Here is a 47,124-nt window from a genome sequence, read left to right as displayed (position 1 = left end):
CTGAGCCGAAGGCTCTAGTCTCGAGCGCTAACCGGCGGCCCCTTGGGGCCGCGGACACGCGCGCGCCAGCGCGCCAATAAACACAGCGTCAAACCGTCTGGGACTACCGAACCCCGTGGCTTTGCCACACAACCGTCCTGGGACTACCAACCCCGAGATCCACCACCAACCTCCCGCAACACCCGCACAGCCCCCCGAACATGCCCTAGCAATGGCGTAGCAGAAATAGGAGCCCCCGCCTCCCACCCCTCATAAGCAGCCAAGTTAGCCGCCAAAGCATGCACCCGAGCCCCCGCAGCAGCAGCCCACCCCGCCTCCCGCCCCGCAGCAAGCAACGCCCCGATAACTCCCGACAACACATCCCCCGACCCCGCGGTAGCAGCCCAATCCCCACCCGCGTCATTCACAAACGTCACGCCCCCCGGCGAAGCGACAACCGTCGCCCGCCCCTTCAACAACACAGTCACCCCCCACTCATCAGCCAGCTGACGCACCGCCCCCACCCGATCAGCCCCCGCCACCGCACCCGTCAACCGCGCGAACTCCCCTGCATGCGGCGTAAGCACCGTCGGAGCCGAGCGCCCGCGAACCAGCCCCGGCTCGGCGGAAAGAATCGTCAACCCATCCGCATCGACAAGCACCGGCAGATCAGTAGCAAGCACCTCGGCCAACCGATCCCGCGCACCCGAATCGGTACCCCCGCCCGGCCCGAACACCCAAGCCTGCACCCGACCCGTCTCCGAAATCGAAGTACTGGCAACAACTTCCGGAAACTTCGCCAATACCTCGGTATCCGTCCCCACATACCGAACCAGCCCCGCAGTGGCCGCCACCGCCGCCCCCGTACACAACACCCCCGCCCCCGGATACTTCGAACTCCCCGCACAAACCCCCGTCACCCCCTGACTGTATTTGTCATCAGCGGGCCCCGGCACCGGCCAACCAGCCCCCACCGCCCCCGGATCGAGCTGCACCAACCCAGCCTCCGGAAGCCGTAACCCGATCGGCACCAACACAATTCGCCCACAGTGCGGCACACCCAACGCGTGCACCGGTTTGAAGGCACCGAACGCAACCGTCACATCCGCCGTCACCGCGGCCCCGTCCACCGCCCCTGTATCAGGATCGACCCCACTCGGCAGATCAGCCGAGATGATCGGAACCTCCACGGCAGCAACAATTTCCGCAGCATCGGGCCGCAACGGACCACGCCCGGAAATCCCCACGATCCCATCGATCACCAGATCAACAGCATCGAGCCGATCAACCACCCTTCCCCCAGCCGCCCGCAAAGCAGCAAGCCCTTTCCCATGCGCCCGTTCAGGATTCAACAGAACGGCCGAAACTCGAACCCCCCGCCGCCGCAGCAAGGCCCCCGCCCACAACGCATCCCCGCCGTTATCCCCCGACCCCACAAGCAACCCCACCGCTCGCCCGACCACTCCACCGGTCCGCGAACGCAATTCGTCGACAACCACCCCCGCCAGCCCGAAAGCCGCCCTCCGCATCGGCATTCCCGCAGGCACCCGCGTGAACAGCTCGGCTTCCGCGGCCCGAACCTCGTCGACGGTGTAGTAGCCACGCCGATCCGACATAGTCGCCTCCCAGCTGCCCGAACGGGCCGCCGACCGGCCCAGGATCGCTCGCAGACTACGCTCCACACCCATGTCGATGGTTCGTCACCGCGCCGCATCCGCCCGGTTTGTCGCCGGATTCGTCGTGGCCGCCGCCCTGTTGTCCGCCGGCTGTTCCGGCGACTCGGGAAACGCCGCCACCACCACAACCCGCAAACCCCGCCCGGTCGGCACCACGACCGCCCAACAGCACGCACCGACCAACCTCACGGTCGAAGTGGGCGATATGAAATACGCCCCCGCCGACGCCACCATCAAGGTCGGCGAGACGGTCACCTGGAAGTTCTCCGACAAGGTCCCGCACAACGTGCAGGGCATCGGCGACAAGGCGATGGGTCTCAACAGCCCCATCATCGACAAGGGCGAATGGTCCTACACCTTCACCCAGCCCGGCACCTACCGCTACATGTGCACTCTGCACCCGGACATGCGCGGCAGCATCACGGTCGAGTGAACCTGCCGGCCTCGCGACGAGGCCGGCATCAGGCCTTATTCGACGGTGACCGACTTGGCCAGGTTGCGTGGCTTGTCCACGTCGTAGCCCAGCGTCTGCGCCACCTCGGCCGCGAAGATCTGCAGCGGCACCGTGGAAAGCAGCGGCTGGTACAGCGTGGGCGCGGCCGGGATCTCGATCAGGTCGTCGGCGAACGGGCGCACCGTGTCGTCGCCCTCTTCGGCGATCACGATCGTGCGGGCGCCGCGCGCCTGGATCTCGCGAATGTTGCTGAGCAGCTTGGAATGCAGCACCGCGCGCCCCTTCGGCGACGGCATCACCACGATCACCGGCAGACCTTCTTCGATCAGCGCGATCGGGCCGTGCTTGAGCTCGCCCGCGGCGAACCCCTCGGCGTGCATGTAGGCCAGTTCCTTGAGCTTGAGCGCACCTTCCAGTGCCACCGGGTAGCCCACGTGGCGACCGAGGAACAGCACCGTCGGCACATGCGCCAGCTCGCGCGCGATGGCCCGCACCTGCGGCGCGGTCTCGAGCACCCGGGCGATCAGCTTCGGCATCGACTCGAGCTCGGCGAACTCGCGAGCCACCTCGTCGGGGTACTTGGTCCCGCGCGCCTGGGCCAGCGCCAGACCCACCAGATAATTGGCGGCCACCTGCGCCAGGAACGCCTTGGTCGACGCGACACCGATCTCGGGCCCGGTCCGCGTGTAGATCACCGCGTCGGATTCACGCGGGATCTGCGCGCCGTTCGTGTTGCAGATCGCCAGCACCCGCGCCTTCTGCTCCTTGGCGTGGCGCACCGCTTCGAGGGTGTCCGCGGTTTCACCGGACTGCGAAATCGCCACCACCAGCGTCGACCGGTCGAGAACCGGGTCGCGGTAACGGAATTCGCTGGCGAGCTCCACCTCTACGGGCACCCGGGTCCAGTGCTCGATCGCGTATTTGGCGAGCAACCCCGAGTGATACGAACTGCCACACGCGACGACGAACACCTTGTCGAACTCGCGCAGCTCCTGATCGGCGAGGCGCTGTTCGTCGAGGACGATCCGGCCGCCCTTCTCGTCGACGACGAAGTGCCCGAGCAGGGTGTCGGCGACGGCGGTTGGCTGCTCCTCGATCTCCTTGAGCATGAAGTAGTCGTGGCCGCCCTTCTCGGCGGCGGCGAGGTCCCAGTCGATGGTGAACGGCCGGCTGACCACGCCGTCGGTGTTGCCCGCGAAGTCGGTGACGCTGTAGCCGTCTTTGGTGATCACCACAGCCTGGTCCTGACCGAGCTCGACCGCCTCGCGGGTGTGCTCGATGAACGCGGTGACATCGGAGGCGATGAACATCTCGCCCTCGCCGACACCGACGACCAGCGGCGTCGACCGACGGGCCGCGACGATCGTGCCGGGATGATCGGCATGGGTGAACACCAGCGTGAACGCGCCCTCGAGGCGCCGCAGCACGGCCAGCGCGCTCGCGGTGAAGTCACCGGCGGTGGGTCCTGCGGCGTAGGCGCGCGAAACCAGGTGCACCGCGACCTCGGTATCGGTGTCGCTGAGCAGCTCAACGCCCGCGTCCTCTAGCTCGCGGCGCAGCGGCGCGAAGTTCTCGATGATGCCGTTGTGGACGACGGCGAGCTTGCCGGAGACGTCACCGTGCGGGTGCGCGTTGCGGTCGGTCGGCGCGCCGTGGGTGGCCCAGCGGGTGTGCCCCATCCCGGTCGACCCGGCGAACCGCTCGGTCCCCGCCTCGTCCAGTTCGGCTTCCAGATTGGCCAGCCGCCCGGCCTTACGTTCGACCGCGATAGCGCCGTTCCCGTCGAGGATCGCGACCCCCGCCGAGTCGTATCCGCGATACTCCATGCGTCGCAGCGCGTCGACGACAACGCCGAGCGCATCCCGGTATCCGACGTACCCCACGATTCCGCACATGGTCCACCACCCTACTGATCGGATACTCTTCTCGCCGTGTCGGTGTCTGCAAAATCGCTCCTGAGCACCCTGTCCGTGCGCGGCCCTCACCGGGTGCTGCGTGGGAATTTAGGGATCGCAGGTCAGCCGGGTGTGGTGTACACGCCCGAGTCCGGACTGAACCTGCCCGCTGTCGCGTTCGCGCACGGCTGGCTGACCAGCGCCGAGAACTACAAGAGCCTGCTCGAGCACATCGCGTCGTGGGGTTTCGTGGTCGCCGCCCCCGACACCGAACGCGGCCCGATCCCGTCACATCTCGACCTCGGCACCGACTTGCTCACCACGCTCGACATCGTCAGCAAAGTCCGTCTCGGTGACGGCACCATCAGCGTCCACCCCGATCGCCTGGCCCTGGCCGGCCACGGCATGGGAGCCGGCGCCGCCGTGATCGCCGCAGCTCAACGCCGGGTAGCCGCCGTAGTGGCGCTCTTCCCCGCCCCCACCTCCCCCGCCGCCGAGAACATCGCCCCCGACATCGACACCCCCGCCCTGATCCTGACCGGCGACGACCTCGACTCGGTCAGCTCCAACGCCCGCACCCTCGCCACCGCCTGGTCCGGCCCATCGATCCTGCGCACCATCAACGGCGCCTCCCACAACGGCATCATCGAGGGCCGCCGCCTCTTCGCCGCCCTCGGCGCAGGCCGCTACGAACACAAAACCGACAAGACCACCAAAGCCCTGGTCACCGGCTACCTCCTCGCCACACTCCTCGCCGACAAGAAGTACGCGATCTTCGCCGACCCGGAAGCCGAGATCCCCCACACCAACGTGGTCGACCCGCACGCCGAGGTCGAGGTCGAGGCGCCGAAGTTGTCGATCGGCACGGTCGCCAAACTCATCCGGGGTTAGATCCTCCGGCGTCGCCCTACCAGTTGGTGATGTTCGGCACCGCCACGTAGATCAGGATCAGGGTCAGCCGTGGCGGTGCCGTGCTGCGGACTCAGACCAACCAGCTGTTACGGCGGTAGTAGTCCCCTTCGGGATCGTCGTCATCCAGTGGAGCGGCGCGGTCATTGGCCCGCCTGGCGGCGATCGACCGTGCGATGGCCTCGCGTTGTTCTCTGGCCTCGGCTTCCTGACGCTCGCGTTCCGCCGCCTCGAGCCGCTCCCGCTCTTCGGCTTCGGCAGCCTCGCGCTCCCTGACAGCTTGAATCTCGGCGAGGATCTCGTGACCGTTGTTGTGAACGGCGAGGCTGTTGCGCATCTCGTCGTACTCGTAGTCCAGAACCTGCACCCGGCGAAGGAACTCGTAAGCGCCTTCCTCGATCCGCGATCGACTCATGACGAAACCCCATAAACTCGTTGATTCACAGCGGTCCTGCCTCGGCCAAGACCGCACCGGTGTCACCCGGATCGGGTTGCTGGCTCACCGGATACTGTTCCGCCCAATGTTCGCCATCGGGCTCATTGTCCGCACTCGGCGTCGAGCCTGCCCCCGGCATGTTCTCGGCGGCATAGCCTTTGGCGTTCAGAGAACCGGTCGGATTGGGCGTCGCACCCGAAGACGTCCCCTCGTCAGCATTTTCGAGACCGGTCGGCCCCTGGTCGGTACCGGTCTCCGGTGTCCCCGAACCGATTTCGCCGCTGGACTGATCATCGCTGATCACCGGTATGCCGTTGGCATCAAGCGCCATGCCGTACTCGTGTGAGTTTCCGGCGGAGTCGGTGGTGCTCACTGTCAGTTGGCCGTTCTCATCTGTCCCGACGCTGACCTGCGTCCCGTTCAGATCGAACGTCGCGCCACCGGACATCAACCCGTTCAGCTGGCTCGAAATCGACGCGAAGCCTTCTTGGATCGAGGTGTTGAGCGAAGTGAGGCCGGTACTGATCGTCTCCGCCGTAGTTGTGAAGAGCGATTCGAGTTGGCTGACCGATGACACGAGCGAGGTGAGGCCTGTCATCACCTCGCTGACCGTATCGGTGATTTCGCTTATCGTGTCGGTGATGTCGTCGTCATCGTCATCGTCATCGTCGTCATCGTCGTCGTCCTTGGTGGTCGACGGGTCCTCGGTGGTTGCCGGCTGGGTCGACGGGTCCTCTGTTGTCGATGGTGTGCCGCCAGTCGACGTGTCTTGTGTCTGGGGCTGCTGTGTCGTCACGGGTGTTTGTGGCTTGCTGGAATCCTGCGGCATGGGATACGCGGCGGTATCGAGTCCGTTCAGGGCCTCGACAAGCACGCCGTATACCCGACGAATCTCAGTGTCGACTTCTTTACAAAGCTGAATGAATTTGTCGTAAGTTGCGTGGACGTGAGGGATGAAGATATCGATCAACCACTGCTTAGCCTTCTTGCTTGCATCAGAAGTAGTATCAAGGTCGTACGTAACCTCTTGGATGTAAGCATCGATCGCAGTGCGGCTCATCCCACTGCTGTTCTGCTGCGGTATGTCAGGCGTGTTGGGAGACCAAAAGCTCTGGACCGTAACTGCTTTGTGCCGCACAGCAGTGCGCAGCGCAGTCGAAACATAGCTGAGCTCCAGCGATATCGTCGCGGCTTCGATGCGATCTTGTTCCGCACGGACAATCTGCGCATTCAGCATATTGGATGCGGAGTCACCCGCCTGCCCCTGCCATATCGAAGGCAACGCAGCGAGTTGCCGCCGCTGTTCGTCGATCTCACCAGGCAATTTGGCCATTACCTTGGACAAAGCCGCAGACATCCGGTCGATTGCCGCGATATCCATGCCACGTTCAGTGTCGTATTTCGCGTAGATCGAGTCGAAATTCCCATTTGCCGCAGCCAGCAGCTCTGGCCTTGCCGAAGCTTTCGTGACCTCTGACGCTTTTCCATAGCGAGGTAGGTATTCGACGAAATACTGCAAACCTTCCGCTCCAAGGTTGAGCATCTCGTCTGCGCTGCCACCGGTAGGAATACTCGGCCAGCTCGGAGAGTCAGCCATGAACGCCCCCATATACCACGGTCGAATGTATCGCCACGATCGCGCGCATCAAAGGTTCACCCCAGCAGCAGTTATCTTCTTGACGTTGGCATCGTCGACCGTCGCATAAGTATCCGCACTGGTACCGAACTGAGCGCCCGTCTTGTCGACCGCGGTCTGCCAGTTCTTCAACCAGGTCTCGACCTTGCCGATCACGCCCCCGACCTTGGCCCCCTCGGCACCGTAGTCGCGACCGGCTTGCGCGGCGGTGAAGGACCAGCCTTTGACATCGGCAGAGCACGTCCCGATGTCAGCCGCCGACGCCTTCAAGTTCGACCCCGCCTTACGTAGAGCCGTCGGATCGACCGTAACTGAATCGCCCACTTCCCCCTCCTTCTGGTCACGCGCCGGCAGGCGCACTACTCCCTTAGACGCGCCACGACCCGGATCGGTTCCACGATCACACGACAAGTGCCGCTGTGCTCGGATTCGATCACAGCGGCACCCTCGTGCGCTACTTCTCCAGGTTCCCCTGATCGGTTCGCCGCCACTCCGACGTGCCGTCAGGATGGCGGTGGTACTCCCAGGCGGCGTAGTCGCCGTCTTCCTCGACGACGGTGACGTGGTCGGCCAGACCGTCGTGGTCGTAGTCGGACCAGATGCTGGTCGAGTCGGTGTCGCCGGTGGAGAGGGAGTCGACGACGCCGTCGTGGTCGAGGTCGAGGGATGGGTTGTTCAGTTCGACGGGGCCGAGGCCGCCCAGGGATGAGTGGGCGTCGATGTCGGGTAGGCCGAGGCCGGGGAACTCACCCGAGGTGACCATGACTGCTCCTCCAACGGAAAGCTCGCGGATGACGACGTGGCGGGGTTGCCCACCATCTTGTCATCCGCGAGCGGGTGCCGCGGGGTTCGGGGCTACTTGTTGGGGATGAGGATCCACATCGCCAGGTAGATCAGGAACTGGGGGCCGGGCAGCAGGCAGGAGACGACGAAGACCAGGCGAACGATGTTGGGGTTCCAGCCGTAGCGTTCGGCGAGGCCACCGCAGACGCCTGCGATCCACTTGTTGCTGGTCGAACGGGTGAGGCGGCGGGCGGGGGCGGTCATGATGTTGCCTTCCTGTGGAGCGGTGATGTCTCCACTGTGCCCGCGGAGCACCCCCACCCGCATCGGTCCACAGACCCATCCGCACCCTGATTTCGACAGGCCCCGACCTCAGGGTCTGACCCCGAGACGGGCACAATTGTCGAGGTGAGCACGACATTGCACGCCAGCGGCCTGTCCGCGGGGCACGCCGAACGGACCCTGTTCGCCGACCTCGATTTCACTCTCGCCCCCGGCGATGTGATCGGGCTGGTCGGGGTGAACGGTGCGGGCAAGTCGACGCTGCTGCGGATGCTGGCCGAGCGCGAGCCGGGCGAGGGCACCATCGCGCTGAGCCCGCCCGACGCGACCGTCGGCTATCTGACACAGGAACCGGAGCGCATCGAGGGCGAGACGGTGCTCGAGTTCCTTTCGCGCCGCACCGGAGTCGCGCACGCCCAGCAGGTGATGGATGCGGCGGCGGAACGCCTCGGCGATGGTGGGGACGACGATTACTCGCCCGCGCTGGAACATTGGCTGGCCTTGGGCGGCGCGGATCTCGATCAGCGCGCCGAAGAGGTAGCCGCGGATCTGGGGCTGACCGACGGCTTGGCCAGCGGGCTCGACACCCCGATGACGGGCCTGTCCGGCGGTCAGGCGGCACGTGCAGGGTTGGCCTCGGTGTTGTTGTCGCGCTTCGACATTCTGCTGCTAGACGAGCCGACCAACGACCTCGACCTCGACGGCCTCGACCGGCTGGAACGGTTCGTCACCGGCGTGCGGGTACCGCTCATGGTGATCAGCCATGATCGAGAGTTCTTGGCGCGCACCGTCAACAGCGTCCTCGAACTCGATCTGGCTCAGCAGCAGACAGGCTTCTACGACGGCGGCTACGACGCCTACCTCGCCGAACGCGAGATCGCCCGCAAGCACGCCCGCGAGGCCTACGACGAATTCGCCGACACCAAAGCGGGTTTGGAGTCGCGCGCGCAGATGCAGCGCAACTGGCTCGAGCACGGCGTGCGCAATGCCCGCCGCAAGGGCAAGAACGACTCCGACAAGATGGGCCGCAAGACCCGCGCGGAATCCACCGAGAAACAGGCCGCCAAGGCCCGCCAGACCCAGCGCCGCATCGAACGCCTCGACGTGGTCGACGAGCCGCGCAAGGAATGGGAACTGCGGATGGAGATCGCGACCGCGCCCCGCAGCGGCGCGGTGGTCGCGACAGCCAACAACGCCACCCTCGCCCGCGGCGAGTTCACCCTCGGCCCGATCACCACCCAGATCGACTGGGCCGACCGGATCGTGCTCACCGGCGCCAACGGCTCGGGCAAGTCGACCCTGCTCGGCTTGCTGCTCGGCAAGATCGCACCCGATTCCGGTTCCGCCGCACTGGGTTCCGGTGTCGAGATCGGCGAGGTCGATCAGGCCCGCGGGCTGTTCCGCGGTGCCGGCGCGCTGGCCGACACCTTCGCCGCGGCGATGCCCGACTGGCCCGACGCCGACGTCCGCACGCTGCTGGCCAAGTTCGGCCTGCGCGGACCGCACGTGACCCGCGCCTGCGACACCCTGTCCCCCGGCGAGCGCACCCGCGCGGCGCTGGCCCTGCTGCAGGCACGCGGGGTGAACCTGCTCGTCCTCGACGAGCCGACCAACCACCTCGACCTGCCCGCCATCGAACAGCTCGAGCAGGCGGTCGAATCCTTCACCGGCACTTTGATTCTGGTGACGCACGATCGCCGGATGCTGGATTCTGTTCGGGCGACCCGTCGTTGGCACATGTCCAGTGGGCTACTCACCGAGGAATAAGGCATGGACTACGTATTAGGCATCGACACCCGGATCACCCTGCTCATCACCGGATTCATCTTCCTGAGCGCCCTGTTGCTCGGGGTCTGGAAATACCACGGCATCCGGGTCGACGGGGCGGCACACATCTATGTCGACATCGCCCACCGCGCCGCGCTGATGTACTCCTTCGCGGGGATCCTGCTCGCGGTGTTCACCGAGCTCAGCGCCTGGCCGACGATCGTCAACCTGACCGCCGACCTGGTCGTGCTCGCGTTCTTCATCGGCGCGATCGCCAGTTACGTCCTGCACGGGCTGCGCCGTGACACCACCAACCAGTTCGACGGGCAGATCCCCGCCGGACTACGGCTGTCGATGTACGGGCTGATCGCGGGCGAGATCGGTGGCTTCGGAGTGCTGTTCAGCGGTTTCGTCGCCGGACAGTTCTAAAGCGACTGCACCACACCAGGTTCGGCAGCACCGAACAGTGCGATATCGGAGCCGAGCTTGGCCCCGATCAGTCCGGCACCGAGGGTGACACCGAGCACGGCGACCACCGCGATGAACGAACGCGAGCGCGGCACCCGTGACGCCGCGAACGGGCGTGTGCGTGGCGCCTCGGCGACCGGCTCGTAAGCGGACTGGCCGTAGCCTTCGTCGCGGATCGGCACGGTGTGCGAATACCCTTGCGGCACTTCGCGGCAGCCCGGTCGTCCACAGGCCCCACCACAGCGGTGCGGCTGGTCGGCTTCGCCGTACTCGTACGGGTACTGATCTTGATAGTTACGGGCAGGCAGCGGCGGAACCATGATCGGCCCCCTTCGAATCGTGCTGCGCGCCAAAGTAACCGCCTGCGCCGAGCAGCACACACGCACCACGGGCACACAGGTCCTTACGGCGTATCTCGATACTAGTTGTACCCGACCCGACCCGCCAGGCGACTAGACCGCGGCGACCCGCTTGGCCAGATCATCGGCCAGCTGACGCGCCTGCCCCGGATCGGTGGCCTCCACCATCACCCGCACCAACTGCTCGGTCCCACTGGGCCGCAACAGAACCCGCCCGGTCTCCCCCAGGATCCGCTCCGCCTCCGCAACGGCCTCCAGCACCTCGGGGGCAACAGCGACCGCGCTCTTGTCGGACACCGCGACATTGATCAGCACCTGCGGCACCGTGGTCATCACCGAGGCGAGCGAGGCCAGCGAGGCCTTGGTCTGCGCCATCCGAGCCATCAACCGCAGGCCGGTGAGCACTCCGTCACCGGTGGTGCCGAACCGCGGGAACACCACATGCCCGGACTGTTCCCCACCCAGACTGAACCCACCGCGCCGCAGTTCCTCGAGCACGTACCGGTCGCCGACAGCGGCGGTGATCACGGTGATCTCGGCGGCGCGCATCGCGATGTGCAGGCCGAGGTTGCTCATCACGGTCGCGACCAGTGTGTTGTCGACCAGCTCGCCCGCGTCGCGCATCGCCAGCGCGAGCACGGCCATGATCGCGTCACCGTCGACGACCTCGCCCGCGGCGTCCACCGCGAGGCAACGATCGGCGTCACCGTCGAGCGCGATGCCGAGGTCGGCACCGTGTTCGAGGACCGCGCGCCGCACATTGTCCAGATGCGTCGAGCCGCAACCATCATTGATGTTGAGCCCGTTGGGTTCGGCGTTGATCGCGATCACCGTCGCGCCTGCCTCCCGGTACACCTGCGGCGCCACCTCCGCGGCCGCACCGTGCGCGCAGTCGACAACGACGGTCAGCGCGGACAGGTCCTGCCCGGTGGATTCGAGCAGATGCTCGACATAGCGTTCGTGGGTGCCCTCGACGGTGTAGTCGCCACGTACCCGGCCGATGCCCGCGCCGGTCGGGCGCACGGTGACGCCTTCGGCGATCAGGGCTTCGATCCGCGCCTCGATGGTGTCGTCGAGCTTGTGCCCGCCCGCCGCGAAGATCTTGATGCCGTTGTCGGGCATGGGGTTGTGCGAGGCGGAGATCATCACGCCGAAGCACGCGTCGTACAGGCCGGTGAGATAGGCGACGGCCGGGGTGGGCAGCACGCCGACGGAGAGGACATCGACACCGACGGAGGTCAGGCCCGCGGTTACCGCGGCCTCGAGCATCTCGCCGCTGGCGCGGGGATCGCGACCGAGCACCGCGACCGGGCGCCGCTTGCCGCGCGAGAGCACCTGCGCTGCCGCGGCGGCGACGCGCATCGCCAGTTCCGGGCTCAGCGACTCGTTGGCGAGTCCACGAACACCGTCTGTGCCGAACAGCCGTCCCATAAAAACCTCTATACCGGTAGTAGGTCCCCCGCATACAGCACGAGAGCAGGCGACCAGCCGTGCTGGAAGCCTGCTCTCGCATATGTGCTCCGCCGACCCGGCTCATCCCCACTCGCGCGGGGAGCATACCTAGCGTATGCGAAAGCCGAAAGTCGACAGTGCGTAAATCAGCGCTTCGAGTACTGAGGCGCCTTACGGGCCTTCTTCAGGCCGTACTTCTTACGCTCGGTGGCACGCGGGTCACGCGTCAGGAAGCCGGCACGCTTGAGGGCGGGACGGTCGTCCGGGGTGACCACGATCAGCGCGCGGGCGATAGCCAGACGCAGGGCGCCTGCCTGACCCGACGGGCCGCCACCGACCAGGCGAGCGAAGATGTCGAAGTTCTCGACACGCTCGACCAGAACCAGCGGGGACTTCACGAGCTGCTGGTGCACCTTGTTCGGGAAGTAATCCTCGATGGTGCGGCCGTTGAGCTCGAAGTTGCCCGAACCGGGCACCATGCGAACGCGAACAACGGCTTCCTTGCGGCGGCCGACGGTCTGCACCGGGCGGTCGAGGCCGAGCGGCTCGAAGGCCAGCTCTTCTTCGACGTACTCGGCGTCGTCGTAGGCTTCGCCATCTTCGACGATCTCGACGACGACCTCATCGGTCGCGTCGAACTCTTCGGCTGCGAACTCTTCAGGAGCGGTCACTGGGCCACCTGCTTGATCTCGAACGGAACCGGCTGCTGCGCGGCGTGGGGGTGGTTCGGGCCTGCGTAGACCTTCAGCTTGCCCGCGATCGCGTTACCCAGCTTGTTCTTCGGGATCATGCCCTTGACGGCCTTCTCCACGAGACGATCGGGACGGGTCGCCAACACCTCGCCGACAGTGCGCGACTTGAGGCCGCCCGGGTGTCCGCTGTGGTGGTGGATGAGCTTGTCCTGCTTCTTGTTGCCGGAGATGGCAACCTTTTCCGCGTTGATGATGATGACGAAGTCGCCACCATCGACGTGGGGTGCGTAGGTCGGCTTGCCCTTGCCGCGCAGCAGGCCAGCGGCCTGCACGGCGAGACGGCCGAGGACTACGTCAGTGGCGTCGATGACGTACCACTTGCGGGTGACGTCACCCGCCTTGGGGCTGTACGTAGGCACAGTCGTTCCCTGTCTGTCGTCGGTGTTGCCGGCCCTGATGTGTGGATCGAGGCTGTCCTGGCGGCCGGTGGAGACCCAGGACATCGAGGTGACGCCGATCCGCGAACGGTTCGACGTTCCACACGCCAACCGGCAACGATACCAGCGACGCATCACCGACCCACAATCGGGCGATGCCGACCGCCGGCCTCGACCCCCATCGGCGAAGCAACGCCACCGGCGACGCTAGATCACTACCGGCGGACCCGGGTCGGTCGCACGCGCGGGACCGGGAATCAGGTAGCGCAAAGTGTCGATGCCGGGGGTGACGCAGGTGCCGTCGTCGACGACCAAGCCGCGCGCGGTGGCGATGCCATCGCGCGGGACCGTGTTCGTGTACGGGGTGAACGCGCAGCTCACCGTTTCGGCGGCCGAGGCAACGGCGGGATCCGGCTGGAACGCCACCAGCGCCAGCGCGCCGACCACGGCCGGTGCGCCGAAGAAGCCCTTCTTCACCTTGCCGAGCAGTTTGCCGCGGCGGTCGTCATCGTCGTCATCATCGAGCGCGTGCCGCGGCGCACCACCGGTCGGACCCGCGGGCCTCGGCGGCTGCGCACCGGGCGGACCGGCGACGAACCCAGCGGGGCCCGGCGGCTGCGCGGCGGGCGGTGCCGTGGGTTGCGCACCCCAGCCGACCTGCGCGGCGACCGCCTGGCCGGGATGGTTCGGCTCCGGGTAGTCGTCGTCGTCTTCGTCGGGGTCGGGCTCGGTGACGAGCAGATGCGCGGCACCGAGTACGAGCGCGTGCATCGGATGGTCGGCCACGTGCAGACGCTGGCCGAGGTGGTTCTGGAAGGCGAAGCGCAGGGCGTCGTTGAAGCAGACATTGCCCGCCAGCAGCACCGTCGAGGTGTCGGCGCCGATCGAGCGGGCCGCGGCCATCGCCTCGATCACCACGTTGTCGGCCGTGCGGGCATCGCGCAGCGCCTCGGCACCGACCGCGACCTCCGTCGATTCGGTCGGCTGTTCGTCGTCGCCGTGCACCGCGACCACCAGCAGCGAGCGGCCGTCGGAGTAGATCCCGGTGGCGCCGACGCCGTCGCGATGCCGCTCGCTGGGCGGGGACACCAGGCCGAGCGCGCGCACATAGCCCGAGAGCGCGACGCTTTCCGGGAGTGGTTCGACGATCACGTCGAGCTGCTCGACGAGCGCCGCGTACACGTCGACCTTGTCCTCGGGCCAGCTGTCCGGATACGGCAACGCGACCACCTGCGGCTTGCCCTGCAGATGCTTGCCGATCGCGGCCAGGGGGTTGTAGAGCCGGGCCCGGAAGACGAGCTCGGCGGGCCAGGTGGCGCCGGCGATCACGATCTGCGGATGGCCGAGGATGTCGCGCACATCGGCGATCGCCATCCCCAGATCCGGTCGCTGCCGGTCGACACCGGCGGTGTGCAGCCTGCCCGCGGCATCGGCGAGCAGGTAGGCGGGCGGGGTGTAGGTGCCCTCGACCTGTACCGGGCGGACCGGGCTCGCACCGCCACCCGCGGCCACGGACACCACGTCCCACCCCAGATGTAGGGCCCCAACTCGAACGGTCACAGGATCAAGTGTGCCCGGTCGGCGACAGACACGCGCATCTTGCCCACCGAAATGGGTTTGACCTGGCCGATCATGCCTGTGCCTTCTTCAGCCGTAGGCGGCTCCAGGTGAACAGCGCGATGATCGAGGTGATCACGATGAGCATCACGATGTCGAGAATCCAGATCCCGATCGAGTGGGTCCATAGTGAGTCATCCTGGGTGCCGAGGACCAGCTCCTTCAAGTTCACCGTCGACGCACCCGCCGCGTAACCCCAGCGCGAGGGGAACAGGTACGACACCTGCTCGAGGCCGACCCGGTCGGTGACCGGGATCAGGCCGCCTGCCATCACCAGCTGCACCATGATCATCACCACGAGCATCGGCATGACCTGCTCGTTGGACTTGGCCAGGCTCGACATCAGCAGGCCGAACACCACACAGCACACGGCCGTCATCGCGATGTCGAAATACAGCTCGACGCTGCCGCTCGGGATCAGCGAACCCTGGCCCGGCGCCTTCTTGCCGATGAACGTGATGCCGATCAGCACCGCCGACTGCAGGAACGCGGTCACGCTGAACACGACGATCTTGGCCATCAGGTACGCCGATGGCAGCAGGCCGACGGCGCGCTCCCGCAGGAAGATCGACCGTTCGCCGACCAGGTCACGCACCGTGAGCGTGGCACCCATGAAGCACGCGCCGAGGATGAGCACCACCAGCAGCTGCTGTGCCTCACCGCCGCTGGCCCGCCCGAACGAACCATCGGGCATCTGCATCAAAGGCGCCTCGGTGAACCCGTCACTACCCGGCACCACCAGCGACAACGCGCCGAGGATGAACGGCAGCACCACCAGGAACGCCAGGTATCCGCGGTCGGCGAAGATCAGCCGCAGCTGTCTGCGCATCAGCGTCGAGAACTGACGCATCCCGTTCGACTGCGGCGGCGCACCCACATTGCCGCGGTTCGGTTGCGCGGGCGGTGGTGGCGGCACATGCGCCTGCCTGGATCGATACTTCGCGAAGGCCTGGTCGGGGTTGGCCGCGACCTCGGCGAAGATCTCCGCCCAGTCGCTGGTCCCCATCGCCGCACCGACCCCACCCGGATGTCCGGCGAACGCCGTCTTACCACCGGGCGCCAGCAGCACTACCTGGTCACACATATCGAGGCAGGCGACCGAGTGCGTCACCACGATCACCACGCGGCCGGCGTCGGCCAGCTCGCGCAGCATCTGCATGACCTGTCGATCCAGCGCCGGGTCGAGGCCCGAGGTCGGCTCGTCGAGGATCAGCAGCGACGGACCGGTGAGCAGCTCCATCGCCACCGACGCGCGCTTACGCTGACCACCGGAGAGCCGGTCGACCCTGGTGTCGGCATGCTGGGTGAGCGAAAGTTCTTGCAGCACACCGTCGATCACCTGCTGCCGGTCGGCCTTGGTGGTATCCGGCGGCAACCGCAGCTCGGCGGCGAAGCCGAGTGCCTGGCGAACGGTGAGCTGACGGTGCAGCACGTCGTCCTGCGGCACCATGCCGATGCGCGAACGCAGCGCCTCGTACTCGGCGTGCAGGTTGCGGCCCTCGAAGGTCACCACACCGCCGGAGGGCTGGGTATTGCCCGCGATCAGCTTCGACAGCGTCGACTTGCCCGCGCCCGACGGTCCGATCAGCGCGGTCAGCGTCCCACGACCCGCCGTCATGTTCACATCGACGAGCAGTTGCTTGTTGTTCTCGACCGTGAACCCGACCCCGTGCACCGACAGACCCTGCTCAGCGACCGGCTTCTGCCGATGCGCCAGCGCGCCCTGGGTGACGACGAAGTCGATATTGCCGATGGTGACGATGTCGCGCTCGCGCAGCACCGAGCGCTGCTGGCGGTGACCGTTGACGAAGGTGCCGTTGGCCGACCCGAGGTCCTCGATCACCAGGCCCTCTGGCGAGGAAAGCAGCTTCGCGTGCGCGCGCGAGGCCAGCGGATCGTTCACCACGATCTGGTTGTCGGAGGTGCGGCCGATGCTCAGGCCACCGGGCGGAATGCGGTCACCCCGCGCGACCGGTTCGGTCGAGGCGGCCTTGCGGACCGGCGGCAGCATCGACGAATCGGCGCGGCGGGTCATGTTGATGTTGTCCTGCGGCTGCGCGGGCAGCTGCGAGGTCGGCACGTATTGCGGTTGCGGTGGTTGCGGGCGCGAAGGCGGCTGAAAACCGGGTCGCTGCTGCTGCGGACGTGACTGTGGCTGGTGGGGCTGCTGCGGCTGCGAAGGCGGCGCGACCATGGTCGCCGCGTGGCGCGCCCCAGGCGCCGCGGGGACCAGGTGTAGCAGCGGGCCGGTAATGGCGTCACCCAGGCGTACCTGGGTGGGCCGGTCGATCGATACGGGCTGGTTCAGCCTGCGCGCGTCGACGAAGACGCCGTTCGTACTGCCGTTGTCGGCGAGTACCCAGGCGCCGTTGCTGAATCGTAGAGTGGCGTGCACACGCGAGACCAGCGGGCTGTCCACGAACAGGGTGACCTCGGGCGCGCGGCCCATGGTGATCTGCTGACTCGCTTCGAAGACTCGTTCGGTTCCATCATGGCGCACGGTGATGGTCTGCGCCCCCGGTGAAGACATGGAGCGGATACTATGCCATCGCCCGGACATCGGCGGTGCCCCCGAGACGGCTTGGAGCCCGATCCGGCGATCGACCTGCACGTGTATCCGGCCGACCAGGGGGACTGATGCCGAAAGCCCAAGTGTTCATTGCGATTTCTGTCGTGCTATGCGCGCTGATGGGTGTCGGCTGCACACGGGCGGTCGACGGGCACGGAGTCTCCGTCTACGACGACCCGTTCCAGGTGGCGGGATTGCCAACCACCGGTGGGCCGAACGGCCCGCGAACCGGCATCGCCGATTCGACCCTCACCGCGGAAAATGGTGACGACGGCGACGTGGACCAGTTGGCGCTCAACGCGATCGACGACATCCAGGCCTACTGGCAGGCCGGCTTCGGCACCGAGTTTCCCGGTGAGACGTTCGACCCGGTCGAGAAGCTGATCTCCTGGAACGCGCGCGCTGCCCGCAGCCAGGCGATCGAATTCTGCTCCGAAACCACCTATCACCTGGTCAATGCCGCCTACTGCCGCAGCGACAACTCCATCGGCTGGGACCGCGAGATGCTGCTGCCCACCATGAGCGAGACCTTCGGCCCGATGTCGGTGGTGATGGTGCTCGCCCACGAATACGGCCACGCCATCCAGACCATGGCCAAGATGGTCACCAAGAAGACGCCGGTCCTGGTGAAGGAACAGCAGGCCGACTGCTTCGCGGGCGCGTTCATGCGACACGTCGCCGAAGACAAGTCGAAGCACTTCACGATCAACACCTCCGACGGCCTGAATTCCGTACTGGCCGCGACTGTTTCGATTCGCGACTCCGATCCCGACGACCCGGAGAGCGTGCACGGCTCGGCCTTCGAACGGGTCACCGCCGTGCAGATCGGGTTCACCGACGGACCGCGCGGCTGCAAGGGCATCGACGAGGACGAGATCGACTCGCGCCGCGGCAACCTCCCGCAGAGTTTCTCCGGCGACAGCGGTCGCGGCGAATACCCCGTCTCCAAGGAAAACCTGGTCGAGCTGAGCAAGGCGCTGCAGGCGATCCTGCCGGTGGAAGAGGCACCGACCTACGACTACGCGGGCTCGCGCATCGACTGCGAGGACGGCACGATCACCGACCCGGTCACCTACTGCCCCGCCAAGAACACCATCGCCACCGACGTCGCGGGCCTTGCCGACCGCGGCGCCACCGACACCGACGACGACGGCCCGCTGCCGGTGAAGGTCAGCGGCGACTACAACGGCTACGTCGTGTTCATCTCCCGCTATACCCTGGCTGTGCAGCGCAGCCACGGCCAGCAGCTGACCGGCGCGAAGACCGGTCTGCGCGCGGCCTGCCTGTCCGGGGTCGTCACCGGGAGACTCGCCCTGCCCGGCCGTCCGGTGAGCCAGGGCGACATCCAGCTGTCCGCGGGCGACCTCGACGAAGCGGTCTCGGGCCTGCTCACCGACGGACTGGCCGCCAGCGACACCGAAGGCAAAACGGTGCCAAGCGGATTCTCCCGCGTCGACGCCTTCCGCGCGGGCGTCCTCAACGGCGAAACCACCTGCCTGTCCAGGTATAGCTGAGTTATTGGAGCGCTGGCGCGCTCGAGCGCGGCCCCCTGGGGCCGCGAGTTAGCCACCGTTGCTGGCGGCTGCGCCGCGGACGCAACGGCGGCTAACTCGCGGCCGGGCCGCTACGCCGCTTCGCGGCGGACCCTCCTCGAGGTCGGGTCGTACGGGGTTGGGAATGCGGTAGGTGTCAGCCGAAGGGGGGTGGGGCGGCCGGTTCGTAGCGCAGCACCCGGTTGCCGATCATGACTTCTGTGCCGGGGACGAGCACCATCGGCTGATTCGGCGTGAGGCGGATCCAGTCGCGGTAGCCGGGGTGCCTGCTGCGAGTTCCGTTGGTGGAACCGCGATCGATGAGCTGCACATCCCAATTCACCAGGTGCACTTCGGCATGCGCGCGTGACATGCCACCGGAGGTGTCGTCGATGCGCAGCGGGATGAGTCCGCGCAGGGCCGCGTCGGAGTTCTCCGGGTCACGCCCGATCACCGCGTCGGCGGCCATCAGGTAGGTCATGCCGTCGTCGAGCACGAGCATGCCCAGCGGTGGGCGAACCACCTCGGCGAGCGCTTGGGTCTGGTCGACCGGCATGCCGCACACCGTGCAGAACGCCGAGCGGGGATCGCTGGGATGCGCACGCGCGCACTTGAATCCCATCACCCGCACCGCCAGCACCGTCGACTTGGCCGTGGCTTCCAGCCTGCGCTGCAGGTCGGGATCGGGATCGGGCGCGGGATTGGTTCCGGAGTGCCGGGTTTCGGCGGTGTGCGGGTCGACGACAGGTGTGTCGACGGTGCCGTACGCGGTGCCGGTGACAGCGTCCAGCATCGACGTAGCCGGTTGCATTCCGGTCGCCGGCTGCTCGACAGGTCGTGAATCCGGTTGCGGCGCACGTGGTTCCCGGTCGATGCGCGCGGTAGGCGGTGGTGGCCTCCGGGTCTGACCCGCCGGTTCCGCGGTCCGCACCCGGCTGCGCACATCGTTGGACCACATCACGGCCCCGCCCGCCTGCGCGATTCCCTCGACGAGCCAACCGATTCCGCGTTCCGGCGGCAGATCCGGGATGCGCCCCTTGGCATCGTCGACGAACAGCGCGACCGCCTTCGCCGGCTCCGAGGCCACCCGGTCGACGGTGAACGCCGCGTCGCTACCGCGGTAGTACTCCGGGCCCCGATCGTCGGTGAGGACAGCAGTCACCGAACCGTGCAGGAAGATCGCCACGCCACCGTTGTCCGCGGCCGAGAGCACCCCGAAATCGATCGGCACACCCGGCGAGATCTGCTCGGCGTACTTCATGAGCCATCGGGTTGCCTCACGCGCCACCACCGAACCCGGCCCCGACGGCGCTTGCTCGTGCGCGTCACGCACCAACTCCGCCAGCGATTCCAGCGCGATCGCCGCGGTATCACCGGGCGTGATCTTGCCCTGCCCCCGATGGGCGACCACGATCACCGCGCCCGCGACCCGCGCGACAGCGTGACTTCCGAGCACCACTTCGACCTGCCGATCCCTCACAGGTATCGGCCTCTACCGGAACTGCGCAGCAGGGGGGTCGCCATGTCATCCAGAGTATGGCAAGCACCCCACATCGGTCCCCCTGGGCGGGTTCGGTCCGGTAACTTCATACCTAGTGGGCGCAGCCGCGAAGCGTTCCTCACCCCTCTTGCGCATAGCCGCAGCGATGGCGAAGGGACGCATATCGCGGGAGGACATCAAGGGGCTTGTGATGATCGATTCGACCAAAATTCGCATCGCGCTCGCCTTGGGTGGCGCCCTGATCACCCTCACCGGCTGTGCGGTCAGCGGCACACCGGTCGCCGGTGAGCCCGATGTGCGTGGTCTGGAGACCGGCACCTTCGCCACCGACCGGCACACCTACCCCGACACCGCGGGCAACAAGGGCGCGCTCGTCGAGGGTGCGCGGATGTCGGCTGCGGTAGTGCCCGCGGTGGGGATCGATCCTTCGCTGTCACACGGACGAGGCGGTGTTGTCGTTCCCGATGTCGAACGCGCGCTGGATTTCGTCGCCAATGTCTCCAAACCTGTTCTGGAGAACCGCGAATTCATCACCGGCTACGTCGCGCTCGGCGCCGATAAAGCCGATCCCGACGGCGAAACCCGCCCCGGCCCCGACGCCACGGCCCTGACCACCGCCCTGTTCCGGTTCCCCACCGCGGCCGCCGCGACGCTCGCCGCGCGCGAACTCGAGGACGTCGACCTGGCCGTCTCCCCCGAAAACCGCAAACTCGCCTCCGCCGAATACCCCGACGCCTAACTCCTTCACCTCCTACCCCCTCACAACACCTCGTCAACAAGGCAGCCGACCTCACCGCGCGCCAAAATCTGGTCCACGCAACAGGAGTCGAAGCCCACGCGGTCGTCGACGGCGGCGCCGTCACCCTGGTAGGCGACCAGTTCGTCGGCCAATCCCGCATGCGGGGGCTCATCGATTCGGCTGGCCATTACGACCCAATCACCGCCCCAGCCGTCGTTCCCACCGCGACCTGCCTGAGACAACGACAACGACAACAAACGACTACGTCTACCGCTGCTACGTCGCCTACAAGCGCTACCTGGCGATGGTCACAGCGCCGACGGTGACCCGAGGTCCGCCAGAAGAGAAGAAGATCACCGCCCAGTACGCCGTTCACGAAACGAGTAATTCTGTCTCGTGATCCATGCTCTTGCGAACATGGCCTTGGCCGCTTCGCGGCCTTCCCGTGGCAGTCTCACTGCCCGGCGCGGAGCCAGGTCTGACATGAGTTCCAGCGGGCTGCTCCCGAAGCAACTCTCCGGGGGTTCCGCCAGCGAGGGCGGCGAGGTTCTGCGCGGCGTTGTGGTCCCGGTCGAGCACCAGGCCACACGCCGTGCAGGCGTACATCCGTTCGGAGAGAGCCAGCTTGGCTTTCGCTGTGCCACACCCGGAACAGGTCTTGCTGGAAGCGAACCATCGGTCCGCGACGACAACACCGACACCCGCAGCGTCCGCCTTGTAGGTCAGTTGGCGCCGGAACTCGGCCCACCCGGCGTCCGTAATGTGCCGTGCGAGACGACGGTTACGCACCATGCCAGCGACGTGCAAGTCCTCGATTCCGATGACATCGAAGTCGCGCACCAGTCGCGTGGTGATCTTGTGCAGGCTGTCCCGACGTTGGTTCCCGACACGGGCGTGCAGCCGGGTGACCCACGCCTGTGCCTTGCCCCATCGATTCGACGGTGTTTGCCCTGTGCGCCTGTCCGGCCCCTGCCGGCGGGCTGTGACTCGCTGCGCCCGCCGCAGCGCCTGCTGCGCCTTGTCGAGGTGGCGAGGGTTGGCGATCTTCTCGCCGGTCGACAAGGTTGCGAGCGCCGAGATGCCGAGGTCGACACCAACCACCCGTTGCCCGCCACGCGGGGCAGCATCGGTGTCGGGCAGCTCGACCGAAAACGAGATGTGCCAGCGCCCCCGCTGGTGCGAGAGCGTCGCCGACATGATCCGGGCGGTACCGGTCTCGATCCTTCGGGAGAGCTTGCGGGTCGACTCGTGCGTGCGGATCTCACCGATCCGCGGCAGCTTCACATGTCGACGGTCGCGGCCGATCCCGAACGCTCCGGTGGTGAACCGGCACGACTGGCGGGCGTGTTTCGACTTGAACCGCGGCATCCGAGCGCGACCGTCGCGGCGGTTGCCGAGCGCGGTCGACAAGTTCGCGCAGCCGGAGGCGTAGGCCTCCTTGCTGTTCTCCGCCCACCACGGCGCAACCTCGCCCTTCGCCTGGTTCCAGGCTTTGCGCAGGCTGTACGCGGAGGTGTTGATCCACGGCGTGCGGTCCGCGTCGGCGATCCCGTAGGACTCCTCGGCCTTGCGCTGGTTCCAGTTCGCTTTCACCTGCGCAAGCGCCCAGTTGTAGGTGTACCGCTGTGCCCCGCAGTGCGAACGAAACTGATGTTGCTGCTCGGCCGTGGGGTCCAGCGCGAACAGATACGCCCGGATCACTCAGTATCCCGGTGGGCTTCGGTCGCGGCGATCGCCGCCTCGGCTCGGCGTCGGGCGGACCTGCGGCCATATAGCCTGGCACACATGGACGTGAGCACGTCAACCATGTCCTGTACCAGGTCGTCGGGCAGTTCGGCCTCGTCGAGGACGACGAGAGTGCGCCCGGACGCAGCCAGGGCTTGCTCGACGTACTCGACCCCGAATCGTGCGAGCCGTTCGCGGTGCTCGACCACGATTGTTTCGACGGTCGGGTCGGCCAGCAGCTTCGCCAGCTTGGGGCGGTGCCCGTTCAGTCCCGAACCGATTTCTGAGACAACACGATCCAGGACGAGCCCTCGCTGCGAACACTCGACCGCCACCCGGCCGACCTGTCGTTCGAGGTCTTCGGTCTGGTCACTGCTCGGCACGCGGCAGTACGCGACCGTCAGCCCGGTCGAGGCTTGCGGCGGCTCGACCAGGATCGTCCCGGTCGGCAGTTGACGGGCAGGAACCGGCAACGTGCCAGCGTGGAACCATTTCAACGCTGTCCGATAGGAGATGCCTTGCACCTCCGCCCATGCCCGCAATTTCATGTCGTCATTTTTACATAGAAGAACATAGAACGACACATATTGACCTACAGCATCGAACCCTGCTGGCCAGCTTGTGAGTTCGCTCAGCCCCACTCCTCGAAAGCGGTGAAGTAGGATTCCGCCGACAATCGTTTCGGGGAGGAATGATCGCGTTGCGAGCCACGAAAGTCGTCGGAGTCCTGGCGACCGCACTGTTGACCACTGTCGTCACCGCCTGCGGTGGTCCCGACGAGATCGTCGCCACCGACGCTCCCGTGGACCTCGCCACCCTCGACGTCGGCAACTATCCGACCCAGCCCCGCCAGATCGGCACGGTCGCGAACATCGACCAGGGCCGCTTCATCGAGGCCGAACGCCTCGGCGACTTCGTGCCGACGCCCGCCGATATCGACCCCCGGTTCGTGCACACCAATCCGTCGATCGCGTCGGTCTTCCTCGATGCCGAAGCCTCGCTCGGCAAGATCATGGCCGTCGACCGCTTCGCCGAGATCGCCCCCGATTTCATCGGCGGATTCGTGAGCTCAGCGGAGACCGAGCCCAACAATATGGGACTCGACATGGTGAACGCGGTCATGATCTTCCCCGACGCGCAGAAAGCCACCAACGCCGCCATCGAGCTGGAGAAGCTCGACTTCGGCTACGCCCCGAACAATCAGCGCATCGAGATACCCGGTTATCCCGCGGCGATCGCGCATTGGCAGCCCGACCAGCAGTCGATCGGATCCTGGTTCGCCACCGGCCATTTGGTGATCTACACCTGGTTCTACGACTACCTGAAGATCTGGCTGGAGAAGGTCGACAAACAGGCCATGCTCGATCTCACCCGCAAGAGCCTCGACACGATCGTCCCCTCGGTCGCGAAGTTCACTCCCACCACCGGCGACCTGATGACCTTGCAGCGCGATCGCGACGGCATGCTCGGCCGCACCGCACCCCGCCCCCGTGAGGATTCCTGGATCAACCCGCCGGGTGTCTACGCGGGCCGCACCGCCCGCCATTTCGTCTCCAACCCGGTGAGCGCCGCGAAAATGATCGACGACTACGGCATCGACCTCTACGCCAACGACGGCGCCGAGGTGTACCGCGCCCGCGACATCGCAAGCGCCCAGGGTGTCCGTGACGAGCTCGGCGGCGTCACCCGCAAATTCACCGCCTCCGCGCCACCGAAGAACCTGCCCAGCGCCCAGTGCAAGGAATACATCGGCAGGCAGCAACGGATCGCGATCCGCTTCTATTGCACGGTGTCCTACGACCGCTACGCCGCCTACGTCTGGTCGAATCAACTCCTCGACGCTCAGCAGCGAATCTCCGCCCAGTACGCATTGTTGGTGAACGCCCGATGAGAATCAGATACGCCTTGCTCGCCGCCACCCTGACCACCGTCCTGACTGCGTGCGGCTCAACGCTGGCAGGGCAGGCGCTGCCCGGCGAGTTGGATGTCCGCACCCTCGACGTCGGCTCGTACCCCACCGAGCCACTCAATGCCCACGACGACGATCCCGTTCCCCCTTTCTACGAGATGTACGAGGTCGCGGCGATGCGGATCGCCGACTACGTGATCAACTCCGGCGAGATCGACGCCCAGATGATCTACGGCAAACGCGCGACCACCCTCTCCGCCGGCCTGATGCCGTCAGCCCTCGGCGACGAGCCAACGATGTCGGACATCGCGAAGAAGCACAAAATGCTGTACGGCTTCGAATCCAGCGGTGCCGCGAAGGATTCACTCGTCACAACTTCTGGCGACTGGCCGACGAAGAAGGCAGATAACAGGCTTACCGCCACCACCATGGTCATGCAGTTCCCGGACGTGGACCGCGCGGCCGCCGCGGCGAAAGAGTTCTATGACGCCGACTTCGGCAGGCAGGAAGGCCGCAACCAACCAGTCGCGCTCCCCGCACACCCCGCGGCACTGTCACATTGGCGTCCTGACTCACCGTTCCTGCGCACAGTCCTCCCCCACGGCCCCTATGTGATCGCCTTTCTGCTGTCGGTGCCCACCCCCGACCAACAGGAGCTCGCCGCCCTCGCCTCGAACGCCTACACCGAGCAGATCGAGGCACTCGCCAAAACCACTCCGTTGACCGACGAACAGGTCATGGCCCTGCCCTGGGACCCCGACCACCTGCTGATGCGCACCCTCAACCCGGACCAACTGGCCGGCCCCGACGGCTCGGGCTACTACGTGGTCACCGGCAAACACGGCATCCTGCACTATTCCGGCGACCAACTCCCGACCGATCGCCACTACGTCGACGAACAGCTCACCAAGATGAGCGCCCAACAGGTAGCCCTCGTCTGGCGCTCGATCGCCATCCGTACCCCCGACGAGCAGACCGCCCGCCGCGCGGTCACCGAGAAGATGTTCCCGTGGAAGGCGGAAGGCGAAGCCGCCAGCCCACCCAACCTCCCCGATTCCGCCTGCGTGGAGAACAAACGCCCAAGCGCCTACAAACGCTTCAGCTGCATCCTCGCCTACAACGAATACGTCGGAATAGTAAGCGGCAACCAGCTTTTGGATGCCCATCAACGTGCGGCCGCGCAATATGCGCTATTCGCCAACAGCCGATAATCCCACACCGGCCGACCCTGACGGAGTCCTATATGCTCCAGCCGGGAAAGCGGCAGTGTGCGGCATTGAGTCAGGAGATCGTAAAAGATGGTGATGAGCCACGGCACCATCGTCGGCGGGTACCGCGTGCAGCGGGTGCTCGGCGCCGGCGGCATGGGCACGGTTTACCTGGCCAAGCACCCCAGCCTGCCACGGATGGACGCGCTGAAGGTGCTCAGCGCCGAACTCAGCCGCGACCCCGAGTTCCGTGCCCGCTTCGAACGCGAGGCCAACCTCGCCGCGGGCCTGGACCACAACAACATCGTCTCGGTCTACAACCGCGGTGAGGAACACGGCCAGCTGTGGATCGCCATGCAGTACGTCGACGGCACCGACGCCGCCGCCGAACTCGCCCGCGACCCGCACGCCATGACCCCGCTGCGCGCCATGCGCATCACCACCGAGGTCGGCAAGGGTCTGGACTACGCGCACCGCCGCGGCCTGCTGCACCGCGACGTGAAGCCCGCCAACTTCCTGCTGTCGAACAGCGACGAAGACGAAGAGCGCGTCTTCCTCACCGACTTCGGTGTCGCGAAGTCCACCGACGACGCCACCGAACTCACCCAAACCGGCAGCTTCCTGGCCACCATCGCCTACGCCCCACCGGAACAGCTCAGCGGCGCCGCCCTCGACCACCGCGCCGACATCTACAGCCTCGCCTGCGCCTTCTACAAACTCCTGACCGGCCAAAACCCTTACCCCGCAGCACAACCCGCCATGGTCATGATGGGCCACCTCCACGAGCCCCCACCCCAGGCCACCCGAATCCGCCCCGGCCTCCCCCACGCCATCGACCACATCTTCGCCCGCGCGATGGCCAAAAACCCGGCCGAGCGTTTCGCCACCTGCCGCGAATTCACCGACGCGGCCGCGAACGCGCTCACCCCCGGTTTCAACCCGACCGGACATCACACGTCGCCGACGTATCCGATCCAGGTGATGCCGCCCCGCGAGCACACCGATCCGCGGGCGGCAGCGTCGTTGCCTGGTCTGACAGCTTCCACACCGAACGCCCGCAGCACGACCAAGCGCGCGGCAGTGATCGGCGCAGCGCTCGTACTCGTCGTCGGAATCGGCACCGGCGTTGGCATTTGGGCCGCCGGCGGATCCGATCCAACGACCGGCACCACGACCAGTACATCGGCTTCGGCGCTGCCGCCGATCGAGCAGGAACGCAAGGACAATCCCCAATTTCTGGGCAAGACTGTCACGCTCCTCAACGTCACGCAGCAACCCCACAAATTCGGAATCTATTTGACCGGCAGCCCGCAGACGCAGTTCCTGGAGAAACTCGGTTTCGTTTACAACTTCAAGTACACGAATACCGAAGGGGTTCCGTCACCCAAAGAGGTATCGGACAGCTCGAGCGCACTCGAAGCACCGGACGATAGCTACGTCATCGTGCTGCGTAGCGACGAGAAAGCCGGCGGTGGCGGGCTCCTCGGTCTCCCGTACGGAATAACCAGTTCGCGCGCAATTGTCATCCCTATCGACGATCCTAGTACGGTATCTGCCATGCAGAATTGGTCGCCCGAATCCGAGGAACTGATGATCAGCAAGCTGGTTCCCGTGCTTAAAACAAAGATCAGATAGAATTTCAATAACCACAATGGGGGATGCTTTGCGTTCTGAACTGAAATCATCAACCGCGCCGAGAAAGCGAGCATATAGAGCTGCAGTAGGTGCTACAGTTTCTGTCGTATGCCTGCTGGCGACAGGTTGCGGGGGCAGCGAAGCGATCCCGGTGGCCGCCCCAGAGGTGCAGGTCGACCTGAGTCGGCTCGACGTGGGAAACTACCCGAGCAAACCAGTTCCTTTGGGAATGGCCAAAACCGACGACGAGGCAGCCTTGGTCGAAGCGCGACGCATCGCCGAGGTTATGCCCCTACCAATAGACATCGATCCAGCGCTGAATTTTACGAACAGATTCAATCAGAGTCGCACCTTCACAGATGTATCGCAGTATCCATTGTCGCGTGATCTACTCATGAGCCGCGAAGATTTCAACACTTTCGCACCTGGATTCATTTCCGGCTATTACACCGAGGGAAGAACGAATTTCAACACAAATCTCTCGTGGTCGTTGAATAACTACACGCTTCTGTTCACGGACGCCGAGGCAGCAAAGAAGGCCGTGGGCGCCTTGGGCGCCAAGCACCAGGAAATTCTCGGGGTGAACTATGAAGGCACTCGACTCGCACGATTTCCGGAATCTCATGCCGTATGGACGCCGCGAGCTGATGCAATCTACGTATGGCATTCAGTAGATAAATTCTTGGTACTGACTATCATCAGAGACACCCTCAGTGATCAGATCGGATCCGACGACCTGCCCGGGATGCAAGCCAGAGCCGAGAAGGTCATCGCGGCTATTCAACCGCGTTTGTCGAAGTTCACGCCGACTCCACGCGACAAATGGGGGACACTGGACCGTGATGTCGACGGAATGCTCGCGATAACAGTCCCTGCCACTAACGACTCCGTGACCAATAGCGCCACGATACCTACTGCATATCAGAAGTACGGCGCATTGCAGGTATCGCTCAACATCACCGAAGACCAGAAATTGTTCGACGAAACAGGCGTTGACGTGGCCGCTTTCAATGGCGGGGAGCTATACCGAACCAAGAATGCAGATTCCGCGCAACTTTTCGAGAAGCGACGGGGTGAACGCGGCCGGATGTTCATTGTTGCACCGAGCCCCCCCGGGCTGCCGTCGGCCAAGTGTCACGAAAATCGTGAGAAATTCCGCGGCACCAATCCCCGATACTACTGCACAATTAGTTTCGGTCGATATGCAGCCGAGATTTCCGCAAATCAACTTACCGATGCACATCAGCGCATTTCGGCCCAGTACTCACTATTGGCGAACTCCAAATAGAAGCCAGGCGGAAGCTAGGACAGGCTATGCATAAACACATTGCTAAAGCGGCAGCCGTGGCTATTATTTCGTCACTTTTTGCGTCAGGCTGCGGATCTCACGTCGGCGGAACAGCGGTTGCTGGCGAAATCGATGTCCGAACCCTGGATGTTGGCAAATACCAGACACTCCCGGTTAGCGCCTACTACGAGTACAGGCACGGCTACAAGAACGGCCAGGAACTCGCAGCTATGCGACTCGCCGACCATCTCGTGCTCGGCACGGAAGTTGATCCGAGTTTGAAATACGGATCTTGGGGTTCATTTACATCCGAAAGCTTATTGAGCGAGTTCAGCGACACGGTGAAACCTACGCTCAAGCAGCACCGGTTGCTATACGGATTCAGCACCGGTAGCACCGATAAGGAGCACTTCGATCTGTTCACACTGTCGCCCGGCGATGATGTCCTCGCAGATTATCAGCGCTCGCTCAACCCGACATATTTTGGGATGCGTGTCATGCAGTTTCCCGACGAGGACGCTGCACGGCGTGCGGCCGAATCGGTCGAGCTCCTCGACTTCCAGGTAGCCCCTGACCAGAACCAGAAGCTGACTATCGACAAGTACCCAACAGCACATGCACACTGGCGGCCCGGGGTCCCCAGCATGGCCGCGATTATCGCGCGAGGCAGCTACGTAGTCAGTCTGCAGGTTGGCCTGCCGTCTCCCGATCTGTCACAAATGAAGGATCTCGCCAGTCGAGTCCTGGATGCCCAGTTGCCGCGGCTCGACAAATTGCCGCCGCTCACGCCGATGGAAATACTGATGCTCGAAAACGATCCAGCCCACGTGCTGGAACGCGCATTGAACCGCGAACAGTTGGGCGGGCCGGAAGACACTCGGTCAGCATCCTATGGCCTCCAAGGCTTCCTCCAGGTCCAACGTGCGGAACAGGAACATCAGGCCCTCTACCAAGAGACCGGCGTAGAGCACATCGGGATCGGTTGGGACGCAACCGTTTTCAAGGCACGCGACGCCTCAGCTGCGGAGAAGTTCCAGGCTGGGATGTTCGAGGGCCCACGCTTCGGTCCAGCGAACTCGCCTTCGGCGGTGCCCGCTACCACCTGCATCGAGAACAAGGTCACCTCCAGTGACATCAAGCGGTTCTCCTGCTCGGTGCGTTACCGGCAGTACGTCGGGGTTGTCAGCAGCCACCAGATCAACGACGCGCACCAGCGCTCGGCTGCGCAGTACGCCGTCTTCGCCAATGCCCAGTAGCTGACGTTGCATACCTGCTCCTGTCCAACAATGACGGCGGGAGCGGGGTGTGCAGACGGCGTCGCGATCGGTATGGTGATACGCGAAGTGCCGCTGGCCTTGTGACTCGGGCTGTGGCAGGGGAAGGAGGGGGACAGATTCGCGGACATGTAGGCCTCGTGTCGCCGAGCGACGGCGGGGCCTGTATCCGCAGGTACAGCAGGGCGGACATCAACGTCATCCCGGGGGCCGAAAAAATCTCGGAAGATGTGGGAACCGATTCGCCCTGGCTCGCGTCCAATCATATGAACGGGTCGACCGGAGCAGTTGCTCTCGACTCCCAGCAACCGGAAGGAACACACCATGGCGGGTCAGCTCAGTGCCAGTGCAACCGAAATTGACAATTTCGTGAAGACCTCCGAGTCGAAGCACCAGGATCTGCTTACCGCGATCACGGCGCTGAAGGCGCTGGAGGACCAGACCACCGCAACGTGGAGTGGTGGCGCCCGCGCGGCGTTCGACTCCTTCATGGAGCGTTACTACTTCCAGGCCGACAAGCTCAACGACAAGCTCCTCGAGACCTGTGAGAGCCTGCGAAATGCTGGCAAGACGTACGACGAGCAGGACCAGGACTTCGCCTCGCAGGTGAAGGCTCAGGTCAGCTCGCTCGACCTGCCCGCACTCTGATCCGATCCCACCACACTTAGTAAGGAGCTATCGATGGCAGGCAACGACGTCACGCGGATTTCCGCTAACTTCGGCGAGGTCGAGGCCGGTGCTCAGCGCATCGTCTCCGATGCCCGCGGCATCATGACCCAGCTGGAAGACTTCCACAAGCAGGTCACCGACTTCGTCACGAACAACTGGGCTGGTGACGCGAACGATGCGTTCACCCAGCTGCAGGCGCAGTGGAACACCCACGTGCAGCAGCTCAACACCACCCTTGAAGGCGCGGGCACGCTCGTCCAGAGCGGCAACTCGGACCTCAAGGGCACCGACACCGCCCTCGCGGGTCTGTTCTGAGCCAAGCACCATGCAAGTCAGGCCCCGGCTCAGCCGGGGCCTGACTTGTTTCAACAGCAGCCGCGACTTCGAGTTGGCCCTCTTCAGACAGACAGTGTTGCTCACCGTCGCGTGATTCTGCGTTCTTAGAATCCTGCGCGCTCGACGTACTTCAAGGCGGATTCCTTGTCCTTGAATCCCGACAACAACGTGTACAGCTTCGTCGTCGTGTTGAAGGTCTCCACCGTGGCTCCACCACCGGGGATCGTGTCCTCGATGCGGAACTTCTTCTCGCCCTTGTCGATCAGCCACTCCGGGTGCTGACTGCTCCACTGACGGAGCAGTTTGTCCGGGTTGGTGTCGATCCAGGCGATCGGGTAGCGGTCGATGTCGACGGCGGTCCTCAGGAGCCCTACTGTCAGGCTGTTCTTGGCCGGCACCGTGAACACCACTCGCACTGCGTACGGGTCGTTGCCGATCGGGGCCTTCTCGGTGATGTTGTTGACGGCGACGACTTCACGCAGGGGTGCGGGCAATGCTTCGAGGACGGTCTTGGCGTCGGCCGAAACAGGTTGCGGGGCTGCCTTGCTCGTCGTTGGCGCAGGCTTGGAGGTGCTCTTTGCTGAGGTGGGGGCCGAGGGTGCTTCCTGGACTGCGGATGGGGGCGCTGCGACTGTTCCCGCTTCGTCGTCGCCTCCGCTCGAGACAGCGACAACCCCAACTACCAGTGCGCCGACCACCACAACAGCGCCACCGACCAACACGAGCGGCGATTTCCACCACGGGTTCTGCTGCGGCGGCTGGGGCGACCACCCCTGCTGCGGCTGCTGACCCCAACCTTGTTGCGGGTGGAGCTGACCACCCTGCTGCGCACCGTACTGCGGCTGCATGCCCTGCTGCGGCTGCATCGGCGGATACGGCTGCTGTCCGGCGTACTGCTGCGGCGCACCCTGCCCCGACGCCCAACCCGGACCTTGCTGCCGCGGTGGATAAGTCATGGTTTCCCCTCCCAATTTCACAGGCCGCACCCGACGAACACGCGACCCGCAGCGAGCGTACTTGCGCACGCCTCCGAACCCGAATCGAGCGGTCTCCCAGCGATCAATGAACCTGTGGGCACGGAAGGCCCTGGGAAAATCATTGCAAGAAATTTGACATGTCCGCGCAACATGCAAAGAAATCGCCGAAAACTTTACATATCAGCGCGGTCGGAGTCCCAACCGAGGGCGAGCCCGACGGGGCGAGGACCACGTTCGTCCAGCCGACGGCCAGTGTCTCCCCCGCTGTCCACCAGCCATAGGTCCGCCCCGGCGGGCCCGTCCCTACGCAGGAGGGTTCGCATGACAAACCAGCGGCCCGGAGTTGCGGAAAATATTGACCGAAATTGCGGAATCCAGAGTCCGAAATCGCGGAATCTACGTGACATAACCCCAGCATGGAAGGAATATTGACTGGTCTGGCTCCGAGGCGCATTACGGATGTCGTCTCTGATCGACGAGTATCAGCATGTGCCAGATCCTCACCGCGTCAACTCTCGAAGAGACCATCGCTCAACCCGGTTCTGGAGTATGAAACCCTCGACCTGAGCCTTCGGGTTTTGGCGATTTGGGCGGTGAGGACTCCCAAAGTGTCACCGCAGCCGGTTACCGAATTATTCACAACAGTTTCCGGCCCGGCCCGCCCGGAGGGTCTGCGGAGCATCCTCCAGTGTGTCTTCGAGCGCGGCGTTCCGAGCCTCGACCTCAGCAATGTGCTGGCCCCAGGTTTGGGTGCGGGTTCTGGAGGTCGATACATGGCTCTGGCCTGCAAGTTCGCGTGTGACGGCTAGAATCGAGGCATGACTGCAGCGCACGACTACGAAGACCTGCACGGGTTGGTAGATCGGCTCACGCCGAGCCAGGCTCGTGCGCTCCGCGCTGTCGCATTGCAGTTAGTGGTTGCAGACGGACCTCAACCGAATGCAGCCGCCGAGCCTGCTGGCGGTCGTCGACGCCGCCTGTCGTTCGCCGGTCTCATGCACGCCGAGCCCGATCTCGCTGAGAGGTCAGAGGACTACCTTCGGGAAGAGCGCGGCGAGCAGACAAAGTGATTGTCTGTGATACGGGCCCCCTGGTAGCGGTACTCAACGCCAACGACGCTGCGCACGACCGTTGTTTGGCGTTTCTCGAGCATCATCCCGGGCCTGTGCTCATCCCTGGGCCTGTGCTCGGCGAGGTCTGCTACTTCCTCGAGACACGAGTAGGCCCCAGCGCTGAGGCACGTTTCTTGGAGTCGGTCGCAGCCGGGGAAATTGAGCTGGTCGGCCTCACCGATGTAGACCTGGCTCGGATGGCAGAGCTCGTCCGGCAGTACGCGGACTTCCCTTTGGGCGCAGTTGACGCGTCGGTCATCGCAGTCGCTGAACGACTTGGGGTGACCGAGATTGCCACCCTGGACCGCAGACATTTTCATGCCGTACGCACTCGGCATCGTGATCCGGTGCGACTTCTACCAGACTGACGCTGGTCGCCAACCTTACGGCCCGACGTGGACCGCTCCGACTACCTGCTCGCAGGCGGACATCACACCATCCCAGCCGTTTTCGGCGTACTGACACCCGATGCTGACCTGGACTCCGCGTTCGACAAGCACCTGCCAGCGGACGGTGGATCCGTCGGCGGGGCGTTCTTCGTAGGAGAGGCCGGGGCGGCCGGCGAAGACTACGTCTTGGCGGACGGGGGTGACTGTGCCTGCGGGTTTCTTGGCGATCTGGGCGGTGAGGTCGGCGGCGACCTCGTCGTAGCCGGCACCGGGGGTGACCGGTTTCTGCGTGATGGTGATGCGGTGGCGGGCGGCGTTGTCGGGGACGAGGTCGGCGCGGGCATCGGTGGCGGTGGTGCGATGCCAGCCCACAGGGACTTCTACGACGACTCGGCCGACGGTTTCGGTGGAAGGTTTCGGCTTCGCCTTCGACGACGTGGGCAGTGGCGCGGAACTGATGTTCGTCGGCGTGGTGGTGGTAGGCACGACGGCGGCGGTCGCCTCCTGGTCACCGGAGCCGAACAGGAAGAAGCCGCCGATGGCGGCCGCGGCGACGACAGCGACCAAGGCCGCGGCGCCGAGGTAGAGGGGACGACGATCGACCGGGTTGGTGGCCGCGGCGCGCTCGCGCAGGGGTTGCATCCACTCGGCCGCGGGCGGGATGGTCGGCGTGTAGGCCGGGGTCTTCTGGGTGGGCCGGGCGAGGTCGGTGCCCGTCAGCGGGCTCACGGGTACCCCTGCGCCGCATACGCTTTCGATGGCAGCGGTCACCGAGGCCAGTACCGCGGGATCGGTGGTGCCGAACACCTGCACGACGTCGGCGGGGCGATCGGCGAGCAGGCGGCCGAGAAGTGCCGTGAGGTGGCCGAAGCCGTCCTCGTCGGCGAGTTCGGCGGCCGCGAGGTTGGGTTCGACCTCGACCGCCTCGACATGGGTGCCGTTCGTGTCGTAGATGACCGACGACGCCGAGGTCGACAGCATGCCGAACTCGATGATCGCGGTGCGGCGACTGCGGCTGGCGGTGACGTCGACCGCCGAAGCGCGCAGGGCGCAGGTCTCGAACACGACCTCGTGGGTGAATTGCCCTGCGGCAGTACCGAACAGGTCCAGCTCCGGCTGGCCCCACGAGGTGGGGTGCACGACGACTATCCGCTCACACAGCGGCGTCACCCGCAGGGTGTCCATGATCGCCCCGAGCACCGCGGTCAGCGCCTGGCCCACCGTCGGCATCCGAGGCGGCAACGCGATCACACCACCGGCCAGGTACTGCACCGCTGACACCGCCTGGGTGGGCGGGGTCAGCGGCTCACCGACGACGAGATCGGAACCGTTGCTGCCCAACACAACCGACGGCGCGACATCCCAGTGGGTGGTGGCGCCACGCGCCCACACTTTGGCTTCGCTGACAACGAGCTCGACGACGGTCATTCCGGTTGCGGCATCCAGGCGGTCTGGACCAGGCCTTCGGTATTACGCGTGACGAACGTGCCACGACCGGCAGGCTTGGGGCCGGGGCGCGTGGTGCCGACCATGACGCCTTCGTCCTTGTTGCAGCTCATCACCAGTGCGGCCGAACCGAGGTCCTTCATCCGCGCCAGTGTCGCCTCGTACATGGCGCGGCTGGCGCCACCGGAGCGGCGGGCGATGATCAGGTGGAAGCCGAGATCGCGGGCATGCGGCAGGTGCTCGACGAGCGCGGCGACCGGGTTGCCCGACGAGGTGGCGACCAGGTCGTAGTCGTCGACGAGCACATACAGCTCGGGGCCGGTCCACCACGAACGCTCACGCAGCTGCTGTGGCGTCACCTCGGGACCGGGGGTCCGCTTGGCCACATATGCCGCGAGATCGGCCATGTTCTGCGTGAATTGTGGTGCGGTGGAACCGTATCCGGCCTGGTAGCCCTCGGGGATGATGCCCAGCATCGAGCGGCGGTAGTCACCGACGATGAAGCGCGCCTCGTTCGGGGTGTTCGACGCCGCGATGCCCTCGATGATCGAGCGCAGCAGCGTGGTCTTACCGGACTCGGAGTCACCGATGATGATGAAGTGCGGGCTCTCCGCGAAATCGATGTAGACCGGGGCGAGCTCGGCCTCGTTGATACCGATCGGGATGCGCATGCACTTGGTCGAAGGATCGACGCGTGATGGCCAGTTCCCGGCCAGGTACAGCAGCTGTTCGCGGGGCAGGTTGTCGGGCAGCATGCGGACCTGCGGTGCGGGACGTCCCGGTGTCATCCGGGCGATCGTCTCCACGGCGCTCGCCACCGCCTGACCGAGGTTCGACGGATCGGCGGAACCGTCGATCCGCGGCAACGCGGTGAGCATGTGCAGGCACTCGGCGGTCATACCGCGACCCGGCCGACCCTGCGGAACCAGCGACGCGAACTTACGGCCGAGGTCGGAATCCATCGGGTCACCGAGGCGGAGCTCGATGCGGGTGCCGATCTGGTCCTTGAGCGCGGGGCGGGCTTCCGCCCAGCGCGCGAGCGCGATCACCACGTGCACGCCATACGAAAGACCCTGCACCGCAAGGTTCATGATGACCTGCTCGAGCGCGTCGAAGTCCTGGCGGATCGAGCCGTAGCCGTCGATCACCAGGAACACATCGCCGAACGGATCCTCGTGCGCGCCGGCCGCGGCCGGGCTGGAGGCCGGGTCCATCGAACGCAGCCGACGGAACTCGACCATCGACTCGATGCCGAGCTGACGGAACTTCGCCTCACGAGTACGGACGATCGTGGTCATCTCGGCGACGGTGCGCCGGACCTGATCCTCGTCGAGGCGGCTGGCCACCGAACCGACATGCGGCAGGCCGAGCAGGCTGGCCATCGTGCCACCACCGAAGTCGAGGCAGTAGAACTGCACCTGCTCAGCGGTGTGGGTGAGCGCCATCGCCATGATCATCGAACGCAGAGCGGTCGACTTGCCCGACTGCGGACCACCGACGATCGCGACGTTGCCTCGCGAACCCGACAGGTCGACGACGAACGGGTCGCGACGCTGGTCGTAGGGGCGGTCGACGATGCCCATCGGGGCGCGCAGGGTCGCGATCGCGGAGAACTCGCCGGTGAGGATCGAGCGCGGCACGAGCTGATCCATGGTCGGCGCCTCCTCGAGCGGCGGCAGCCAGATCTCGTGGGCGGGACGGCCGTGGCCCGCGATGCGCGAGACCAGCATGTTCAGGTTCGACATCTGTTCGTTCTCATCGCCGACCGGCTCCGGCACGAACTCGGCTTCCACCGGCACCGGAACCCGGTCGGCCGCACGGAATCCGACGTGGGTCGCGTTGAACGGGCGGGCGTTGATATCGATCTCGCCGCCGACGATGCCGGCACTGGTGACCTCGCGGGCCGAACCACCACCGACATACGTACCCGACACATACGAGGCCTGGAAGCGCTGGATCTCGCCCGAGTCGGACTTCAGGTAACCGCCACCGGGGGTGCTCGGCAGGTTGTAGGCGTCGGGGACACCGAGGACCTGACGGGACTCGTTGGCGGAGAAGGTCTTCAGGCCGATCCGGTAGGACAGGTGCGACTCCAGGCCCTTGAGCTTGCCTTCCTCCAGACGCTGCGAAGCGAGCAGGAGGTGGACCTGCAGCGAGCGGCCGAGGCGGCCGATCATCACGAACAGTTCCGCGAAGTCGGGGTGCTGGGTGAGCAGTTCGGAGAACTCGTCGAGCACGACGAACAGCGCGGGCAGCGGGTCCAGGTCGGCACCTGCCGCACGGGCCTTCTCGTATTCGGAGACGTTGGCGAAGTTGCCCGCCTGCCGCAGGACTTCCTGGCGGCGGTTCATCTCGCCCGCCAGTGCGTCCTTCATGCGGTCGACGAGGTCGGCTTCGTCCTCGAGGTTGGTGATGACCGCGGCGACGTGGGGGACGCCGTCGAGGCCGAGGAACGTCGCGCCACCCTTGAAGTCGACCAGGACCAGGTTGAGCTGGTCGGGCGAGTGGGTGGCGAGCAGGCTGAGCACCAGGGTGCGCAGGAATTCCGACTTACCCGAACCGGTCGCGCCGATGCACAGGCCGTGCGGGCCCATGCCGTTCTCGGCGGCTTCCTTGATGTCGAGTTCCACCGGGGCACCGTCGGCGCCGATGCCGAACGGCACGCGCAGACGCTCGCGGCCGTAGCGGGGACGCCAGGCGCTGGCCGGGTTGAAGTTACCGATATCACCCAGGCTCATCAGCTGCGACCAGGTGGAGATCGTCTCGGTCTCGTCGGTCTCGACGTCGCTGCTGCGCTGGGTGGCCGCGCGGTAGGGCGCGAGCCTGCGGGCGAGCTGCTGGGCCTGCTCGGCGCTGACCCGGTCGATGGTGGCGAAGCGTTCCTGGTTGCCGGTGGCGCCGCGACCGAGGCACTCGCCGTCTTCGACGACCATCTTGATGCCGCGCGAAACAGCAAGGCGCGGTGCGTAATTGCACAGGTCGATGATGGTGACACCCTCGTACCCGGACTCGCGCAGCTGGTCGTCCTCGGCCTCGAGCAGACCGCCGTCGACGACGATCACCACGTGCACCATGTTCGGGTTGTTCGGCTGGTTACGCGAGTAACGCACCCGGTTGCCGAGCAGCGGATGCAGGCCGCTCATGGCCTCGCGGATGGAGCCGTAGAACATGCGCTGGGTGCCGATGCCGTCCTGCACCTCGGGGTGCTGGGTGTGGGGCAGCCACTTGGTCCACTCCCACTCGCGGGCGGTGTCCGGGCCACAGACCACCGCGACGAGCACCTGGTCGGGCGCCTGGAACATGCACAGCTGCAACAACATCGCGCGCGTCATGTCGCGCGCCTGGGCGCGGTCGCCGTCCAGGGCGACGGTGCCGAAGCCCTTCACCGCGATAGCGGTCGGCAGGTCGGGAACCGTGGAATGCGCGCGCACGAAACGGCGCAGCGACACCGCGGCGATGGGCTCGAGTTCTTCGACAGGGCCGGTTTCCGGAGCCACCAGCCTGGTCGCCAGACGCTGACCACCGAGGCCGATGCGCGCGTGGCAGAAGTCTTTGTCGCCGGAGCGGCGCTCCCACATCCGGCTGGTGCCGGCGAGCATCCAGATCAGGCCGGGCTCGGGGTGGCTCCACTCGACGGCGGCGCGCTGCTGCTTGGCGGTCTCGTCGACATCTTTACGGACCTGATCGAGGTAGCGCAGGTAGTCCTTGCGGTCCTCGTTGGCCTCGGCGGCCTTGGCGCCCTTGCCACCACCCTGTCCGAACATGGTGACCATCGACATGATCATCATCATCGGGAACATCATCGACATCGGGTTCGACATCATGTTCTTGCCGCCGGTGGTGAACATCAGCGCCATCATGCCGACCATGCCGACCACCATCACGACGGGCATCAGCTTCATCAAAAGGCTGCCCGGGGTGATCCGCGGGATCTCCGGCGGCGGCTGCAAGGTGACCTCGCCACCTGGGGTGCGCGGCATCTCGCGCCGGGCACGGCGCTGGAACCTGACGGTGCTCATGGTCGAAGACTCCCCCTGCTTGACTACTCGCTCATCTGTCGTCGCGACGGGCTCAGTGTAGAGGTCGCGGCTGACATGTCGTATGGTTCGTCAGGCATTCTGCTGTCCGAACGGTGGGTTCCGCAAACTGTCGACCGTTTGAGCGGTCGAGCGGAAACACGAGGTTAAGACGGAACTGGGGGAGTTTTGACGCACGCGCGACTCGATCATGTGGAAGAGGACTCCGCACGCGGCATCGTACGCGCGCCGGACCTTGCCCGAGTAACCATTCTGGCCAAGCACACGCAGGTAGACATGGCTATTCCGGTCGATGTACCGGTTGCCCTTGTCATTCCCAGCGTGGTCGACATGGTCGCGCAGCACAGCCGCTCGAATGAGTTCGACAACGACGGCGAACGCTACGAGCCGGCCGAATGGGTGCTCGCGCGCATCGGCCACCCCCCGTTCTCGAACTCGCTGAGCCTCGGCGAACAGGGTGTGCGCGACGGCGAGCTGCTCATGCTGGAGAGCGCCTCGCACGCGGCGCCGACGCCACTGTTCGACGACATCATGTACAACGTCGCGGTCGCCGACGCCGAGCACTACCGCAGCTGGACGCCGAAGACGGCCCGCATTACCGGTTCGGTGCTCGCCGCGCTCACCATGCTGGTCGGTTGCTTCGGACTGCTGGCCGCGCCGGATGCGTTGCCGTTCTGGGTTTCCGGGTCGCTGGCGTTGTTCGTCTCGATCCTCTGCGTGGTGGCTGGCACGGTGCTGAGCCGCATGTATCGCGACGCCTCGGCCGCGCTGGTGCTCGCGGGCTGTGCGCTGCCGACCGCGTTCACCGGCGGCATGCTGCTGGTCCCCGATCATTACGGCGCGGCGCATCTGCTGCTCGGATTCGCGCTGCTCGGCGCCATCGCGGTGCTCGCTTGGCGGGTCACCGGCATCGGCCTCGCGCTGTTCATCGGAGCGGCGACCGTCGCGGTGTTCGGCGTGCCCGCCGCGCTGGTGGGGCTGCTCACCGATCAGTCGGCCAAGGGGATCGGCGCGGTCGTCGCCGCGCTCGGTTTGGCCGCGCTGTCACTCTCGCCACGCGTTTCGATGCTGCTGGCCAAACTGCCGTTGCCGCCGGTCCCCTCCCCCGGCACCCCGATCGATCCGACCGAGGACGACCCCGACGACCACCGCGCCCTGCCGACCCTCGATGCACTGCGCGCGCGGTCGGAGCGGGCCCGCAACTACCTCGCCGGCCTGGTCAGCGCGACCACCCTGGTCACCGTCGCCGGCGCGCTGCTGTCGACCAACGCCGGTGCCGAGGATCCGTACTGGCCCGGTATCTCGCTGGCCCTGGTGTGCGCGGTGGTGCTGATGTTCCGCAGCCGCACCTACGCGGGCGCCGAGCAGGCCATTGTGCTGATCGCGGGTGGCTCGGCGATTGTGCTGATCATGCTGATCGGCGTCGCGCTCGAAATGCGCCAGCCCCTGGTCGTTTTCGGTGCCGCGCTGGTGATCCTGATCTCGGCGCTGGTGATGGGCCTGATCGTGCCGAACCAGTCCGCGACACCGCCGATGCGCCGGGCCGTCGAGCTGCTCGAGTACGCGTTCGTCGCCGCGGTGCTGCCGCTGGTGTTCTGGGTCGCCGATCTCTACTCGCTGGTTCGCGGGCTGTGAGGCTCGGCTTTCGACTGACGGCCGTTGCTCTTGTCGTCGGGCTTAACGCCGGATTCGGTGTGAGCGGAACGGCTTTCGCTGATCGGCCGCCCGCTATCGACCCCGGAATGTTGCCCGCGGGAGATCCCGCCGCGCCGCCGGACAAGACCGAGCGCGGCAGTGGTACCAACGGACTGTGCTTCCGAACCCAGGCGAGCACGGCGACGGCAGTGATCCCGCCCAGCCAACGTTCGCTCGACCTGGAACGGGCGTGGCAATTCTCCCGTGGCGCAGGGCAACTCGTCGCGGTGATCGACACCGGTGTGCAACCGCATCCCCGGCTGCCCGACCTGTGGGCAGGCGGCGACTACGTGGCCGCCGGTGGCGACGGCACCGAAGACTGTGATGTACACGGCACTGTTGTCGCCGGAATCATCGGCGCGACCAAGGTCGAAGGCCAGGGCTTCTCCGGTGTCGCGCCGGAGGCCCGCATCCTCAGCATTCGCCAGACCAGCTCGCTCTACCAGTCCGAGGGCGCCGGGCGGAACAAGGGACCCGACGACTTCCCCGAGGGCTACGGCAAGGTCTCCTCGCTCGCGAGCGCGATCAGGCGGGCCGCCGACTTCGGCGCTAGTGTGATCAATATCTCTCTCGTCGCCTGCAACAGCAGTTCCCCGGCCAACGAGACGGCGTTCGGCGCACTCGGTGCGGCTGTGCGATATGCGGCGCTGGAGAAGGACGTGGTGATCGTCAGCTCGGCGGGTAACTCCGACAATGCCTGCAAGTCAGGCAATCCCGGGCCCGACCCACTCAAGCCCGCACAGGATCTGTGGAGCACGATCCGCACCTACGTGAACCCAGCCTGGTACGACGAGTACGTGCTCTCGGTGGGCTCGATCGGCGCCAACGGCGCACCGTCATCGTTCACCGTGCCGGGTCCGTGGGTCGGCATCGCCGCACCGGGAGAAGGCATTACGTCCCTCGATGCCAGGACCACCGGCATCTCCGACGGCAAGTACGACAACCAGGGCAAGTACATGGCTTACAGCGGAACGAGTTTCGCTTCGCCGTATGTCGCCGGTGTCGCAGCGCTGGTGCGCGACAGGTTCCCGGATCTGACCGCGAAGCAGGTCATCGAGCGGCTGCAGGCCACTGCCCACGCACCGGCCGAGGGCTGGAATCCGTACATCGGTTACGGCGCCGTCGATCCCGTCGCCGCGCTGACGAATGAAGTGCCCAAAGAGCTTCCGCCGAAGCAGGCCAGCCCGGCCCGCAGCCAGCAGCTCGCGGTGCCCGCACCCGAGCCGCCCGCGGACAACACCGCGCGCAATGTGGCCCTGATCGGTTCCGGTGCCATCGGCCTCATCCTGGTACTCGGTGTGCTGGCGTCGTTCCCGATCCGGCGCAAGTTCGGGATGTCGGCCGACGATCTCTGACCTGCTCGACCACAGAGCAAGGTACGGTCGGCGGGCCCGACCCCGTCGATCCAGGTAGCCGCATGAATTCGTCAACGACCGAACGCCCACTCACGCGCCGACAGCGGTGGGAGCGCGCGACCAATCTGCCGTTGATGGTGCTCGCGGTGGTGTTCGTCATCATGTACGCGTGGCGGGTGCTCGACACCGATGTGTCGCCCCGCCTCGACACCGGTCTTCTCCTGGCGGATATCGCGATCTGGGCGGTGTTCTTCGTCGATTTCGCGGTGAGGTTGTGGCTGTCGGGCGAGCGCCTGCGCTTCATCCGCAAGCACCCGCTCGACCTGCTGGTCGTGCTCGTGCCGCCGTTTCGGCCGCTGCGCCTGCTCCGGGCTTCCCTGCTGTTGCTCGATGCCCTCAACCGCGCGACGCACCCGCGCACCCGCCTGGTGACCTTCGTCGCCACCAGTTCCGTGCTGATCCTGCTGCTGTCGAGTCTGGCCTTCTTCGACGCCGAGTACGGCGCTCCCGACTCCAAGATCGAGACCTTCGGTGACGCACTGTGGTGGTCGGCGGTCTCGGTGACAACGGTGGGCTACGGCGACGTCTACCCGGTGACCACCGAGGGCCGCCTGGTCTCGCTGGTCCTGATGACCTTGGGCATCGGCCTGATCTCGTTCGCCATCGGCACCATGACCAGCTGGGTTGTCGAACAACTCAAGACCGTCGACGACGCCGCCGACCGCGCGGAGAGCATGCTCCGCGAACTGGTCGAGGAGGTCAAAGCCTTGCGGACCGAGGTCGCCGAGCTCCGTTCCGGCAGCACGACGACCCCGCCCGACTAATTCACCGCGGCGACAGGCTTCTTGGCGGGTGAGGGATCCGGTGCGACACCGTCGTGCGCGACCATCGCCTCTTCCCGGCCCATCGTCGGCCCACCCGCGAGCAGCCCGATGATCGGCCATGGCGCCGGTTCGGCGGTGACTTCCTCGAGGCCGAGCGCCTTGACCGCGTCGGCGTTCTTGATGCCGAAGCGGACGCCGGTGTCGGCGATGTAGAACAGGCTGTCCTTGCGGCGGCTGTTCGGTTCGATCCCGGTGGACTGCACGTAGGCGCCCGAAGCGGGCGGGATGAAGACCGTGTCCGCGTTGGGGCCCGCACCGTCGGCCTGCGCGAGATCGACCATCTTCGCGCTGTCCGGGATCGGCAGGTCGATACCGGTGAGCAAGGTCAGTTCGGCGCGAGCGGTGGCGTCGGCGTTGTCGGTGGCGCCCGCGATCGGCTTCCACGACATGCAGCTGACGGGCTGGTCCTTGGCGGTGATCAGCGTCGGCCGGTCACGCGGGTAGTCCTGCACCTTCAGCGGATGCTGCACCGTCGGCGCGAAGGTTCGGTCGGTGGACTGAATAGTGGTGCCCGCCATGACCGTTGGATAGAAATTGCGGATGATCTGGGCGGTCACTGCCGAAATCGGTTGCAGCCCGTCCTGGAGCACCACAAAGTTCTGGTTGGACTCGTTGAAGATCTGGACCACGTCACCGATCTTGTGGCCGCTCACGTTGTAAGACGGTGTGGCGCCGGGGTTGTCGATGACCGGCGTGATCAGCGGCAGCACTTCGGGAATCGCGTTGAGCAGACCCTCGCCGATCGGACGCGGAGTCAGGCCGGTGATGCCGAGGGCGTGCGTAACGGCCGGATCGTCCATCTTCACGCGGGCGCGCTTGCCGTCGTAGACCAGGTAGACCGAATCCTTGCCCTTCACGAGCAACGCCTTGCCTTCGTCCACCTTCGACGCCTTATCACCCAGACTCGGGTCACCGGCCAGCACCGACGTCGTCAGATCGGCGCTGCCGTCGGACTTGAGCCGATCGCACACCGTCCACGCCCGGCCCTTGCCATTTTTGTCGTAGAGGATCGACGACGGAGCGCCGGGAATGCCGATCAGCTGACCGCGCGGCTTCTTGCCGAGCTCGGATTCCTTGACGATCGACGCCTTGGACGCCTCACCGGCCGCCAACCGGGCCGAGGCCAGGTTCAGCGCGGGGTGCACGACATTGTCGACGACCACGTAGACGCCGCCGGATTCCTTGGCGATCAGGATCTTGCTGTCGCCGATCTTGTCCTGCGGCTTGATCAGCGCGAGTACGCCGCAACCGGCGAGGACCACGATGCCGAGCACCAGTCCGACCACGTAGGCACGGGTCTGCGCGCGCATCGGGTCGTGCAACATCCGCACATCCCGGCGCACCAGGGCGTGCTCCATTCGCCGCACCAGGAAGCGGTATCCGCTGACCTGCCAGCGCGTTGTGGGTTTTGAAGGCATTGGTTCCTCCCCCGAACAGTGCTCTCGTCCGGGCAACACAGTACAGTTCCCGGCAGCAGTTGTTCGCATTCGGCCATCGGTCGATCGACAATCGGGTACCTGGGGGAGGAACGAATGGCTGAGTTCACCGGGGCGGGACCGCGCCCGCTGTTCGGTCGGATTTCGCTGCCGCACCTACTCATTGCGCAGGTCCTCGGCCTGATCGCGGGGGTTGTTGCGCTGATCTGCGGGCTCGACCCACTGCCGGCGCTCGGCATCGCCATCGCGGTGGCAGCCGTGCCGCTGATCCCGTTCGGCAAGCGCACGATCCTCGACTGGATCTCGACCATGCGCCGCTATTCCGGCAAGCGCGAATACACGCTCGGCGACACCGTCGACTTCCGTGACACCGACGGCCGTTCGCTCGGTCTGTACTGGGACGGCAGTCGCGTGGTCACCGTCGTCGAGGTGCTGCCGCCGCGTGGCGGGCTGACCAGAATCGCCCGCACGGCCGTGCACGCCTCGCACCTGTTGCCGCTGCCCGAACTGGCCGCGTGCCTCAACCAGCACGACATCCTGCTCAGCGGGATCGACATCATCAGCCACGGTCACCGCAGCCGGTCCGGCACGCCCGCGGGCGCGATCTACGAATCGCTGCTGGGCCCGCTGCCCGCGACCGCGCACCGCACGGTGTGGCTCGCGATCAGTTTCGACGCGGTGAACTGCCCGGATGCGACGGCCCGTCGCGGTGGTGGCACCGACGGCGCGTCCCGCTCGGTGACCATCGCCACCCAGCGGATCATGCGCACGCTCGAAGACGCCGATTGCAACGCGCGCATCCTCACCGCGCCGGAGATCCGCAAGGCCGTACAGCAGATCACCGCAGGTCTCGATCCGCGCACGCTGAGTCAACGGTGGAAGTACGCCGAGATCGGCAACGCGGTGAATATCGGCAGTGCGGTGGATCCCAAGCAGTTGGGTTCGGATCTGCTCGCGCAGCTGTGGGTGGCGCCGTCCCGGGGTACCACGGTCGCCGTGCGGCTGCGTCCCGGTAGCGATGCCGAATCCGTCAGCGTCGGTGCCGCATGGCGACTGACCGCGCGCGAACTTCCCGAGAAGACCAAGGCCAAGGGCATGGTGTCGATGAGCGGTCGGCATCGCGACGCGCTGCTGGCGCACCTGCCGATCGCGGTTCCCGGTGTCGACGACACGATCCCGACCATCGAGTACCCGATCGATGTCATCGGCGCGCTGCATCTTCCGTCGTCGGGCTGCGGGCAGCTGCTCGGCTCCGATGACGAGGGCAACGGTGTGGCCACCAGGATCGTCGGTGTCGGTATCTCCACCGTGTATGTGGCCGGTGAGCTGTATCTGGCCCAGCAGTTGGTGTTCCGCGCGCTTGCCGTCGGCGAGCGGGTACTGGTGCGCACCGATCGGGCGCAGGCCTGGGAGCAGTTGGTGACCACCGTCGGCAATCCGGAGCGGCTCACCATCGCGGTCGAAACACACCAGTCCGACGCGGGTTTCACCGCGACGGTCGTCGACGGTGTGCTCGCACCTGCCCCGCACGCCGGTGTCACCACGATCTACCTCACCGGTGATCCGAACGGCTGGCCCGCTTCTCGCCCCGACCTGGAGATCTTCCAGCCGGGCGCGATCGGCAACCGCGTCGTTCTGCGCACGGGAACGACCAGGGTGAACCTCACGCTGGTGTCGATCCCCCGCGAGTCGACCTATATCGGCCAGCCGCGCGGTCAGCGCACGATGGCCTCGGCCTGATCAATCCACCCGGCGGAGATCCTGCTCAGCGGATCAGCCCGGATAGGGCTCCACGGTGCGGGCGGCGCGCAAAGTTGTACCCCACCAGGCCAATTGGTTCAGCATGCGGTCGCACGCGTCGATCGCGGCGTCGTCGGTGGTCATGCCGGTCTTGTCGAAGCGGCGTTTGGCCTGGGCGAAGCTCACCGATTCGCGCACCGACACCATGTGCAGTTCCGCGACCACCTGACGCAACTGCTCGACCGCGCGCAACCCACCCGACAGGCCGCCGTAGGACACGAACCCGATCGGCTTGGCCCGCCACTCGTGCTTGGCGCTGTCGAGCGCGGTCTTCAGCGAAGCCGGGTACCCGTGGTTGTACTCGGAGGTGACGGCGACGAACGCGTCCGCCACGGCCAACCTGGCCCGGAACGCCGCGACCTCCGGCGTCTCGGTGAGGTCGACGGGCAGCGCCAGATCGCGCAGATCGAGCACCCCCACCTCGAATTCCGGCCGCTCGCCCAGCGCGGTGACCAGCCAACCGGCCACCACGGGCGCGAATCGCTCGGGTCGGGTACTGGCGACGATGATCTCCAACCGCAGCGGTGCGTTCATGCCGCCGAGCTTATCGACACGCCAATGCCCCGGTCCCGGAGCCGCTCGTCGACTCGTGCACGATAGGGGCGGTCGGTTTCGTTCATGGGGCGCAGGGGGTCGCGTGATTGTCGGACGTTGGCAGTTGGTGGAGACATTGGGGACACCGCAGACTTGGTCGATGTTGACCGCGGGCACCACGCCGCGCGAGTGGGCGTCGTATCAGCGGGCGATTCCGGCGCGGCTGCAGCCG

Annotated in this window: 42 protein-coding genes (1 of these 42 cut by a window edge); 20 read left to right on the top strand and 22 right to left on the bottom strand. The window is 65.8% G+C overall.

Translation table 11 applies throughout. The features are described 5' to 3' along the window. Positions 1-143: 143 nt before the first annotated feature. Positions 144-1,595 (bottom strand): bifunctional ADP-dependent NAD(P)H-hydrate dehydratase/NAD(P)H-hydrate epimerase, encoded by a 1,452-nt coding sequence (locus tag ACFWO8_RS22245; protein ID WP_378954238.1) that lies wholly within the window; start codon positions 1,593-1,595, stop codon positions 144-146. A gap of 70 nt (positions 1,596-1,665) precedes the next feature. Here ACFWO8_RS22245 and ACFWO8_RS22240 point away from each other — a divergent pair, with 70 nt between their 5' ends. Next, the gene (locus tag ACFWO8_RS22240) at positions 1,666-2,088 is read left to right on the top strand and encodes a cupredoxin family copper-binding protein (protein ID WP_378954235.1); all 423 of its coding nucleotides are present in this window, start codon (positions 1,666-1,668) and stop codon (positions 2,086-2,088) included. Positions 2,089-2,123: 35 nt separating this feature from the next. On the opposite strand, the gene glmS is transcribed toward ACFWO8_RS22240, so the two are convergent. Next, positions 2,124-4,004 carry a glutamine--fructose-6-phosphate transaminase (isomerizing) gene (glmS, locus tag ACFWO8_RS22235; RefSeq protein ID WP_378954231.1) on the bottom strand — a complete coding sequence of 627 codons (1,881 nt, stop codon included), beginning with the start codon at positions 4,002-4,004 and terminating at the stop codon, positions 2,124-2,126. 36 nt (positions 4,005-4,040) lie between these two features. Between glmS and ACFWO8_RS22230 the strand changes: the two genes are divergently transcribed. Further along, on the top strand, positions 4,041-4,895 hold the full coding sequence (locus ACFWO8_RS22230; RefSeq protein WP_378954226.1) for a dienelactone hydrolase family protein: 855 nt from the start codon (positions 4,041-4,043) through the stop codon (positions 4,893-4,895). A 91-nt stretch (positions 4,896-4,986) separates the two neighbouring features. Here the strand turns inward: ACFWO8_RS22230 and ACFWO8_RS22225 are convergent, their stop codons facing one another. The 5 genes from ACFWO8_RS22225 to ACFWO8_RS22205 form a co-directional block, all read right to left on the bottom strand. After that, complete coding sequence (locus ACFWO8_RS22225; RefSeq protein ID WP_378954221.1) at positions 4,987-5,328, bottom strand: hypothetical protein; 342 nt, start codon at positions 5,326-5,328, stop codon at positions 4,987-4,989. A gap of 25 nt (positions 5,329-5,353) precedes the next feature. Then, positions 5,354-6,946 (bottom strand): hypothetical protein, encoded by a 1,593-nt coding sequence (locus tag ACFWO8_RS22220; protein WP_378954216.1) that lies wholly within the window; start codon positions 6,944-6,946, stop codon positions 5,354-5,356. Between the two features lie 48 nt (positions 6,947-6,994). After that, a complete protein-coding gene (locus tag ACFWO8_RS22215; protein ID WP_378954210.1) occupies positions 6,995-7,309 on the bottom strand; it encodes a hypothetical protein in 315 nt (104 codons plus the stop codon). Between the two features lie 130 nt (positions 7,310-7,439). After that, positions 7,440-7,748, bottom strand: coding sequence for a DUF6802 family protein (locus tag ACFWO8_RS22210; protein WP_378954206.1), 309 nt, complete (start codon positions 7,746-7,748; stop codon positions 7,440-7,442). A 92-nt stretch (positions 7,749-7,840) separates the two neighbouring features. Next, positions 7,841-8,032 (bottom strand): PspC domain-containing protein, encoded by a 192-nt coding sequence (locus ACFWO8_RS22205; protein WP_378954202.1) that lies wholly within the window; start codon positions 8,030-8,032, stop codon positions 7,841-7,843. 144 nt (positions 8,033-8,176) lie between these two features. Here ACFWO8_RS22205 and ACFWO8_RS22200 point away from each other — a divergent pair, with 144 nt between their 5' ends. Together ACFWO8_RS22200 and ACFWO8_RS22195 are read left to right on the top strand one after the other, a co-directional pair. Beyond that, a complete protein-coding gene (locus ACFWO8_RS22200; RefSeq protein ID WP_378954198.1) occupies positions 8,177-9,817 on the top strand; it encodes an ABC-F family ATP-binding cassette domain-containing protein in 1,641 nt (546 codons plus the stop codon). A 3-nt stretch (positions 9,818-9,820) separates the two neighbouring features. Continuing rightward, on the top strand, positions 9,821-10,246 hold the full coding sequence (locus ACFWO8_RS22195; protein WP_378954194.1) for a hypothetical protein: 426 nt from the start codon (positions 9,821-9,823) through the stop codon (positions 10,244-10,246). Here the strand turns inward: ACFWO8_RS22195 and ACFWO8_RS22190 are convergent. The 6 genes from ACFWO8_RS22190 to ACFWO8_RS22165 form a co-directional block, all read right to left on the bottom strand. Continuing rightward, positions 10,243-10,605 carry a hypothetical protein gene (locus ACFWO8_RS22190; RefSeq protein ID WP_378954191.1) on the bottom strand — a complete coding sequence of 121 codons (363 nt, stop codon included), beginning with the start codon at positions 10,603-10,605 and terminating at the stop codon, positions 10,243-10,245. The genes ACFWO8_RS22195 and ACFWO8_RS22190 overlap by 4 nt on opposite strands. Before the next feature lie 132 nt (positions 10,606-10,737). Then, positions 10,738-12,075: a phosphoglucosamine mutase gene (glmM, locus tag ACFWO8_RS22185; RefSeq protein ID WP_378954186.1), complete on the bottom strand. Its 1,338-nt coding sequence runs from the start codon at positions 12,073-12,075 to the stop codon at positions 10,738-10,740. A gap of 167 nt (positions 12,076-12,242) precedes the next feature. Continuing rightward, positions 12,243-12,767, bottom strand: a complete 525-nt coding sequence (rpsI, locus tag ACFWO8_RS22180; protein ID WP_378954182.1) for a 30S ribosomal protein S9 — start codon at positions 12,765-12,767, stop codon at positions 12,243-12,245. After that, on the bottom strand, positions 12,764-13,207 hold the full coding sequence (gene rplM, locus ACFWO8_RS22175; RefSeq protein ID WP_194825954.1) for a 50S ribosomal protein L13: 444 nt from the start codon (positions 13,205-13,207) through the stop codon (positions 12,764-12,766). Before rplM ends, rpsI begins: the two co-directional genes overlap by 4 nt. A 225-nt stretch (positions 13,208-13,432) precedes the next feature. Then, on the bottom strand, positions 13,433-14,785 hold the full coding sequence (locus ACFWO8_RS22170) for a hypothetical protein (protein WP_378954176.1): 1,353 nt from the start codon (positions 14,783-14,785) through the stop codon (positions 13,433-13,435). A 70-nt stretch (positions 14,786-14,855) separates the two neighbouring features. Next, positions 14,856-17,372 (bottom strand): ATP-binding cassette domain-containing protein, encoded by a 2,517-nt coding sequence (locus ACFWO8_RS22165; protein WP_378954171.1) that lies wholly within the window; start codon positions 17,370-17,372, stop codon positions 14,856-14,858. A 107-nt stretch (positions 17,373-17,479) separates the two neighbouring features. Between ACFWO8_RS22165 and ACFWO8_RS22160 the strand changes: the two genes are divergently transcribed. Continuing rightward, on the top strand, positions 17,480-18,925 hold the full coding sequence (locus ACFWO8_RS22160; RefSeq protein WP_378954166.1) for a metallopeptidase: 1,446 nt from the start codon (positions 17,480-17,482) through the stop codon (positions 18,923-18,925). 175 nt (positions 18,926-19,100) lie between these two features. Here ACFWO8_RS22160 and ACFWO8_RS22155 read toward each other — a convergent pair whose 3' ends face one another. Then, positions 19,101-20,423 carry an FHA domain-containing protein gene (locus tag ACFWO8_RS22155; RefSeq protein ID WP_378954164.1) on the bottom strand — a complete coding sequence of 441 codons (1,323 nt, stop codon included), beginning with the start codon at positions 20,421-20,423 and terminating at the stop codon, positions 19,101-19,103. 211 nt (positions 20,424-20,634) lie between these two features. Here ACFWO8_RS22155 and ACFWO8_RS22150 point away from each other — a divergent pair, with 211 nt between their 5' ends. Continuing rightward, the gene (locus ACFWO8_RS22150; protein ID WP_378954160.1) at positions 20,635-21,183 is read left to right on the top strand and encodes a hypothetical protein; all 549 of its coding nucleotides are present in this window, start codon (positions 20,635-20,637) and stop codon (positions 21,181-21,183) included. A 20-nt stretch (positions 21,184-21,203) separates the two neighbouring features. Here ACFWO8_RS22150 and ACFWO8_RS22145 read toward each other — a convergent pair whose 3' ends face one another. From ACFWO8_RS22145 to ACFWO8_RS22135, 3 genes are all read right to left on the bottom strand, one after another. Beyond that, the gene (locus ACFWO8_RS22145; protein WP_378954156.1) at positions 21,204-21,371 is read right to left on the bottom strand and encodes a hypothetical protein; all 168 of its coding nucleotides are present in this window, start codon (positions 21,369-21,371) and stop codon (positions 21,204-21,206) included. Between the two features lie 184 nt (positions 21,372-21,555). Further along, on the bottom strand, positions 21,556-22,884 hold the full coding sequence (gene tnpB, locus ACFWO8_RS22140; RefSeq protein ID WP_378954152.1) for an IS607 family element RNA-guided endonuclease TnpB: 1,329 nt from the start codon (positions 22,882-22,884) through the stop codon (positions 21,556-21,558). Next, positions 22,881-23,456, bottom strand: a complete 576-nt coding sequence (locus tag ACFWO8_RS22135; protein WP_378954284.1) for an IS607 family transposase — start codon at positions 23,454-23,456, stop codon at positions 22,881-22,883. The genes tnpB and ACFWO8_RS22135 overlap by 4 nt, the downstream gene beginning before the upstream one ends. A 143-nt stretch (positions 23,457-23,599) precedes the next feature. Between ACFWO8_RS22135 and ACFWO8_RS22130 the strand changes: the two genes are divergently transcribed. From ACFWO8_RS22130 to ACFWO8_RS22100, 7 genes are all read left to right on the top strand, one after another. Beyond that, positions 23,600-24,799 (top strand): hypothetical protein, encoded by a 1,200-nt coding sequence (locus ACFWO8_RS22130; protein ID WP_378954148.1) that lies wholly within the window; start codon positions 23,600-23,602, stop codon positions 24,797-24,799. Further along, a complete protein-coding gene (locus tag ACFWO8_RS22125) occupies positions 24,796-26,028 on the top strand; it encodes a hypothetical protein (RefSeq protein WP_378954145.1) in 1,233 nt (410 codons plus the stop codon). The genes ACFWO8_RS22130 and ACFWO8_RS22125 overlap by 4 nt, the downstream gene beginning before the upstream one ends. A gap of 93 nt (positions 26,029-26,121) precedes the next feature. Then, positions 26,122-27,660, top strand: coding sequence for a serine/threonine protein kinase (locus ACFWO8_RS22120; RefSeq protein ID WP_378954141.1), 1,539 nt, complete (start codon positions 26,122-26,124; stop codon positions 27,658-27,660). A 16-nt stretch (positions 27,661-27,676) separates the two neighbouring features. Beyond that, the gene (locus ACFWO8_RS22115; protein ID WP_378954138.1) at positions 27,677-28,948 is read left to right on the top strand and encodes a hypothetical protein; all 1,272 of its coding nucleotides are present in this window, start codon (positions 27,677-27,679) and stop codon (positions 28,946-28,948) included. 26 nt (positions 28,949-28,974) lie between these two features. Further along, positions 28,975-30,204 (top strand): hypothetical protein, encoded by a 1,230-nt coding sequence (locus ACFWO8_RS22110; RefSeq protein WP_378954135.1) that lies wholly within the window; start codon positions 28,975-28,977, stop codon positions 30,202-30,204. 342 nt (positions 30,205-30,546) lie between these two features. Beyond that, positions 30,547-30,870: a WXG100 family type VII secretion target gene (locus ACFWO8_RS22105; RefSeq protein WP_378954132.1), complete on the top strand. Its 324-nt coding sequence runs from the start codon at positions 30,547-30,549 to the stop codon at positions 30,868-30,870. A 33-nt stretch (positions 30,871-30,903) separates the two neighbouring features. Further along, complete coding sequence (locus ACFWO8_RS22100) at positions 30,904-31,206, top strand: WXG100 family type VII secretion target (RefSeq protein WP_378954125.1); 303 nt, start codon at positions 30,904-30,906, stop codon at positions 31,204-31,206. A gap of 125 nt (positions 31,207-31,331) precedes the next feature. Here the strand turns inward: ACFWO8_RS22100 and ACFWO8_RS22095 are convergent, their stop codons facing one another. Beyond that, positions 31,332-32,183, bottom strand: a complete 852-nt coding sequence (locus ACFWO8_RS22095) for a hypothetical protein (protein ID WP_378954123.1) — start codon at positions 32,181-32,183, stop codon at positions 31,332-31,334. 839 nt (positions 32,184-33,022) lie between these two features. Between ACFWO8_RS22095 and ACFWO8_RS22090 the strand changes: the two genes are divergently transcribed. After that, positions 33,023-33,274, top strand: a complete 252-nt coding sequence (locus ACFWO8_RS22090; protein WP_378954118.1) for a hypothetical protein — start codon at positions 33,023-33,025, stop codon at positions 33,272-33,274. Then, positions 33,271-33,684 carry a type II toxin-antitoxin system VapC family toxin gene (locus ACFWO8_RS22085; RefSeq protein WP_378919013.1) on the top strand — a complete coding sequence of 138 codons (414 nt, stop codon included), beginning with the start codon at positions 33,271-33,273 and terminating at the stop codon, positions 33,682-33,684. Before ACFWO8_RS22090 ends, ACFWO8_RS22085 begins: the two co-directional genes overlap by 4 nt. 15 nt (positions 33,685-33,699) lie before the next feature. Here ACFWO8_RS22085 and ACFWO8_RS22080 read toward each other — a convergent pair whose 3' ends face one another. Both ACFWO8_RS22080 and eccCa read right to left on the bottom strand, forming a co-directional pair. Further along, positions 33,700-35,133 (bottom strand): type VII secretion-associated protein, encoded by a 1,434-nt coding sequence (locus ACFWO8_RS22080; RefSeq protein WP_378954115.1) that lies wholly within the window; start codon positions 35,131-35,133, stop codon positions 33,700-33,702. Then, complete coding sequence (eccCa, locus tag ACFWO8_RS22075) at positions 35,130-39,170, bottom strand: type VII secretion protein EccCa (protein WP_378954110.1); 4,041 nt, start codon at positions 39,168-39,170, stop codon at positions 35,130-35,132. The genes ACFWO8_RS22080 and eccCa overlap by 4 nt, the downstream gene beginning before the upstream one ends. Before the next feature lie 210 nt (positions 39,171-39,380). Here eccCa and eccD point away from each other — a divergent pair, with 210 nt between their 5' ends. The 3 genes from eccD to ACFWO8_RS22060 all read left to right on the top strand — a co-directional run bounded on the left by eccD (position 39,381) and on the right by ACFWO8_RS22060 (position 43,062). Next, positions 39,381-40,823 carry a type VII secretion integral membrane protein EccD gene (eccD, locus tag ACFWO8_RS22070; protein ID WP_378954281.1) on the top strand — a complete coding sequence of 481 codons (1,443 nt, stop codon included), beginning with the start codon at positions 39,381-39,383 and terminating at the stop codon, positions 40,821-40,823. 59 nt (positions 40,824-40,882) lie between these two features. Continuing rightward, on the top strand, positions 40,883-42,238 hold the full coding sequence (mycP, locus tag ACFWO8_RS22065; protein ID WP_378954103.1) for a type VII secretion-associated serine protease mycosin: 1,356 nt from the start codon (positions 40,883-40,885) through the stop codon (positions 42,236-42,238). A gap of 62 nt (positions 42,239-42,300) precedes the next feature. Next, on the top strand, positions 42,301-43,062 hold the full coding sequence (locus tag ACFWO8_RS22060) for a potassium channel family protein (protein WP_378954100.1): 762 nt from the start codon (positions 42,301-42,303) through the stop codon (positions 43,060-43,062). On the opposite strand, the gene eccB is transcribed toward ACFWO8_RS22060, so the two are convergent. Further along, positions 43,059-44,540: a type VII secretion protein EccB gene (gene eccB, locus ACFWO8_RS22055; RefSeq protein ID WP_378954094.1), complete on the bottom strand. Its 1,482-nt coding sequence runs from the start codon at positions 44,538-44,540 to the stop codon at positions 43,059-43,061. The genes ACFWO8_RS22060 and eccB overlap by 4 nt on opposite strands. A gap of 114 nt (positions 44,541-44,654) precedes the next feature. On the opposite strand from eccB, the gene eccE reads away from it, so the two are divergent. Next, positions 44,655-46,298, top strand: a complete 1,644-nt coding sequence (gene eccE / locus ACFWO8_RS22050) for a type VII secretion protein EccE (protein ID WP_378954088.1) — start codon at positions 44,655-44,657, stop codon at positions 46,296-46,298. A 33-nt stretch (positions 46,299-46,331) separates the two neighbouring features. Here the strand turns inward: eccE and ACFWO8_RS22045 are convergent, their stop codons facing one another. Continuing rightward, entirely contained in the window at positions 46,332-46,892 is a 561-nt protein-coding gene (locus ACFWO8_RS22045; protein WP_378954085.1) for an NADPH-dependent FMN reductase, read from the bottom strand. 103 nt (positions 46,893-46,995) lie between these two features. On the opposite strand from ACFWO8_RS22045, the gene ACFWO8_RS22040 reads away from it, so the two are divergent. Continuing rightward, positions 46,996-47,124, top strand: the 5' portion of a protein-coding gene (locus tag ACFWO8_RS22040) for a GAF domain-containing protein (protein WP_378954080.1). It continues 855 nt past the right edge of the window; the window shows 129 of its 984 coding nt (coding positions 1-129); it begins with the start codon at positions 46,996-46,998; its stop codon lies off the right edge, out of view.

It is taken from the genome of Nocardia sp. NPDC058480, assembly GCF_042720495.1.
GTDB lineage: Bacteria > Actinomycetota > Actinomycetes > Mycobacteriales > Mycobacteriaceae > Nocardia.
This window is presented reverse-complemented; position numbering and strand designations above follow the sequence as displayed.

Coding starts and splice junctions, on each gene's coding strand:
- ACFWO8_RS22245 (WP_378954238.1), bottom strand. CDS start 1,595: ATGTCGGATCGGCGTGGCTACTACACCGTCGACGAGGTTCGGGCCGCG.
- ACFWO8_RS22240 (WP_378954235.1), top strand. CDS start 1,666: ATGTCGATGGTTCGTCACCGCGCCGCATCCGCCCGGTTTGTCGCCGGA.
- glmS (WP_378954231.1), bottom strand. CDS start 4,004: ATGTGCGGAATCGTGGGGTACGTCGGATACCGGGATGCGCTCGGCGTT.
- ACFWO8_RS22225 (WP_378954221.1), bottom strand. CDS start 5,328: ATGAGTCGATCGCGGATCGAGGAAGGCGCTTACGAGTTCCTTCGCCGG.
- ACFWO8_RS22220 (WP_378954216.1), bottom strand. CDS start 6,946: ATGGCTGACTCTCCGAGCTGGCCGAGTATTCCTACCGGTGGCAGCGCA.
- ACFWO8_RS22210 (WP_378954206.1), bottom strand. CDS start 7,748: ATGGTCACCTCGGGTGAGTTCCCCGGCCTCGGCCTACCCGACATCGAC.
- ACFWO8_RS22205 (WP_378954202.1), bottom strand. CDS start 8,032: ATGACCGCCCCCGCCCGCCGCCTCACCCGTTCGACCAGCAACAAGTGG.
- ACFWO8_RS22195 (WP_378954194.1), top strand. CDS start 9,821: ATGGACTACGTATTAGGCATCGACACCCGGATCACCCTGCTCATCACC.
- ACFWO8_RS22190 (WP_378954191.1), bottom strand. CDS start 10,605: ATGGTTCCGCCGCTGCCTGCCCGTAACTATCAAGATCAGTACCCGTAC.
- glmM (WP_378954186.1), bottom strand. CDS start 12,075: ATGGGACGGCTGTTCGGCACAGACGGTGTTCGTGGACTCGCCAACGAG.
- ACFWO8_RS22165 (WP_378954171.1), bottom strand. CDS start 17,372: ATGTCTTCACCGGGGGCGCAGACCATCACCGTGCGCCATGATGGAACC.
- ACFWO8_RS22160 (WP_378954166.1), top strand. CDS start 17,480: ATGCCGAAAGCCCAAGTGTTCATTGCGATTTCTGTCGTGCTATGCGCG.
- ACFWO8_RS22150 (WP_378954160.1), top strand. CDS start 20,635: ATGATCGATTCGACCAAAATTCGCATCGCGCTCGCCTTGGGTGGCGCC.
- ACFWO8_RS22145 (WP_378954156.1), bottom strand. CDS start 21,371: ATGGCCAGCCGAATCGATGAGCCCCCGCATGCGGGATTGGCCGACGAA.
- ACFWO8_RS22135 (WP_378954284.1), bottom strand. CDS start 23,456: ATGAAATTGCGGGCATGGGCGGAGGTGCAAGGCATCTCCTATCGGACA.
- ACFWO8_RS22130 (WP_378954148.1), top strand. CDS start 23,600: ATGATCGCGTTGCGAGCCACGAAAGTCGTCGGAGTCCTGGCGACCGCA.
- ACFWO8_RS22125 (WP_378954145.1), top strand. CDS start 24,796: ATGAGAATCAGATACGCCTTGCTCGCCGCCACCCTGACCACCGTCCTG.
- ACFWO8_RS22120 (WP_378954141.1), top strand. CDS start 26,122: ATGAGCCACGGCACCATCGTCGGCGGGTACCGCGTGCAGCGGGTGCTC.
- ACFWO8_RS22115 (WP_378954138.1), top strand. CDS start 27,677: ATGGGGGATGCTTTGCGTTCTGAACTGAAATCATCAACCGCGCCGAGA.
- ACFWO8_RS22110 (WP_378954135.1), top strand. CDS start 28,975: ATGCATAAACACATTGCTAAAGCGGCAGCCGTGGCTATTATTTCGTCA.
- ACFWO8_RS22105 (WP_378954132.1), top strand. CDS start 30,547: ATGGCGGGTCAGCTCAGTGCCAGTGCAACCGAAATTGACAATTTCGTG.
- ACFWO8_RS22100 (WP_378954125.1), top strand. CDS start 30,904: ATGGCAGGCAACGACGTCACGCGGATTTCCGCTAACTTCGGCGAGGTC.
- ACFWO8_RS22095 (WP_378954123.1), bottom strand. CDS start 32,183: ATGACTTATCCACCGCGGCAGCAAGGTCCGGGTTGGGCGTCGGGGCAG.
- ACFWO8_RS22090 (WP_378954118.1), top strand. CDS start 33,023: ATGACTGCAGCGCACGACTACGAAGACCTGCACGGGTTGGTAGATCGG.
- ACFWO8_RS22080 (WP_378954115.1), bottom strand. CDS start 35,133: ATGACCGTCGTCGAGCTCGTTGTCAGCGAAGCCAAAGTGTGGGCGCGT.
- eccCa (WP_378954110.1), bottom strand. CDS start 39,170: ATGAGCACCGTCAGGTTCCAGCGCCGTGCCCGGCGCGAGATGCCGCGC.
- ACFWO8_RS22060 (WP_378954100.1), top strand. CDS start 42,301: ATGAATTCGTCAACGACCGAACGCCCACTCACGCGCCGACAGCGGTGG.
- eccB (WP_378954094.1), bottom strand. CDS start 44,540: ATGCCTTCAAAACCCACAACGCGCTGGCAGGTCAGCGGATACCGCTTC.
- eccE (WP_378954088.1), top strand. CDS start 44,655: ATGGCTGAGTTCACCGGGGCGGGACCGCGCCCGCTGTTCGGTCGGATT.
- ACFWO8_RS22045 (WP_378954085.1), bottom strand. CDS start 46,892: ATGAACGCACCGCTGCGGTTGGAGATCATCGTCGCCAGTACCCGACCC.